The sequence below is a fragment of the Enterocloster alcoholdehydrogenati genome, assembly GCF_013282095.1.
In the GTDB taxonomy this organism is placed as follows: domain Bacteria; phylum Bacillota; class Clostridia; order Lachnospirales; family Lachnospiraceae; genus Enterocloster; species Enterocloster alcoholdehydrogenati.
Genome location: NZ_BLTJ01000016.1, coordinates 1 through 57,671, shown reverse-complemented (window position 1 = coordinate 57,671; position 57,671 = coordinate 1). Strand labels below are relative to the sequence as shown.

Annotated in this window: 48 protein-coding genes (1 of these 48 running past the window's edge); 40 read left to right on the top strand and 8 right to left on the bottom strand. The window is 50.0% G+C overall.

Features of this window, described 5'->3' with window-relative positions; translation table 11 throughout:
* The 23 genes from HW447_RS15750 to HW447_RS15640 all read left to right on the top strand — a co-directional run.
* Window positions 1-929, top strand: the 3' portion of a protein-coding gene (locus tag HW447_RS15750; RefSeq protein ID WP_176256071.1) for a SpoIIE family protein phosphatase. It extends 250 nt beyond the left edge of the window; only the last 929 of its 1,179 coding nucleotides appear in the window; the start codon falls outside the window, past its left edge; its stop codon occupies window positions 927-929.
* A gap of 60 nt (window positions 930-989) precedes the next feature.
* Window positions 990-2,441, top strand: coding sequence for a 4Fe-4S dicluster domain-containing protein (locus HW447_RS15745; RefSeq protein ID WP_176256070.1), 1,452 nt, complete (start codon window positions 990-992; stop codon window positions 2,439-2,441).
* 228 nt (window positions 2,442-2,669) lie between these two features.
* Entirely contained in the window at window positions 2,670-3,356 is a 687-nt protein-coding gene (cobI, locus tag HW447_RS15740; protein ID WP_176256069.1) for a precorrin-2 C(20)-methyltransferase, read from the top strand.
* 201 nt (window positions 3,357-3,557) lie between these two features.
* On the top strand, window positions 3,558-5,510 hold the full coding sequence (locus HW447_RS15735) for an ABC transporter substrate-binding protein (protein WP_176256068.1): 1,953 nt from the start codon (window positions 3,558-3,560) through the stop codon (window positions 5,508-5,510).
* Between the two features lie 3 nt (window positions 5,511-5,513).
* A complete protein-coding gene (locus tag HW447_RS15730; RefSeq protein WP_176256067.1) occupies window positions 5,514-6,464 on the top strand; it encodes an ABC transporter permease in 951 nt (316 codons plus the stop codon).
* Window positions 6,464-7,390 carry an oligopeptide ABC transporter permease OppC gene (gene oppC, locus HW447_RS15725; protein ID WP_176256066.1) on the top strand — a complete coding sequence of 309 codons (927 nt, stop codon included), beginning with the start codon at window positions 6,464-6,466 and terminating at the stop codon, window positions 7,388-7,390. The genes HW447_RS15730 and oppC overlap by 1 nt, the downstream gene beginning before the upstream one ends.
* Window positions 7,391-7,415: 25 nt before the next feature.
* Entirely contained in the window at window positions 7,416-8,456 is a 1,041-nt protein-coding gene (locus tag HW447_RS15720; protein WP_176256085.1) for an ABC transporter ATP-binding protein, read from the top strand.
* A 6-nt stretch (window positions 8,457-8,462) separates the two neighbouring features.
* Window positions 8,463-9,398 carry an ATP-binding cassette domain-containing protein gene (locus HW447_RS15715; RefSeq protein ID WP_176256065.1) on the top strand — a complete coding sequence of 312 codons (936 nt, stop codon included), beginning with the start codon at window positions 8,463-8,465 and terminating at the stop codon, window positions 9,396-9,398.
* 6 nt (window positions 9,399-9,404) lie between these two features.
* Entirely contained in the window at window positions 9,405-9,830 is a 426-nt protein-coding gene (locus HW447_RS15710) for a hypothetical protein (protein ID WP_176256064.1), read from the top strand.
* Window positions 9,831-10,043: 213 nt separating this feature from the next.
* Window positions 10,044-11,669 (top strand): ABC transporter substrate-binding protein, encoded by a 1,626-nt coding sequence (locus HW447_RS15705; RefSeq protein ID WP_176256063.1) that lies wholly within the window; start codon window positions 10,044-10,046, stop codon window positions 11,667-11,669.
* A gap of 118 nt (window positions 11,670-11,787) precedes the next feature.
* Window positions 11,788-12,720, top strand: a complete 933-nt coding sequence (locus tag HW447_RS15700; RefSeq protein ID WP_176256062.1) for an ABC transporter permease — start codon at window positions 11,788-11,790, stop codon at window positions 12,718-12,720.
* Entirely contained in the window at window positions 12,717-13,634 is a 918-nt protein-coding gene (locus tag HW447_RS15695; RefSeq protein ID WP_243176321.1) for an ABC transporter permease, read from the top strand. The genes HW447_RS15700 and HW447_RS15695 overlap by 4 nt, the downstream gene beginning before the upstream one ends.
* Window positions 13,635-13,648: 14 nt before the next feature.
* Window positions 13,649-14,641, top strand: coding sequence for an ABC transporter ATP-binding protein (locus tag HW447_RS15690; protein WP_176256061.1), 993 nt, complete (start codon window positions 13,649-13,651; stop codon window positions 14,639-14,641).
* On the top strand, window positions 14,638-15,636 hold the full coding sequence (locus HW447_RS15685; RefSeq protein WP_176256060.1) for an ABC transporter ATP-binding protein: 999 nt from the start codon (window positions 14,638-14,640) through the stop codon (window positions 15,634-15,636). Before HW447_RS15690 ends, HW447_RS15685 begins: the two co-directional genes overlap by 4 nt.
* Window positions 15,637-15,689: 53 nt before the next feature.
* Window positions 15,690-16,775, top strand: coding sequence for a dipeptide epimerase (locus HW447_RS15680; RefSeq protein WP_176256059.1), 1,086 nt, complete (start codon window positions 15,690-15,692; stop codon window positions 16,773-16,775).
* The gene (locus HW447_RS15675; protein WP_176256058.1) at window positions 16,772-18,184 is read left to right on the top strand and encodes a serine hydrolase domain-containing protein; all 1,413 of its coding nucleotides are present in this window, start codon (window positions 16,772-16,774) and stop codon (window positions 18,182-18,184) included. The genes HW447_RS15680 and HW447_RS15675 overlap by 4 nt, the downstream gene beginning before the upstream one ends.
* 277 nt (window positions 18,185-18,461) lie before the next feature.
* Window positions 18,462-20,348, top strand: coding sequence for an ABC-F family ATP-binding cassette domain-containing protein (locus HW447_RS15670; protein WP_176256057.1), 1,887 nt, complete (start codon window positions 18,462-18,464; stop codon window positions 20,346-20,348).
* On the top strand, window positions 20,335-21,498 hold the full coding sequence (gene iadA, locus HW447_RS15665; protein WP_176256056.1) for a beta-aspartyl-peptidase: 1,164 nt from the start codon (window positions 20,335-20,337) through the stop codon (window positions 21,496-21,498). The genes HW447_RS15670 and iadA overlap by 14 nt, the downstream gene beginning before the upstream one ends.
* 29 nt (window positions 21,499-21,527) lie before the next feature.
* On the top strand, window positions 21,528-22,403 hold the full coding sequence (locus HW447_RS15660) for an alpha/beta hydrolase (RefSeq protein ID WP_176256055.1): 876 nt from the start codon (window positions 21,528-21,530) through the stop codon (window positions 22,401-22,403).
* Window positions 22,404-22,655: 252 nt separating this feature from the next.
* Window positions 22,656-25,028 (top strand): right-handed parallel beta-helix repeat-containing protein, encoded by a 2,373-nt coding sequence (locus tag HW447_RS15655; RefSeq protein ID WP_176256054.1) that lies wholly within the window; start codon window positions 22,656-22,658, stop codon window positions 25,026-25,028.
* 214 nt (window positions 25,029-25,242) lie between these two features.
* On the top strand, window positions 25,243-25,953 hold the full coding sequence (locus HW447_RS15650) for a response regulator transcription factor (protein WP_176256053.1): 711 nt from the start codon (window positions 25,243-25,245) through the stop codon (window positions 25,951-25,953).
* Window positions 25,925-28,366, top strand: a complete 2,442-nt coding sequence (locus HW447_RS15645; RefSeq protein ID WP_243176320.1) for a sensor histidine kinase — start codon at window positions 25,925-25,927, stop codon at window positions 28,364-28,366. Before HW447_RS15650 ends, HW447_RS15645 begins: the two co-directional genes overlap by 29 nt.
* A 285-nt stretch (window positions 28,367-28,651) precedes the next feature.
* Entirely contained in the window at window positions 28,652-30,958 is a 2,307-nt protein-coding gene (locus HW447_RS15640; protein ID WP_207714818.1) for a rhamnogalacturonan lyase family protein, read from the top strand.
* Between the two features lie 97 nt (window positions 30,959-31,055).
* Here the strand turns inward: HW447_RS15640 and HW447_RS15635 are convergent, their stop codons facing one another.
* Together HW447_RS15635 and HW447_RS15630 are read right to left on the bottom strand one after the other, a co-directional pair.
* Complete coding sequence (locus tag HW447_RS15635) at window positions 31,056-32,597, bottom strand: flotillin family protein (RefSeq protein ID WP_176256052.1); 1,542 nt, start codon at window positions 32,595-32,597, stop codon at window positions 31,056-31,058.
* Between the two features lie 163 nt (window positions 32,598-32,760).
* Entirely contained in the window at window positions 32,761-33,261 is a 501-nt protein-coding gene (locus HW447_RS15630; protein ID WP_176256051.1) for a MarR family winged helix-turn-helix transcriptional regulator, read from the bottom strand.
* A 483-nt stretch (window positions 33,262-33,744) separates the two neighbouring features.
* Here HW447_RS15630 and HW447_RS15625 point away from each other — a divergent pair, with 483 nt between their 5' ends.
* From HW447_RS15625 to HW447_RS15610, 4 genes are read left to right on the top strand one after another with little or no spacing between them, the layout of a single operon-like run.
* Window positions 33,745-35,076: an APC family permease gene (locus HW447_RS15625; RefSeq protein ID WP_176256050.1), complete on the top strand. Its 1,332-nt coding sequence runs from the start codon at window positions 33,745-33,747 to the stop codon at window positions 35,074-35,076.
* A 58-nt stretch (window positions 35,077-35,134) separates the two neighbouring features.
* Window positions 35,135-36,358: a DUF401 family protein gene (locus HW447_RS15620; RefSeq protein ID WP_176256049.1), complete on the top strand. Its 1,224-nt coding sequence runs from the start codon at window positions 35,135-35,137 to the stop codon at window positions 36,356-36,358.
* Window positions 36,359-36,397: 39 nt separating this feature from the next.
* Entirely contained in the window at window positions 36,398-37,606 is a 1,209-nt protein-coding gene (locus HW447_RS15615; RefSeq protein ID WP_176256048.1) for a MalY/PatB family protein, read from the top strand.
* A 29-nt stretch (window positions 37,607-37,635) separates the two neighbouring features.
* Window positions 37,636-38,196 carry a redoxin domain-containing protein gene (locus tag HW447_RS15610; protein ID WP_176256047.1) on the top strand — a complete coding sequence of 187 codons (561 nt, stop codon included), beginning with the start codon at window positions 37,636-37,638 and terminating at the stop codon, window positions 38,194-38,196.
* Window positions 38,197-38,534: 338 nt separating this feature from the next.
* On the opposite strand, the gene HW447_RS15605 is transcribed toward HW447_RS15610, so the two are convergent.
* From HW447_RS15605 to HW447_RS15585, 5 genes are read right to left on the bottom strand one after another with little or no spacing between them, the layout of a single operon-like run.
* On the bottom strand, window positions 38,535-40,280 hold the full coding sequence (locus tag HW447_RS15605) for an NADH-dependent [FeFe] hydrogenase, group A6 (protein WP_176256046.1): 1,746 nt from the start codon (window positions 40,278-40,280) through the stop codon (window positions 38,535-38,537).
* Between the two features lie 17 nt (window positions 40,281-40,297).
* Window positions 40,298-42,088 (bottom strand): NADH-quinone oxidoreductase subunit NuoF, encoded by a 1,791-nt coding sequence (gene nuoF, locus HW447_RS15600; protein ID WP_176256045.1) that lies wholly within the window; start codon window positions 42,086-42,088, stop codon window positions 40,298-40,300.
* Window positions 42,089-42,103: 15 nt separating this feature from the next.
* Window positions 42,104-42,481: a (2Fe-2S) ferredoxin domain-containing protein gene (locus HW447_RS15595; RefSeq protein WP_176256044.1), complete on the bottom strand. Its 378-nt coding sequence runs from the start codon at window positions 42,479-42,481 to the stop codon at window positions 42,104-42,106.
* A gap of 32 nt (window positions 42,482-42,513) precedes the next feature.
* Entirely contained in the window at window positions 42,514-43,071 is a 558-nt protein-coding gene (locus HW447_RS15590) for an ATP-binding protein (RefSeq protein WP_176256043.1), read from the bottom strand.
* Window positions 43,072-43,074: 3 nt separating this feature from the next.
* Window positions 43,075-43,569, bottom strand: coding sequence for an NADH-quinone oxidoreductase subunit NuoE family protein (locus tag HW447_RS15585; protein WP_176256042.1), 495 nt, complete (start codon window positions 43,567-43,569; stop codon window positions 43,075-43,077).
* Between the two features lie 242 nt (window positions 43,570-43,811).
* Here HW447_RS15585 and HW447_RS15580 point away from each other — a divergent pair, with 242 nt between their 5' ends.
* From HW447_RS15580 to HW447_RS15560, 5 genes are read left to right on the top strand one after another with little or no spacing between them, the layout of a single operon-like run.
* A complete protein-coding gene (locus HW447_RS15580; RefSeq protein ID WP_176256041.1) occupies window positions 43,812-44,159 on the top strand; it encodes a DRTGG domain-containing protein in 348 nt (115 codons plus the stop codon).
* Between the two features lie 28 nt (window positions 44,160-44,187).
* The gene (locus HW447_RS15575; RefSeq protein ID WP_176256040.1) at window positions 44,188-44,610 is read left to right on the top strand and encodes an ATP-binding protein; all 423 of its coding nucleotides are present in this window, start codon (window positions 44,188-44,190) and stop codon (window positions 44,608-44,610) included.
* A gap of 13 nt (window positions 44,611-44,623) precedes the next feature.
* Window positions 44,624-46,024, top strand: coding sequence for a [Fe-Fe] hydrogenase large subunit C-terminal domain-containing protein (locus HW447_RS15570; RefSeq protein WP_176256039.1), 1,401 nt, complete (start codon window positions 44,624-44,626; stop codon window positions 46,022-46,024).
* Window positions 46,021-46,353 carry a hypothetical protein gene (locus HW447_RS15565; RefSeq protein WP_176256038.1) on the top strand — a complete coding sequence of 111 codons (333 nt, stop codon included), beginning with the start codon at window positions 46,021-46,023 and terminating at the stop codon, window positions 46,351-46,353. Before HW447_RS15570 ends, HW447_RS15565 begins: the two co-directional genes overlap by 4 nt.
* Window positions 46,350-47,078, top strand: a complete 729-nt coding sequence (locus HW447_RS15560) for a PHP domain-containing protein (RefSeq protein WP_176256037.1) — start codon at window positions 46,350-46,352, stop codon at window positions 47,076-47,078. The genes HW447_RS15565 and HW447_RS15560 overlap by 4 nt, the downstream gene beginning before the upstream one ends.
* Here the strand turns inward: HW447_RS15560 and HW447_RS15555 are convergent.
* On the bottom strand, window positions 47,073-47,306 hold the full coding sequence (locus HW447_RS15555; protein ID WP_176256036.1) for a hypothetical protein: 234 nt from the start codon (window positions 47,304-47,306) through the stop codon (window positions 47,073-47,075). The two genes, HW447_RS15560 and HW447_RS15555, sit on opposite strands and share 6 nt — an antisense overlap.
* A gap of 262 nt (window positions 47,307-47,568) precedes the next feature.
* Between HW447_RS15555 and HW447_RS15550 the strand changes: the two genes are divergently transcribed.
* The 8 genes from HW447_RS15550 (at window position 47,569) to uvrA (ending at window position 57,343) form a co-directional block, all read left to right on the top strand.
* On the top strand, window positions 47,569-48,198 hold the full coding sequence (locus HW447_RS15550; RefSeq protein ID WP_176256035.1) for a cyclodeaminase/cyclohydrolase family protein: 630 nt from the start codon (window positions 47,569-47,571) through the stop codon (window positions 48,196-48,198).
* 39 nt (window positions 48,199-48,237) lie between these two features.
* Window positions 48,238-49,080 (top strand): bifunctional 5,10-methylenetetrahydrofolate dehydrogenase/5,10-methenyltetrahydrofolate cyclohydrolase, encoded by an 843-nt coding sequence (locus HW447_RS15545; RefSeq protein WP_176256034.1) that lies wholly within the window; start codon window positions 48,238-48,240, stop codon window positions 49,078-49,080.
* Between the two features lie 139 nt (window positions 49,081-49,219).
* On the top strand, window positions 49,220-50,044 hold the full coding sequence (locus HW447_RS15540; protein WP_176256033.1) for a basic amino acid ABC transporter substrate-binding protein: 825 nt from the start codon (window positions 49,220-49,222) through the stop codon (window positions 50,042-50,044).
* 245 nt (window positions 50,045-50,289) lie between these two features.
* Entirely contained in the window at window positions 50,290-50,982 is a 693-nt protein-coding gene (locus HW447_RS15535; RefSeq protein ID WP_176256032.1) for an amino acid ABC transporter permease, read from the top strand.
* The gene (locus HW447_RS15530; RefSeq protein WP_176256031.1) at window positions 50,972-51,721 is read left to right on the top strand and encodes an amino acid ABC transporter ATP-binding protein; all 750 of its coding nucleotides are present in this window, start codon (window positions 50,972-50,974) and stop codon (window positions 51,719-51,721) included. The genes HW447_RS15535 and HW447_RS15530 overlap by 11 nt, the downstream gene beginning before the upstream one ends.
* Window positions 51,722-52,016: 295 nt before the next feature.
* Window positions 52,017-53,900, top strand: a complete 1,884-nt coding sequence (gene ftsH / locus HW447_RS15525; protein WP_176256030.1) for an ATP-dependent zinc metalloprotease FtsH — start codon at window positions 52,017-52,019, stop codon at window positions 53,898-53,900.
* 111 nt (window positions 53,901-54,011) lie between these two features.
* A complete protein-coding gene (locus HW447_RS15520; RefSeq protein ID WP_243176319.1) occupies window positions 54,012-54,407 on the top strand; it encodes a DUF6809 family protein in 396 nt (131 codons plus the stop codon).
* Window positions 54,408-54,517: 110 nt separating this feature from the next.
* Window positions 54,518-57,343 (top strand): excinuclease ABC subunit UvrA, encoded by a 2,826-nt coding sequence (gene uvrA, locus HW447_RS15515; RefSeq protein ID WP_176256029.1) that lies wholly within the window; start codon window positions 54,518-54,520, stop codon window positions 57,341-57,343.
* Window positions 57,344-57,671: the final 328 nt, after the last annotated feature.

The window sequence follows — 57,671 nt, the reverse complement described above, 5'->3', positions numbered from 1 at the left end:
TTCGTCAGGTAGCCTACTCTACCTTCAGCATTTTACAGGTTTATCACAATGGGGACGCCTATCTGGTGGAATATGACAATCCTGGCTGTATCTTTATCCGGGATGGGAAACGGATGGAGATCCCTCAGAATATTCGGGAGATTCAGGGAAAGAAGATCAATGAATATCGTTTCCAGGTAAAAAAGGGCGATGCCCTGATTCTTATGAGCGACGGAACGATCCATGCAGGAGTGGGAGACCTGCTGAATTTCGGCTGGCTCTGGAAGGATATTGCCGATTATGCAGTGCGCCAGTACCAGATCACCGTGTCGGCCATGCGCCTGGCCGCATCCATCAGCCGTGCCTGCGATGAACTGTACCAGTTTCATCCTGGAGACGATACGACCGTGGCCTGTATGCGGATCATAAGCAGCAAGCCCGTCCATTTGATGACCGGGCCGGCCCGAAACCCGGAGGACGATACGGCCATGGTTCACGATTTCATGTCTGACCCTGACGCGGCCACTATTGTCTGCGGCGGCACCAGTGCTACTATTGTTTCCAGGGTATTAAATAAGAAACTGGACGTATCGCTGGACTATGTGGATCCTGAGATCCCGCCCATTGCCTATATGGAGGGGGTGGATCTGGTGACGGAAGGGGTACTCACATTAAACCGGGTGCTGCAGCTGCTGCGCCGGTATGTGAAGCATGAGGCTGTTTCCGAGGATTTTTTTGAGGAGCTGGATAAGCCCAACGGCGGCTCCATGGTCGCAAAGATTTTGATCGAAGACTGTACGGAGGTTCATCTCTATGTGGGAAAAGCCATCAACAGCGCCTACCAGAATCCCGGACTGCCCTTTGATCTGGGGATCCGCCAGAACCTGGTGGAGCAGCTAAGACACTTGATTGAGGATATGGGCAAAAAGGTGACAGTCACCTATTACTGATGGGGCTGCCTGACAGGCAGAAATCCGAATGTATGGAATGTATGAATGGAGGAAAAGAAAATGGTAACGAATGATGCAACGATTCTGCGCCTGAAACACGATGTACTGTATGAGGTGGCAAAGGCAGCATGGGAGGATACGCTGAAGGAGCACAGAGAGCAGATCCCCTATGATATGATCCCCGGCCCTCAGGCCAGCTACCGCTGCTGTATCTATAAGGAGAGGGAGATCATCAAACAGAGAGTTCGCCTTGCAGAGGGGAAATGCCCGGTGGGAAAGGAAAGCGCCAACGTAGTGCAGGTGATTAACGCAGCCTGCGAGGAGTGTCCCATCGCATCCTATATTGTAACGGACAACTGCCGTAAATGTATGGGGAAAGCCTGTCAGAATTCCTGTAATTTCGGCGCAATTTCCATGGGCCGTGACCACGCCTACATTGATCCTGGCAAGTGTAAGGAATGTGGAAAGTGCGCACAGGCCTGTCCTTACAATGCCATTGCCCATTTAGAACGCCCCTGCAAGAAAGCCTGCCCGGTGGACGCGATTACATATGATGAGTACGGCATCTGCGTGATTGACGAGAAGAAATGTATCCAGTGCGGCGCCTGCATTCACAGCTGCCCCTTCGGCGCCATCGGCTCTAAGACCTTTATGGTAGATGTGATTCGCCTGATCAGGGCAGGAAAGAAGGTAGTCGCTATGGTAGCGCCTGCTGCGGAGGGGCAGTTCGGCCCTGATATTACCATGGAGAGCTGGCGGATCGCATTAAAGCAGACAGGCTTTGACGATATGGTAGAGGTAGCTCTGGGGGGAGATATGACAGCGGCTTATGAGGCAGAAGAGTGGGCAGAGGCTTATAAAGAGGGAAAGAAGATGACCACCTCCTGCTGTCCGGCTTTTGTGAATATGATAAAGCAGCATTTCCCAACACTGCTGGAGCATATGTCCACTACTGTTTCTCCCATGTGCGCTGTGTCCAGAATGTTAAAAAATCAGGATCCGGAGACAGTGACCGTATTTATTGGGCCATGTATAGCAAAGAAGAGCGAGAGCCTGGATCTGAATATCGAGGGAAATGCAGACTATGCCATGACCTTCGGTGAGATCCGCGCCATGATGCGCGCCAGAGGGGTAGAGCTGCAGCCGGCGGTCAATGACTATCAGGAGGGTTCCATATTTGGGAAACGCTTTGGAAACGGCGGCGGCGTTGCGGCGGCCGTACTGGAATGCATGAAGGAGCGGGATGAGAAGTTTAACGCCAGGGTTCTTCGCTGTAATGGAGGAGCTGAGTGCAGAAAGGCCCTTCTTCTTATGAAGGCAGGCCGTCTGCCGGAGGACTTCGTGGAAGGTATGGTCTGTATCGGCGGATGCGTAGGCGGCCCCAGCAAACACAAGGCTGAGAATGAAGCCAAGAAGGCAAGAGACCAGCTCATCGGAGAGGCGGACGACAGAAAGATACTGGAAAATCTGCAGAAATATCCCATGGATCAGTTCTCCATGCACAGACATTAAAGTGCATGAAATCCACAACAAAATTCAAATGGAACAGGGGGTCGGACGGCGCCGGATGCGCCCCGGCTCCCCCTTTTGCTTTACGGGAGCAGGAGGCTGCATCCGGGAATACATCCAGATAAAAACAGTTGCCATCCAGAAGGAGTCCATATATAATAGGAAAATCCACCATCCGTAAAGCATCTGATTTGCGGATGGCATTTATCACAGAAAGGCAGAAGATGATTTATGAGCGGAATTTTATACGGTGTAGGCGTAGGCCCCGGTGATCCACGGCTTATAACCTACCTTGCGGCAGATACCATCCGATCCTGTCCGGTGATCGCAGTGCCGGCAGAGACAAAAGAACAGGCGGTGAGCTACCGGATCGCATCGGGGCTGATCACAGATTTGGATAAAAAGCAGTGCCTTACCTTTTCGATTCCCATGACAAAGGATAAAGGACTTCTGGAGACTGCCTATCGCAATGCGGCGGATCAGGTAGAGGAGCAGCTGAAGGCGGGAAGGGACGTAGCCTGCCTTACTCTGGGAGATCCTACGGTTTACAGCACCTATATTTATCTCCACCGTCTGATCCGGGATCGGGGATACAGGACAGAGATTATAAGCGGCGTCCCCTCCTTCTGTGCGGTCAGCGCACGGCTGGGAGACAGCCTGGCAGACAGATCCCAGCAGCTGCACATCATTCCGTCCGCCTACGGTGTGGAGGATGCTTTAAAGCTTCCCGGAACCAAGGTGCTTATGAAGGCCGGTTCCAAGATGGCCGCGGTAAAGGAAGCACTTGAACGGGAGTGCGTATCCGGGGTTATGGTGGAAAACTGCGGCATGGAAAATGAGAGTATCTTTCAGGGCGTACAGGAAATCCCGGACAAAGCGGGATACTACTCTCTGATTGTGATAAAAGAACAAAAATGACATATAAAAACGGGTGAATTGTTGGTAAAAACAACCATGATGGTAAATTCCACGCGGTCAAATGTACGCCGGTGCTTGACACGGGACTGTATTTAATGGTAGAATACTTCATTAGATGGCGGAGGGACGGAATTTTTTTTTACGGATTTTAACATCCCCCTTGTCTTTTTGTCTTTAATCAATGAAAGGAGAATATGCATTATGAAAAAGACGGTAGCGCAGATCACTGCTCTCACTATGGCGGCTGCAATGGCTCTTACTGCCTGCGGCACAGGCGGAAAGGGCACAGAGAATGGAGGAGCGGCAGACAGCTCTCAGACAGCAGACAGCGACAAGAATGCGATTAAGGATCTTGTAACCTACGAGGCTCCCAACAGAGAGCAGGAAGGCTTCTTTATCCTGAATACAGAGAAGGCCAATGACCTGAATGTACTTTGCAACCTGTATGCGCCTTTGCTTGAGGTAGATGAAAACGGCAAACTGAGACCCGCAGTAGCTAAGGAATGGGGAACCGAGGACGGCGGTCTTACATGGACATTCAAGTTAAGAGATGATGTTAAGTGGGTAGATATCAATGGCAATGTAAAGGCTGACTGTACCGCTCAGGACTGGATTACAGCGATGGAGTGGGTGCTGAATTTCCATAAGAACGGTTCTCAGAATACATCCATGCCTCTGGCTCTGATCAAGGGCGCTCAGGATTATTACAATTACACCAAGTCGCTTCCTGAGGCAGAGGCAAAGGCTCTTGATACCTCTAAGATGCTTGAGATGGTAGGTATTGAGGCTCCCGATGATTACACACTGGTATACCACTGTGCTGTCAATGCGCCTTACTTTGATACCGTATGTACATCCGCTTGTATGTATCCTGTATCCCAGGCTCTCATCGACGAGCTGGGCGTGGATAATGTAAATGGTATGACAAATGAGACCATGTGGTATACAGGTCCTTATTTTGAGACTACATTTACTATGAACAACGAGAAGATCCTTACCCGCAATGAGAACTATTACGATAAGGATGCAAAGCTGTTCGACACAGTAACCGTGCGCATGGTAGACGGAACCCAGCTGTATCAGCTGTGGCAGAACGGCGAGCTGGATAATATCGCTCTGGCAGAAGCTGATTTAAGAACCATTTACAATGACGACAATAACCAGTGGAAGCCATATCTGAGTGAGACCAGACCCAAGAAGTTCTCTTATCAGATGCATTTCAACTTTGACAAGCGCAAGGAGGACGGCACTCCAGATGAGAACTGGAACAAGGCAGTTGCAAACGAAGCGTTCCGTCTGTCCTGGTACCATGGTCTGAACCTGACCAACTACTGGTCCAGGACGAACTTCATTGAACCTCTTCACTGCGAGAATGTAGCCTATACTATGAAGGGCCTTCTGTACTTCTCTGACGGTACAGACTACACCGAGAGAGTAGAGGAAAAGCTGGGACTGCCTGCATCTGACGGTACAAATCCAAGACGCTACGATGCGGCAAAGAGCGCGGAGTACAAGAAGCAGGCCATGGAAGAACTGTCTGCAAAGGGCGTTACCTTCCCGGTACAGGTAGACTACTACATCATCGCAGGCGATCAGAACGCTCTGGACAAGGCAACCGTATTAAAGCAGACTTTTGCTGAGGGACTTGGCGAGGACTTTGTAAACTTAAATATCAAGACCTTCGTATCCAGCCAGTCCAAGGAAGTAGTACAGCCTGCGTTAGGTTCCTTCTACATCAACGGATGGGGAGCAGACTATGGCGATCCTGCCAACTTCATTGATCAGGAGCGCTATGGCTATGATGCTGCTTACTACTCCAACAACTACTCCAGAATCAACAATGCCACGGATGAGGATCTGATCGCTTCCTACAAGGAGTTTTCTGCTCTGGCAGAGGCGGCAGGCGCAATCTATGACGATACAGACAAGCGCTATGAAGCATATGCAGACGCAGAGGTTTACCTGCTGCAGCACGCATTTACCATTCCTATGGAGTATGAGGTTCAGTGGCAGCTGACCAAGATCAACGACTATTCCAAGATGAACGCCATGTACGGCGCTCAGAACTATACCTACAAGAACTGGCAGACCTCTGTAGACGCCTATACTACAGAGCAGTACAAAGAATTCCAGTCCGCAGGCAAGGCGAAATAATTCATGGTAAAATATACCGCCAAACGACTGATTCAGTCTCTGATTACAGTGCTGGTTGTCGCCACCATCGTGTTCCTGCTTATGCGTATGCTTCCGACCGATTACTACTTTACAGAGGATCAGGTTATGAAGCTGACAGAAGAGCAGAAGAACGCGCAGCTGGAGGCAGCTGGCCTGCTGGATCCCGTGGGACAGCAGCTGGGCCGTTTTTATGGGCAGCTCCTGCGCTTTGACTTCGGTACATCGCGCAGGATTCAAAACGGCGCTTCTGTGCTCAAGGTGATCGGCACCAAATTCTCCGTATCCATGCGTCTGGGCTGTATCGCCCTGGTGATCGCGCTTTTAATAGGCGTGACCATGGGCCTCATCCAGTCCAGGAACAAGGACCGGATCCTGGATCATGTGGGAACTGCCTATACGGTTTTTGTAAATGCAGTGCCCCCGCTGGTTTCCTATTCACTGGTACTGGCCTTTGGAGCCAATGTGCTCAAACTGCCGGCTCTGTATTCAACCAGAAATGCGGGCCGTTCCAGTATCCTTCCCATCATCTGCCTTGCGCTGACCTCCATCGCTCATTATGCGCTGTGGACCAGACGCTATATGGTGGATGAGTTGAACAAAGATTACATCAAGCTGGCCAGGATCAAGGGTATGTCCTCCAAGGACATCATGGTAAAGCACGTGCTGAAAAATGCATTTGTTCCCCTGGTGCAGTATATTCCTGCGTCCTTCCTTCTTACCATCAGCGGTTCTCTCCTGGTAGAGCGGTTCTTCTCCGTTCCAGGCATGGGACCTCTGCTGACGGATGCCATCACACGTTATGACCTGAATGTGGTGCAGACTCTGGTAATCATTTACGCCACCCTTGGCGTACTTGGCGTATTCCTGGGCGATGTGCTGATGATGACGCTGGATCCGAGAATCAAGCTTACTGACAAAGGAGGCAGCCGTTAATGAACGATACACAAAAGGATAAATTCCAGTTTGTGGAATACTCCGCAGAAGCTGCGGAGCGGATCGGCTATTCCGACTACTCCTACTGGAAGTCTGTATTTCAGAACTTTTTTAAGAAGAAATCCGCCGTTGTCATGGCGGGTGTATTCTTCGCCCTGGTGATATTTTCCTTTATTGCCTTAAAGATCGGCAAGTATGATTATGCTCATGCGCAGATCATGGCAAATTCATCCCTGGCTTTCAGCAAACCCAACAGCGAGTTCTGGTTTGGTACTGATAACCTGGGACGTGACTACTGGTGTCAGGTCTGGTATGCAGCGCAGGTATCCATCAAGCTGGCCCTGATTGTTGCTGCAGGCGAGTGTGTGATCGGTGTGATCATCGGCTGTATCTGGGGCTATGTGCGCAGCCTGGACCGTATTTTTACCGAGATTTACAATGTAATCAACAACATTCCGATCATCATCTATATGACGCTGGCGGCTCTTGTCTTTGGACAGAGCTTCCGCAATATGGCCATCGCCATGATTGCCTTCGGCTGGCTGGTAATGGCAAGAAATGTGCGCAACCTGGTGCTTATGTACCGTGACCGGGAATACAACCTGGCTTCCAGGTGTCTTGGCACACCGGTATGGCGGATCTTAATCAAGAACATTTTCCCATACCTGATCAGTGTGGTGATCCTGCGTCTGGCTCTGTCAATTCCGCAGACCATCGCTCTGGAGTCCACTCTGTCCTATCTGGGACTGGGACTGGATGTAAATACGCCTTCCTTGGGCATCCTTTTAAGAAACGCGAGAAACTATTTCCTTCAGTATCCTTACCTGCTGATCTTCCCGGCTGTGATCGTGTCTCTTATCACCATCACCTTCTATCTGGTGGGCAACGCCTTCTCAGATGCGGCGGATCCAAGAAATCATGTGTAGAACGGAGGAAATGTTCATGGCAAATATGGAAAGAGAACCGATCTTATCTGCCAGAGACGTGGAGATCTCCTTTAGCCTGCGGGGCAGGAAATTAAATGCCATCCGCAGGTGTTCCCTGGATCTGTACCAGGGAGAGACACTTGCCATTGTAGGCGAGTCCGGCTCAGGTAAATCGGTATTTACCAAATCCTTCCTGGGTATGCTGGATGCCAATGGTTCCATCACCGGCGGCACCATCATGTTTGAGGGAAATGATCTGGCGAAATATAAGACAGAAAAGGACTGGATGACCATTCGCGGAAAGAAGATTTCCATGGTCATGCAGGATCCTATGACCTCTCTGAATCCTCTTAAAAAGATTGGGCGTCAGATTGAAGAAAGTATAGAACTGAATCAGGGCATCAAGGGGCCGGAGGCAAAGAAGCTGGCTTTGGAGATGCTGAAAAAAGTAGGGATCCCTGATCCGGAGCGCCGGTATCAGCAGTATCCTCATGAGTTTTCCGGCGGTATGAGACAGCGCGTGGTGATTGCCATTGCCGTTGCCTGCCGTCCTCAAATCCTGATCTGCGATGAGCCGACCACGGCTCTGGACGTGACCATCCAGGCTCAGATCTTAAACCTGGTGCGCGATCTGCAGAAGGAATTAAACATGACCGTTATCTACATCACCCATGACCTGGGCGTTGTGGCCAACGTGGCGGACCGGGTAGCCGTTATGTACGCCGGTCAGATCGTAGAGTACGGAAAGGTGGATGAGATCTTCTATAACGCATGGCACCCCTATACATGGGCTCTGCTGTCCGCTCTGCCTCAGTTAGGTGTAAAGGGCGAGGAACTTCCCACCATCGAAGGTACTCCGCCAAACCTGTTCAATGAGATCAAGGGAGATGCCTTTGCTCCCAGAAACCGTATGGCTCTTGCCATTGACTTTGAGGAGGAGCCTCCGTTCTTTGACGTGAGCCCCACTCATAAGGCAAAGACATGGTATCTGGATCCAAGAGCGCCTAAGGTAGAACAGCCCCATTCCATCCGTATGCTGCGGGAAAAGATGAAAGAAAGGGGGTAAGACGCAATGGCTGAGAGAGAAAAACTGATCGAGATCAAAGACCTGCAGATTACCTTCGGCAGCGGCCGGAAGAAGTTCGTAGCGGTTGATCATGTAAATTTTGATATTTATAAGGGCGAGACGTTTTCCCTGGTAGGAGAGTCCGGTTCCGGAAAGACTACCATCGGACGGGCCATCACCCGGATCAATCCTGTATCCGGCGGCGAGATCCTTTACCGGGGACAGCGCATCAGCGGAAAGATCTCCAGAGACTTAGACCGTCAAGTGGTAAAATCCTGTCAGATGATCTTCCAGGATCCGATGGCTTCTTTAAATGAGCGCGCCAAGGTAGACTATATCGTTTCTGAGGGCCTGATCAATTTTCACCTGTACAAGGATGAAAATGACAGAAAACAGAAAGTAGAGCACGCGCTGCGCGAGGTTGGCCTTCTTCCGGAGTTTGCCTCCCGTTTCCCCCATGAGTTCTCAGGCGGTCAGCGCCAGCGTATCGGTATTGCCAGAGCCCTGATCATGGAGCCGGAGTTTGTGGTGGCGGATGAGCCTATTTCCGCGCTGGACGTATCCATCCGCGCTCAGGTGCTGAACCTGCTGAATCATTTGAAGCAGACCAGAGGCCTGACCTATTTGTTTATCGCCCATGACCTTTCGGTTGTCCGGTTTATTTCTGATCGGATTGCTGTAATCCACAAGGGACGTATCGTGGAACTGGCAGAGGCGGAGGAACTCTTCCTTCATCCTCTCCATCCATACACCAAGGCTCTGTTATCTGCTGTGCCTATCCCGGATCCGGAGCAGGAGAAGAAAAAGCAGCTTCTGATTTACGATCCCTCCATCCATGATTACAGTACAGACGGCCCTGTATGGGAGGAGATCTGTCCCGGTCACTTTGTCTGGGGCAACCAGAGAGAGTTAGAGGGATACCGCAGGGAAATCGAAGGATAAAGACAGATGGATAAAAAAGGTTCGTTATATCACTCATATATGATACGGCCCATTTTATACAAATGCGTAACAAGAGCCGCCCTGGCTGTGACTGCCCTCCTTTTATGGGATCGGTACGTCAACACAGCGGGGCGGTTCTCGCTTTTAAGAGATGGCTGTGTTGTGGCGGGGATCCTGTTTTTCTGTCTGGCCTGGTTTTCTTATCTGCGCCTGGACGGAGTGATGGTTCACCATATGTTTGAGGAAAGAAAGAAAAAAAAGCCTGTCCGCAGAGGTTATACAGACATCGTTGATTTTGCGGATGAGCATATTATATCGTATGAGGAATTATCTCAGGATGAGCGCGCTGCCTGCAGTCTGGCGGCGCACCTGATCTGCGGGGTGCTTTTTGTGCTACCGGGGATTGTCTGCTGGCTGGCAGGGCTTTTTTAGGGCCCTGCTTTTTTGCTGCTTATTATGCTGAAATTATTTTTATACAGCAAAATGTATGTATGTCTCTCTTTGCGCTACAGATGTCCTTGACAAACGGTCATTAAAGGACTATACTTAAAAAAGCGTTAAAAATTGAATGTATATTCATCAAATGTTTAATTTATGAATATACATTCATTTTTGTAACGGCTCACAACAAAGGAGGATACAAAAATGAAAAAGAGATTTGCAGCTGCCGCCCTTCTGTGCGCGGCCATGTTTTCCTTATCTGCCTGCGGTGGATCCGGAAATTCTGATACTGCAGCGGCAGGAACAGCTACAACCAGCAAAGAGGCATCATCGGGAGCGGGCAGCGCCCTTTCATCCGGCGGTAAAGTGGTAAGAATTGCCGCCGTGGATCCGCAGGTAGCCTTAGATCCCCAGCAGTACACCTACAGTATTGTGATGAAGATAACGGACAATATTACAGAGTCCCTGATTCAGACAGCATCCGATGGAAGTCTGGTGCCTACGCTTCTGACTGCACTTCCTGAGGTCTCTGAGGATGGGATGACATACAGCTTTGAACTGCTTCCCGATGTGAAGTTTCACAATGGAGAAACCTTAAAGGCATCGGATGTGAAGTATTCCTTTGAGCGTCTGGTAAAGCTTACCAAGATGGCGACTCTTATGGAAAACGTAGAGGGTTATCAGGCATTGGCAGATGGTACGGCAGATGAGATGACGGGAATTCAGGTACAGGATGATACACATTTTACCATTCAGCTGGTAAAGCCATATGCGCCATTTGCTTCTGTTCTTTCCACGGCATACTGTGCAATTTATCCGCAGGCGGCCTGTGAAGAGGCGGGGGATACCTGGGGAATGCAGGTATTATACGGAACCGGCCCATTTAAGATGGACAGTTTCCAGAGCGGCGTAGGCGTTACACTGTCACGGTTTGATGACTATCACGGAGGCGCTGTAAAGCTGGATGGACTGGATTATAAATTTATTGAGGATGTAAACACACAGGTTCTGGAATACCAGAAGGGAAATGTGGATTATGTAGACGTAGACCCCTCCATTTATCCGGTATATTCCAGCAATCCCGAACTGAAGGACCAGATGCATGGTTTCCAGCCCACCGGAAACTACAGCCTGACGCTGAATGCAAAGACATTTCCGGATGCCAGAGTAAGAGAGGCTATCGCGCTTTCCATCGACCGCGCCGCAATCTGTGAGAGTATCCTCCACAAAACAGCAACGGTTCCGACCTCTTATATCCCGGCAGGCATCATCGGACACGATGATACGCTTCCTGAATTTGAATACAATCCGGAGAAAGCAAAATCCCTTTTAGCTGAGGCAGGCTTCCCGGATGGAATTAACCTTCGTGTAACCGTAAATACAAAGTACCAGGGTAATGTAGCGATTGCTACTGCGTTCCAGCAGCAGGCAAAAGCAGCCGGCATCAATGTGGAGGTAGAGCAGGTAGACTCCGCAGCATGGTCTGATATGAAGAAGAACGGCGGCGTTGACTGCGGCATCGCTAACTGGTATGTAGACTATTCGGATCCCGAAAGTATGCTTTATCCTATGACAAAAACAGATTCCAACTCCAGCTTCTGGCATAATGATGAATTTGATCGCCTGCTGGCAGAGGGAATTGCAACCACAGACACAGCAGAGCGTCAGGAGATTTACGCAAAGGCAGAACATATCATGACAAGAGAAGACTGGGCAACCACTCCTCTGTACAATGAAACAAAATTCTACCTCTTAAATCCCACGATTACAGGCTTTGAGATGGATTCTACATTCCGTATGTTCTGGAAGAACGCAGACATACAGCAGTAGCCAATGTCAGAGGGGGCGGCAGTAGCGGTTTAGGATGCTTCCGCCCCCTTCTGCTGCGTATATACGGGAAAATGGTCCGGGCGGGCCGTTTTTAGTCTTTATTTTTCAGGAGGAAATCATGCTTTCGTATACAGCAAAACGTCTGGCCCAGACTATTTTTGTACTTCTGGGAATCAGTCTTATCACTTTTGTCCTGCTCCAGGTCGTTCCCGGCGATCCGGTGGCTATGATGCTGGAAAAGCGCGCGGATCCAGAAACCATAGCCAAGGTACGCCATGAGCTGGGGCTGGATCTTCCATATCATGTTCAGTATTTTAATTTTCTGAAGGGGGCGGTTCATCTTGATTTTGGAACCTCTTATTTTACGAAAGAGGTTGTATCCAGCGCCCTGCTTCGCTCTTTTAAAGTAACGGTGAAATTGGCCTGTATGTCCTTTGCCTTTGCCGCTGTGATCGGTATTCCCTGCGGTATCTTCTCCGCCGTAAGCAGAGGGAAAGGCATTGACACGGCTGTGATGATTCTTTCCATCGTGGGCGTATCTGCTCCGGCCTTTTGGGTAGCGATCATTCTTCAGATCATCTTCGGATTAAAGCTTGATATCCTTCCGATCTCCGGCTTTGATTCTCCGGCCTGTTACATACTGCCAAGCATTGCTCTTGGCGCCCGCTATGCCGGAAGCATGGCACGTATCACGAGAACCAGTATGTTAGAGGTTTTAAGCCAGGATTATATCCGCACTGCCCGTGCAAAGGGAGCGAAGCGCTGGTCTGTGATTTTAAAGCACGCATTGAAAAATGCAATGATTCCTATTGTTACGCTGGTGGGAACGGATTTTGGCTATATGCTGACAGGTTCCATGCTGATCGAAAAAGTATTTTCTATTCCGGGAATTGGAAAGCTGGCGGTAGACGCCATGTCTAATCGAGATCTTCCTTTGCTGGAAGGAACGGTTATGTACATTGCGTTTGTGTTTGTTATTGTAAACCTGCTGGTAGACATTTCCTATGCCTTCCTGGATCCGAGAATTCGTTATGGGAAAGGAGCCGTGTGAGTAAGAAAATGATACGTTTTTTTAATAAACAGAAACAGTTTGAGCAGGACGTGCTGGAGCATGGAATGGAGTATTCCAGTTTTTATGGGGACAGCTTAAAGCGATTAAAAAAGAACAGGATGGCCATGTTCTGCGCAGGGATTCTGGTACTTCTGGTACTGGCAGCTATTTTTGCTCCGGTGATCGCGCCATATGATCCAACCTATCAGGATTACAGCGCAGTGCTGGCAGCTCCCAGCATGGCTCACCCCTTTGGAACCGATGAGTACGGCCGTGATATTCTTTCAAGGATTATCTACGGATCACGGGTTTCCATCAGTATCGGTATTGTGGCGCAGGTGGTGGCTTCTTTTGTAGGCGTGATCTTAGGCGCAGTCGCCGGTTATTACGGCGGCCGTATCGACAGCATAATCTCACGTATTATGGAGATTTTTCAGGCATTTCCAGATCTGATTTTTGCCATGGCTATTATGACCTTCCTTGGAAAGGGTGTTTTAAACCTGTTCATTGCCCTGGGCCTTCTGACCTGGGTTCGCACCGCCCGCATGATCCGTGGTTCTGTGATGCAGCTAAAGGAAAAGGAATACATAGAGGCCAGCCGTGCCTGCGGCGCGTCCACATTCTGGATCATTACAAAAGGCTTGATTCCCAACTGCCTCTCTACGATCATTGTGCTGGTGACTCTGGGTATCCCCAATGCAATTATGTATGAGGCTTCCTTAAGCTTTCTCGGTATTGGTATCCAGCCGCCTACGCCTTCCTGGGGAAATATGATCTCTGCGGCTCAGACTTTTATCAGTTATCGGCCAGTATACAGCATTATGCCTGGTGTGGCCATTATGGTAACGGTAATCGCTTTTAATATTTTTGGCGACGGCTTAAGAGATGCCCTGGATCCTAAGCTTAAAAACTGATGGAGGTGGAACGGATGGAAGATAAAATATTAGAAGTAAGGAATTTAAAGACATATTTTCGTACCGACGCCGGCCTTGTAAAGGCGGTAAATGACGTTTCCTTCTCGGTAGAGCGTGGGAAGACATTAGGAATTGTGGGAGAGTCCGGCTGCGGCAAGAGTATTACCTCTCTTTCCATCATGCAGCTGGTAGAAACACCTCCGGGCCGCTATGAGGGCGGAGAGATCCTCTTTGATGGAGAGGATCTCTTAAAGATGAGTGAGAATCAGATGCGGGAGATTCGCGGCAATAAGATAGCCATGATCTTTCAGGAGCCAATGACGTCCTTAAACCCTGTTTTTACCATTGGTCAGCAGCTGATGGAGGCAATTTTGCTCCATGAAAAAGCAACAAAGCAGCAGGCCAGGGAAAAGGGCATTGAGATGCTTAAAAAAGTGAAGATCCCTTTGGCAGAGAAACGGTTTGACGAATATCCCCATCAGCTTTCCGGCGGTATGCGCCAGAGGGTGATGATCGCCATGGCTCTTTGCTGCAATCCGCAGCTTTTAATCTGTGATGAGCCCACAACGGCTCTGGATGTGACGATTCAGGCGCAGATTTTGGATCTGATCAATGAATTAAAGGAAGAAACAGGCACGTCCGTTATGATGATTACCCACGATCTGGGGGTGATCGCCGAGGTGGCAGATGACGTGATGGTCATGTATGCGGGAAAGGTAGTAGAGCACGCGACCTGCGACCAGATTTTTGACGAGCCTCTTCATCCCTATACTTCTGGTCTCATGAGCTGTATTCCCAGATTGGATGGAGATGATACGAAGGAATTAAGCGTGATTGAGGGCATGGTGCCAAGCTACGACGATATGCCGGAGGGCTGCGCCTTTTGTCCCAGATGTCCCTATGCAAAGGAAATCTGCAGAAAGCAGATGCCGGAGCTTGAGGAAGTGAAGGGACGCCGGGTGCGCTGTTTCAGATATACGAAGGAATGGGAGGAAAGCGCCAAATGAGCGAACAGATGAATGAAACGCCTCTTTTGGAGGTAAGGCATTTAAGAAAGCTTTTTCCGGCAAAATCAGCCTTCGGCACACGGGAAAAGAAATTTATAAAGGCAGTGGACGACGTTTCCTTTACCTTAAACCCCAGGGAGACACTGGGAGTGGTAGGAGAGTCCGGCTGCGGAAAATCCACCATGGGACGTTCCGTTCTGCGTCTGATTGAGCCTACGGACGGAGAGATCCTTTATAAGGGACAGGATTTTAAAAAGGCTTCCGGCCAGGAGCTTCGCAGGATGCGTGCTGAGATGCAGATCATTTTTCAGGATCCCTACGCGTCTTTAAACCCGCGTATGACTATCGGCGAGATTATTGCGGAACCGTTGAATATTCAGAAACGGTACGGCTCTAAGGAGGAGACGAGGGAACACGTTTTAAAGGTGATGGAAGTGGTGGGACTGAATCCAAAATATTACAACCGCTATCCTCACGAGTTTTCCGGCGGCCAGCGCCAGAGAATTGGAATTGCAAGATCCATTGTACTGGGCCCGTCTCTGGTTGTCTGTGATGAGCCGGTGTCTGCGCTGGATGTGTCCATTCAGTCCCAGGTATTAAATCTTCTGCGCCATCTGCAGGAATCGATGGGAATGGCATATATTTTCATTTCCCATAATTTAAGTGTCATTCGCCACATTTCCGATCGTGTGATGGTTATGTATCTGGGTCATGTGGTTGAACTTGCAGATAAAAAACAGCTGTATGAGAATCCGTCCCATCCATACACCCAGGCATTGCTGTCAGCTATTCCGCTTCCGGAACGCCACAGTACCAGAAAGAAGATCCTGCTTAAGGGCGACCTGCCCAGTCCGGCAGATCCTCCATCTGGCTGCATCTTCCATACAAGGTGCTTTATGGCTCAGGAGATCTGCTCTGTGGAAAAGCCGGAGCTTAAGGATATTGGCGGCGGCCATATGTGCGCGTGTCATTTCTGCGGGGGATGTAATCAATAAGTGCACGTTCTGTATCTGAGGAATGCGTGCAGACAAAAAAGGAGGTAACAGATATGAAAATTACGGACATTAAGGTTCACATGATGCAGGTTCCCCTGGTCCGTCCTTTTCGGATTTCTTTGGGTGTGATCACCCATGCAGTAAGCTGCCTGGTAGAAATCGAGACCGACACAGGGATTACCGGTTACGGAGAAGGCTCTCCCGGCCCGCTGATCACGGGGGAAAATATGCCCGGTACGGTGGAAACCTTAAAGGTGTTCAGGGAAAAACTCATTGGTATGGATCCAAGGGATATTGAGGCGGTAAACGCCGTGATGAACCGGGCAGTGGCATATGCGGGAACCGCAAAGGCAGCCGTTGATATTGCCTGCCATGATATACTGGGAAAAGACAGCGGACTTGCGCTGTACAAGCTGCTTGGGGGGCTATCCAATACCATTGAGACGGATATGACAGTGGGAATTGACGCACCGGAAATCATGGCGGCTCACGCAAAGGAGCACATAAAAGCGGGATTCCGCGTTATTAAGACAAAGGTGGGGACGGATATTACAGAGGATCTGGCGAGAGTAAAAGCAATCCGTGAGGCCGTGGGCGATGATGTGAAGATCCGTCTGGACGCCAACCAGGGATGGAACGCCAGAGAAGCGGTGGAGCTGTTAAAGAGACTGAATGAGTACGATATTGAGCTGGTTGAGCAGCCTGTACGCCGTTTTGACTTTGAGGGCTTAAAGTATGTGACAGCCAACAGCCCGGTGCCGGTTATGGCAGATGAAAGCTGTTGGGATTCCAGAGATGCCCTGCATCTGGTTTCCGAGCGGGCAGTGGATTTCATCAATATTAAGCTGATGAAGTGCGGCGGCCTCTGGGAGGCAAAGAAAATTGTGAACATTGCCGAGGCAGCGGGAGTAGAGATCATGCTGGGCTGCATGGCTGAGGAAAGCGGAATTGCCATCAATGCGGCGGCAGCTCTTGGCGCGGCTCTTGGAAATATTACCCGGGCGGACTTAGATGCCAGCTTTTCCTTAAAGGAACTGCCGTATGAGGGCGGTTTCACCATTGAAAATACAAAGGATCTGGTGTTGTCTGAGGCTCCCGGACTGGGCCTTAGCCGCTTAAAGGAGGAAATGTTTCAATGAGCAGACAGGCGCAGGACATATCACAGGGAATCCGCAGGCTGGAGAGCCATACTGCTCAGATTATGGAAGAGTCCAACGCCAGAGGCATTGCCGTAGGAGTGGTGGATCGAACCGGCAGGATTCTGTATGAGAAATACTTTGGTCTGCGTGATGCTGAGAAGGGACTTCCCATCAACCGGGATACCATATTCGGAATGGCATCGGTGACCAAATCGTTCACTGCCTTATCCATTATGCAGATGCAGAGGGATGGAATTTTATCGGTGGAGGATGCGGTGACGCGTTATATTCCGGAGTTTACCAATAAAAACCAGAAAGAAAACGTGCGTCTGTGGCATCTGATGAGCCACAGCGGCGGATATTTCCCACTGCCAAGGATTGTTGTGGATCAGACGGCCAGGGAAATGGGAATTGCCGACAGCTTAGAGGAGGAACTGATTTTCAGGGAGGACTTTGCGGAGGAAGGAATACGCCGGGTAGCGGGCCGCCTGGATGCCCAGACCCATTTTACAGGGAAACCGGGACAGCGGATGAGCTACTGCAATGACGGTTTCGGTCTGCTGTCCGACATCGTGCGCCGTCACTCTGGCTGCGGCTCTTTCAGCGCTTATCTGGAGGAGCATATTTTTAAGCCTCTGGGAATGGAGCGGAGCAATATCAGCTTTATCCGCAACACTCTGGATGAAAATGCAGCCACCCTTTATACCCTGGAGGATGGAGTCTGGAGAGCGGACCGCGATTATGAAAATGATGCCTTTGTTCTTCATGGCGGAGGGGCTTTAAAGTCCACTCTGGGGGATATGATGAAATATGCAGCCATGTACTTAAACGAGGGGAAGAGCGCTGATGGAACCCAGGTTATTGACCGCGATTCCATCGAGGAAATGTGCCGTCCCAGACAGATCGTAAAGCCGGGGATCTACTACGGCTACGGTCTTGAAATGAGCCAGATGGAGGACATGGTGATGGTAGAGCATGGAGGAAGCCTTCCGGGTGTATCCTCAAACCTTTGTTTCTGTCCCCAGAAAGGCATCGGTGTGATCGTACTGTGCAATACCATGGATGTGCCGGTTTACTCTATAGGCACTATGGCTCTTAGACTGTACTGCGGCCTGTCCTTAGAGGTCTCCCGTCCGGAGCATACCCCACGCTCCTGGACAGAGGAAGAAAGGAGAGAACTGGCTGGAACCTATTGCTCTGGAGAAGGCGACCAGTTTGTGATAACAGATGACGGAAATGGAGGACTTTCCATGGAAATCAACAAAAAACCGGTGGACCTAAAGGCTGTTTATCCATGGCAGGGCATGGTGCGAAAGAAATACAGCGACGTATACCTGACTGCATTCCGCGATGAAAGCGGAAGGGTATTTGCCGCCAGATACGGAAGCCGTATCTTCCCGAAGGTTTAGAAAAAGGCCCAAACGTAATACGCATATTCATTTTAAAGACAAAAAGACACGGAAGGTTCCTCTCTTTTGCCGCAGGGTGAAAGGGGGGAGCCTTCTGTGTATTCTGACGGCAGCAGATCTCAGGCTGTTTCATGCGGCCGGCTTTCCTGAGGTTGTAGATGGTTTTAATTCGTGGTAAAATGATAAAAGACTGCCCGGAGGCGCAAGCCGGTCCGGGGATAGAGACAGGCTTGAAAACAGGGCGCTGATGCCTGTGAAATGAGAGGAAGAACGAGGAATGAAGTATCAGATTACAGACGGTACCGTTACCCTGGGCGGTGATACAGTCTTATCCCATATTGATTTTGAGATACAGGGAGCACAGAAGGTGGCTGTAGTAGGACGAAACGGGGCCGGAAAGACCACACTTTTGCGGCTGATCGCCGGGGAGCTCGCGCTGGATCGGGACGATAAGCGTCAGTTTCCGGGAATTTGCTGCTCCCGGAAGCTGACAGTAGGGATGCTGGGGCAGCAGGCCCTGATCCATGAGGAACGGACCGTGGAAGAATATCTGATGAGCCGCTGTCCGGCTCTGGGGATGTTTGACAGAGAGCGGTTTGAGTATGAGCGGGAGTATGACAGACTTTTTACAGCTCTTGGATTTCACAAGGAGGATAAAATGCGTCCGGTCAACACGTTTTCAGGCGGCGAGCGGACGAAAGCGGCTCTGGCCGGCTTATTGCTTGAAAAGCCGGATATTCTTCTGCTGGACGAGCCTACCAATCATCTGGATATGGAGACGGTGCAGTGGCTGGAGCAGTATTTAAGGAATTATGACCGGGGGGTGGTGATGGTGAGCCATGACCGGTTTTTTCTGGATCGGACGGCGGAGGTTGTTTACGAGCTGGAGGATGGGTGTCTTACAAAATATGTGGGAAATTATACGGCTTACCGCCAGCAGAAACAGAAAAACTACGAGATTCAGTTAAAGGCCTATAACCGCCAGCAGGAAAAGATTTCCCATGAGGAAGAACTGATCCGCCGATTTAAGAACAAGCCCTCCAAGGCGTCCTTTGCAAGATCACGGAAAAAGCTGCTGGAGCGGATGGAACGGGTGGAGGCGCCGAGGGAGGATCTTGCCCATATATTTACCGGGGAGATCCTTCCTGCTGTGCCCGGCGGCAAGTGGGTGCTGGAGGCGGAGCATTTAAAGATCGGGCATGGAGGCCGCAGTCTGCTGGAGGTAAGCCTGCGGATGAGAAAGGGGCAGAAGATCGGGCTTTTAGGGGAGAATGCGGCCGGAAAGACCACGTTTTTAAAGACATCCGCCGGATTTCTGCCCCCGGTGGATGGTGTATGCTCCATTGGAAATCATATTACTATTGGGTATTTTGACCAAAACTCCGCAGCCATTGAATCGGATAAGACCGTCGCGGAGCATTTTAAAGCCCTGTTTCCGGCTCTGACGGAAAAGGAAGTGAGAACCATTCTGGGAAATTACCTGTTCAGAGGGCGGGAAGCGTCCAGAAGGGTAAGCTCTCTTTCAGGAGGGGAGAAGGCCAGGCTGGTGCTGGCGGAGCTTTTGCAGAGCCGCCCCAATTTCCTGATTCTGGATGAGCCAACCAACCATATGGATATTCAGGCAAAGGAGACGCTGGAATCTGCCTTCCGGGCCTACCAGGGAACTATTCTTTTCGTAAGCCATGACCGGTATTTTATTAGCCGTGTGGCGAAATCCATCCTGATCTTTGAGAATCATTCCGCCATGTATTATCCCTTTGGGTATGAACATTTTCTGGAACGGAGAGAGAAGGAGAAAGAGGGGCTGCCGGCTGCTCTTCGGATGAAGGCGGAAGAGCAGGCGCTGATTGAGGGGCTTAAGGCGGTGCCAAAGGCAGAACGCCACCGGCTGCGGGAAATCCCCACAGAAGAAGCCTATGACCAGTGGCGGCTGCGGCTGGCGGCAGAGGCACTGGAAGAAGCGGGAGAGCGGGCGCAGCTGGCTGCAGAAAAGGAATGGGCGAAAGACTGGCTGCGTGAGGAAGAGACAGAGGAAGAAGAGGCACGCACAGCCTGGGAGAGCTGGCACAAGGCCTGTATGGAGTGGTATGAAATCTGGCTGGAAATTCACCCTGAAAGGGATGAGAACAAACAGGAGGAAGAGATTCACAATGATATTATTTAAAAATGCGGATGTATATGCCCCAAAACATCTGGGACGGCGGGACGTTTTAGTATGCGGCGGCCGCATCGAGGCTGTAGGAGAGACGCTGGAGGGAGGCACAGGCTGCCGGATCATTGACGCCTCCGGTAAAAAGCTGGCGCCTGGTCTGATCGATCGCCATGTTCATGTAACAGGAGGGGGAGGAGAAGGCAGCTTTCACACACGGACGCCCCAGATCCAGCTTTCATCCATTATAAAAGCCGGTATTACTGCCGTGGTAGGGCTTTTGGGGACAGACGACATGAGCCGTACCATTGAGGACCTGATCGCAAAGATCAAGGGACTGAAGGAGGAAGGCATCTCCGCCTATGCCTTCTGCGGCGCCTACGGCGTCCCTTCCCCCACGATCACTGGAAGCATTAAGAAGGATATTGCCTTTATTGACGAAATTCTGGGCCTGAAGCTGGCTCTTTCTGACCACCGCGCTCCCAATATTTCAACAGACGAGCTGATCCGTCTTGCAAGTGATGTGCGCACGGCGGGGATGATCAGCGGAAAATGCGGCTGCCTTGTCCTTCATATGGGAGACGGAAAGAAGAAACTTACTCCGGTGTTTGAGGCATTGGAGGAAACGGATCTGCCTGTAAAAATCTTCCAGCCCACCCATATCAACCGCAATTACGATTTGTTCTTAGACGGTATCCGTCTGGTGAAAATGGGAGGAACCATTGACCTGACCTGCGAGGAATTTCCACAGGGGCAGATTGAAGGCATCCAGGATCCGATGATCGGTCTGTTAGAGGAAGCGCGTCGGGCAGGAGCGGATATGGAGCGTATTACCTTAAGTTCAGATGGCCAGGGAAGCTGGTCTGATTACGACGAATATGGAAATCTGGTGAAAATGGGAGTGACCGATGTGGGGAATATGTACGCCCAGCTGCGCTCCCTGGTAATAAATGGCGGAATGGAGCTTGAAAAGGCTCTGCCCTTTTTCACCTCGAACCCGGCAAAGGTGCTGGAACTGGCTCCGAAGAAAGGCTGTATCTGTGCCGGAAGCGACGCGGATCTGCTTCTGGTGGAGGAGGACCTGACTCTGGACACTGTCATGGCAGGCGGCCGGATGATGATGGAAGGCAAAAAGCTGCTGGTAAAAGGAACGTACGAGTCATAAGGCTTAATAAACCTAGGGAGGATGTATTGATGAAAACATGGACAGAAAACTTGCCGCTGCCCCAGGACTGCGGCAGTGAGTTTACACAGAAGGGATCTGCAAATTACACAGCCTGGCTTTTAGGAACACAGGAGGAGAGAGAAAAAAAGAAACGTAAGGCAGTCATCATCTGCCCCGGCGGCGGCTATGGGCATCTGTCCGCCAGAGAGGACGAGCCCATAGCCAGACAGTATCTGGCAATGGGCTGCCATGTCTTTGTCCTCCACTACAGCCTTGCGCCCGCCCGTTTCCCAACAGCGCTGCTGGAACTGGCCCTTCTTGTGTCCACTGTACGGGAGCACGCGCAGGAGTGGGGGATTGATCCGGCCGGCATCGTTGTATCCGGTTTTTCTGCCGGAGGCCATCTGGCCTGCAGTCTGGGCGTACACTGGAATAAGTCCTGGCTGTCTGAACCGTTGGGGCTGAAGGCAGAGCAGATCCGCCCGGACGGCATGATTCTCTGTTATCCGGTAGTGACTGCCGGGGAATGGGGGCACAAAGGATCCACAGAGCGCCTTTTATGGGGACATATGCTGGAAGAGACGGAAAAAAATCCGCTGGAAGGCAGTGAGGAGGAATATGAGAAGCGCAGAAGAGAGATTTCGCTGGAGCTGCAGGTCGGGCCACATACTCCGCCGGTTTTTTTGTGGCATACGGTCACAGATCAGACAGTTCCGGTTCAGAACTCACTGCTGTTAGCTGACGCGCTGGTGAAAAATGGCGTCAGCCTGGAATTCCATCTCTATCCCGTGGGCTGTCATGGCCTGGCGCTGGCCACAGAGGAGACGGCTGACGGACAGGAGCGCTATATAGAGCCGCAATGCCAGAGCTGGATTACGCTGGCGGGAAAATGGCTGGCAGGATAGGCGCCCAGCCCGGAACCGGCCGTGAATTATGCCTGTATACATTTCACAAAAATTGTACATAAATATTGTGAAAATATCTGAAATGCACGGAAAAACCGGTAGATTGATTGACAACAGGGGGAAGAAATCGTATAATGCACCCTATAATTGTAAGCGTTTACAATGGAAAATGCATTATTGAGCCCACATGGCCCTCCCGTCCCGGCCAGACGGTACAGCCATGGAATTTGTATGAAAGAGGGAGAACAAGACATGAAGAAACGAGACATCGGAGCGATCCTGCTCATAGGCCTTGCATTTGCGGGCCTTCAGGGCTGCAGCAAGAGCGCCGGGAAAGCAGATGCCACTGCAGAAGAGACAGCGGTTCAGACAGAGGCAGAATCAGCAAAGGCTTCCGGAACAAAATCAGCAGAGGATCATACCTGGCAGTTTACCTATTTCGGTACATCTACCGATGAGAAAACAAATACCATGGCAGCGGGAGGCAGCCTGGAAAACGGGATTTCTCTTACTTCCTGCACGGTAAAAGAGGATGGAAGCATCGACAAAAAGGGCGGTAAGTTTGCTGCGGGAGAGGGATATGACGGCATTTCATTTTACTATACAACCATCGACCCAAAGGCAGAGAACTTCCGTTTAAAGGCAGATGTAACCATTGACTACATCAATCCAAAGCCGGACGGCCAGGAAGGCGTGGCGATTCTTGCCAGAGACAGTATTGGGGAAAACGGCGTGTCAGACTGCGCGTTTTTTACCAATTCCGCCGCTGTGATTGGCAGCAGCCTGAACTATTATGATGAGGATGGAACCAAGACCTCCATGAAGGACGGCATCGGCTACCGTATGATTACAGGTGTGGAGTCAGATACTACGCCGCCGGACGCAGGAAAGCTGACCCTGGATTCAGAGGCGTTTGACAAGGAGACCCTGCTGACAGCAGGCGAGACCTATACCATGGAGCTGAGAAAGAACAATACAGGCTATCAGGCAGTTTACTATGACAAAGATGGGAATGAAATGTCCCATACCCTGTATGGTTCTGAGAACCTTAACGTGATCGATGACCAGGTGTATGCAGGATTTGCCGTTGCAAGAGGCTGCAACGCAACCTTTAGTAATATTGAGTTTGAGGTGACAGATCCCGCCAAGGACGAACCGGCGCAGGAGCGCCCCATGGAGAAGGAAAAGGTAAGCTTTAACTTCCTTTCTTCCAATACCACTGGCTTAAAGGAGTATCCTCTTTCCTTTAAGACAAATGCCGATGGTTCTGCCGTGATCTCTGACAGCACAGGCAATAAGCTGGATACCCTGGAGGTAAAGGCCGGTGTTCCTGTAAAGGGAACATACCCGGTGACAGAAGGGGAGAATCATTTTGTCATTGCCTTCACCCCAAAAGAGGGATATAAGATCAACGAATATACAGAGCTTGCAGACTATGGAACCGTTTCCTTTGACGAGACGGTAAACTGCCGCATCCTGTCCGGTGATACGGTTTACATTTCAAAGGATGGAACAGCGGATGGAACCGGAACGAAAGAAGCGCCGGTGGATCTGGCTACGGCTTTCTGCTATGCGGCTCCCGGCCAGACCTTTATCATGGAAGGCGGTACGTATACCTTTAAGGAAGGTCTTACTGTTTTACGGGGCGTAAACGGAACCGAGGAAGCGCCTGTTACCCTGCAGCCCGCAGAGGGAGAAACGGTGATCTTAGACTTTGCAAAGGAGGGATCCGGCCTTCAGATCTGGGGCGATTACTGGCATATCAAAAATATCCAGGTATGCAATGCTTCCGACGGAAACTGCGGAATCCGCCTTTCAGGCCACCACAATATTTTAGAGGGGATTCAGACTTACAACAATGGAAATACCGGCCTTCAGATCAGCGGCACCTCGGAGGAGACCATTGACTTGTGGCCCTCGGACAACCTGGTATTAAACTGTACTTCTTATAATAACTGCGATGAGGCCATGGAGGATGCAGATGGATTTGCCGCCAAGCTGACCTGCGGGGAGGGAAATGTATTCAGGGGCTGTATCGCGGCTTATAATGCTGATGACGGCTGGGATCTCTTTGCCAAGATTGCTACGGGAAAGATCGGGGCAGTGACCATCGAGGACTGCGTAGCATTTAAAAACGGCTATGTATATGACGCTTCCGGAAATGTGGTCAACGCAGGAAACGGAAACGGCTTTAAGATGGGAGGCAGCGGCATCAGCGGCCACCATGTATTAAGGAACAGCATTTCTTACGAAAATAAGGCAAAGGGCATCGACTCTAACAGCTGCCCGGACATCGAGATCTATAACAATGTTTCCTTCAATAATGAAGGCCCCAATATTGCCATTTATACATCCAACCGGGCGGATACCGCTTATGTGGCAGAGGGAAATATCTCCTACGGTACAGGGGAAGGCCACAGCGAGGATATTCGGCTGAAGGGTCAGGAGGAAAGCGGTATTTACAACGAAACCAATTACTTCTACAATGAGGCGGACAAGGCATACGAAAACAGCAAAGGCGAGAAGGTAGCCGACGACTGGTTCGTATCACTGGATACCAGCGTAATGCCGGAACGGGCAGAAGATGGATCGATTCAGATGCATGGATTGTTGGAAAGAAAATAAGAGATAAAAAGGACAGAGGACGCCTCTATGGGCTGCCTCTGTTTTTTTAACGGTATGTCTGACATTCGTGCCCTTAGCCTGCCGCAGCCCTCTGGTTTGGCCTTGCAGCCGGTCTTTTAAAATGCTACAATCATTCTTTAGAAAGTCTTTTAAATTTTATGCACCCTATCTTTGATTTTGTATTCTATCATATGAGTGTAAGGAGGAAATGTATATGAGCGGGGATCGTATCCTGTTAGTGGAGGATGATAAGGAAATAAGAGAAGGAGTAGAGATCTTTTTAAAGAGCCAGGGATACCAGGTTTATCAGGCCGCCGATGGTTTGGAAGGGCTGGAGATCCTCAAAAATCATGAGATCGACCTTGCCATCGTAGATGTGATGATGCCGCGGATGGACGGGATCACCATGACGGCCAGACTGCGGGAGACCTATGACTTTCCGGTGCTCTTTCTCTCAGCGAAATCCGAAGAGGTGGATAAGATCCTGGGGCTGAATATGGGAGCAGACGACTACATTACAAAACCGTTTACGCCCATGGAGCTTTTAGCCAGGGTCAACTCTCATCTGCGGCGGTATCACCGTTTCATGGACCGTATCCACTCTAAGGCAGAGGAAAGCTCCAGGATCTACCAGGCAGGTGGACTGGAGGTAAATGAGGATACGGTAAGCGTTACCATTGATGACCGGCCGGTAAAGGTGACTCCCATAGAATTTAAGATCCTGCTGCTTTTAATCCGCAATCCAGGCCGTGTTTTTCCAGCTGAGGAAATCTATGAGCGTGTGTGGAATGAGCGGGCCATCAACACGGATACGGTTATGGTCCATATACGGAACCTCCGGGAAAAGATAGAAGTCAATCCGAAAGAACCAAAACATATAAAGGTGGTGTGGGGGGTTGGATACAAAATTGAAAAACAGCCGTGACAGGCATTGGCTGGGGATTCTTCTGCTCATCCTTTTGACAGCCGTTATGGCGGCGGCAACGGTGAGCTCGTACCCCTATATGCGTCAGAAGGCCATAGAACAAAAGAGCGCAGATCAGACACAGCGGGAAAACGAAAACAGCGAGTTTGAACGACTGGCTACCCAGATCATGAATTTCAGCTATGTGATCTGGCATCAGCAGAAGCAGGAAGAAAACGGGAGAATCCTTTCATTTTCCCAGACTTTCTATCCGGGGCTGGATGAGAAGCTAAGGCTGGCCCAGGAGAATGAGGGGGCGGACACGGCAGAATGGTCTGACTCCGAGGAGGAAACAGAAACCTTGCGGCAGATACAGGGGCAGATTACGGATCTTGGCCGCCGGTGGCAGGAGATGTATGAGAAGTATAACGGCACTCTGATCCGTTATGCGGTAATGGGAGAAAATGGAGAATACCTCCGAAGCAATGTAACCGATCCTCAGAGCGTATTTGCAGGTGAACCTTCCGGGGATCAAATCAGATTTACAGCAGAATTTTCCACAGGAGGACGCCTGGCAGTAACCGGCCTTGCAGGAGCCGAGGATGCCTGCAGCCGCCTGTATCAGGCGATGAACTCTTATGAGTTTTATGATCCGGTGGCATCCCGGCTGGGAAGCCAGTATCGCACCAGCGGAGCGGAATTTAAGGGCCCGGAAAACATAAAGATACAGTTTCTGTGTGAGCTGTCTGTACTTGGAAGAGGAACGTCAGGCGCCGCGGGCATGGCAGAGGATTCCGTTATGCTTAATAGCTGGGATTATCAGGGCGGCGGATATTTTATGGTGCTGTGGAGCATCACAGCGATTGTGACAGTGATCGCCCTGGTTCTTCCTGGGATCCGCTCCCTTCAGATCGGGCGCAGCGCCCTGTGCCGTCTTTCCTTCGAGCCTTTGAGTATGCTGGGGTGTCTGTGGTTTGCAACGGTGATCAGCAGTATTCCGGCAGACCTGATCCGGGCTACCATGGACGGACGTATTACGGATGAGTGGATGAAGGCTGGCTTTGCGAAAGGCGCGGCAGATATGCTGACGCTCCTTCTTAACCTTCTGTTCTGGATGGTGATCTATGGGGTTCTCTGCTGGGGAATTACCTGTATCCGCGCGGTCTTTACCCTGGGGCTTTGGCGTTATTTTAAGGAGAGAACCTGGCTTGGACGGTTTTTGCGCTGGTGCAAGCGGTGGGTCTGCAAAGGGCTGGATCTTTTTTCCAATACAGACTGGGAAAGCCGTTCTACCAGAATTATAGGAAAGGCGGTCATTGCCAACTTTATCATTTTGGCCCTGATCTCCTGCCTGTGGTTCTGGGGGATTGGCGCTCTTGTTATCTATTCACTGGTGCTGTTTATCCTTTTAAAGAAATACTGGGGACAGATGCAGGAGAGGTATCAGCTCCTTCTAAAGGGAATCCATGATATGGCCGAGGGCGATCTGGATGTGGAGTTCGCTGAGGATCTGGGAGTTTTTGAGCCATTCAAGGAGCAGATATCCCATATCAGAGACGGTTTTAAAAAGGCTGTGGCACAGGAGGTAAAAAGCGAGAAAACCAAGTCAGAGCTGATTACAAATGTGTCCCACGACCTTAAGACCCCCTTAACAGCGATTATCACCTATATCAATCTGCTTAAGCAGGAAAATATTACAAAGGAGGAGCGGGATTCTTATATTGAAGTTTTAGACCGTAAATCTATGCGCTTAAAAGAACTGATTGAGGATCTCTTTGAGATCAGCAAGGCAAACAGCGGTACAGTGACGCTCCATCTGGACTCAGTGGATATCGTAAGCCTCATCAAGCAGGTGCGCTATGAGCTGGCGGATAAGATTGAGGCCAGCGGCGTGGACTTCCGTTTTACACTGCCGGATGAAAAGCTGACTTTGCGGCTGGACGGCCAGAAAACCTGCCGTATCTTTGAAAACCTGATGGTGAACATTACAAAGTATGCCATGCGGGGAACGAGGGCTTATATACAGGCCAGACGGGAGGAAGGCGGTTATGTGGCTGTCACCATGCGGAACATCTCGGAAAATGAACTGAAGGTGTCGCCGCAGGAGCTTACCGACCGTTTTGTCCGGGGGGATCAGTCCCGCAACACAGAAGGCTCCGGCCTGGGTCTGGCCATCGCCAGAAGCTTCACTGAGGCCCAGGGCGGAACCATGGAGCTGGAGCTGGAAGAGGATATCTTTAAGGTGACGGTGCGGTGGAGGGAGGAAACACAGGAATCTCCACTGGTATCGGAGGCAGCGGCGCCTCTCTCGGAAACCTCCCATCCCCCTGTCCCGGAGAAATTTGCCTGGTGGGATCCGGAAGAAAATGAAATTCTGGAAGAAAATGCAGAAAATGAAACTGCCCGGCCGGAGGATGAAACCAAGGACTCTTAAGATAAGTTCTAAGGGTAAAACAGAAAATAAAAGGAGTATTTTCAAAAAGGGTAAGGAACGTTAAGGAAAGATATTGATAACTATTTGGACAGATGTCCGGGAATCCCCTGTTATTCAGGGGTCCCGGACTTTTTTGATGAAAAAAACGGCTATAAAATGAGACTTTACAAATCAAAAAGACTTTTTGTATGCTCAAACCAGCAAAAAGACCATCCGGCGGCAGATATTGGAACCATATGCAGGGGAAACGGGGCAGCTGGATAGTAAGAGGAGAGGAGAAGGAAGATGAGAGGAAAATGGAGAAGAAGACCTGCCGTATTTTTTGGCGCAGCCCTTACAGCGTCAGCAGTGATCGCAGCGGGTTTTCCGGGAACAGCTGCCGGACAGAGCGCAGTTTCGGCAGAACGCGCGCAGGAGGCGGAGGAAATACAGGGGGAGGAAAAATTACAGTCCCCTACGTCACTGAAGGTTCGCCGTCTGACAAAGGACAGCACAACTCTCCAGTGGGAAGCCTCAGATGGCGCTTTAGAATACTGGATATACTGGTCAGACCGGAACCGGACAGATCTTGAGGGAACCGAGGGGTATGCACTGGCCGGAAAAACAAAGGCAACTACTTTCGTCTACGAAAAGCCCACTCATATGGAACGTTATTTTAAAGTAGTGGCCGTAGATGAAAATGGAAAATCGGCGCCCTCTGAGGCAGTTTTGGCAGGCATTCAAAAAAACTTTAAGCCTCAGGCGGAATATCTGGACCGCGGGCTGACAGCCGTCCTTACGGAACAGGGAGTATTTGCCAGCTGGAGGATCACAGCCGACGAATATGCCGCAGGCGCGGCGTATGAGCTGTACCGTGACGGCTGCCTGATTGCACAGGTTTCGGCCGGTGAAAATTCCAATTATCTGGATAAGGAGGGCACGGCTGATGCCTCCTATACTGTACGGGCAGTGATCGGGGAGATAGAGCAGCCCCCATGCAGGCCTGTAAAGGTATGGTCAGATCAGTATCTGGAGGTAAAGCTTCAGAAACCGGAGCCATACCACGATGAAAAGGTAACACAGGAATATGAATATACCCCCAATGATACCCTTACAGCGGATGCAGACGGAGACGGACAGTATGAGCTGTTTGTCATGTGGGACGGCCTTTCTCAGGATAATTCCAAAGACGGCTGCACCGCGCCGGTTTATATCGACTGTTATAAGCTGGACGGTACTCTGCTGTGGAGGGTGGATCTGGGGATCAATATTCGTGCAGGCGCCCATTACACCCAGTTTCAGGTATACGATTTTGACGGAGATGGGAAAGCGGAGATGATCTGTAAAACAGCTGATGGAACCAGGGATGGGGCGGGAAAACCCATTGACGGGACAGAGCAGGTAACAGACTACAGGAATGAAACGGGCCGTATCCTGTCAGGGCCGGAGTATCTGACTTTATTTGACGGAGAAACAGGAATCGCCCTGGATACAGTGGATTACGATCCCCAGAGAGGAGAGGTTGCTTCCTGGGGGGATTCCTATGGAAACCGGGTAGACCGTTTTCTGGGCTGCGTGGCCTATCTGGACGGAACCCATCCAAGCGCGGTTTTTTCCAGAGGCTACTACACACGGGCGGTGATCTGCGCCTATGATGTGTCAGAGGATAAACTGGTGCAAAGATGGAAGATTGATTCCGATGACGGCGGGGAAAACCGTTTCCTGTATAATCAGGGTGCTCATACCATGACAGCGGCTGATGTGGATAATGACGGCTGTCAGGAGGTGATCTTTGGCTCTGCTACGGTTGATCACGACGGCACACTCCTGTATTCATTGAGCCAGCATGGGGAAAAGCACGGAGGCCACGGAGATGCCGAGCGGGTGGGAGATTTTAACTTAAGACACCCGGGGCTGGAAATTTTCATGGTGCATGAAAATAAGCCTCTGGATGCAGGAATCGAGATGCACGACGGAGACGACGGAAACTATGTATTTTCTTTCCCTACCACGGCAGATATCGGCCGCGGAGCCGCGGCGGACATCGATCCGCGGTATGAAGGGGCAGAATCCTGGGCTAATAACAAGTGCGGCAGTCAGGCGGCCCCCATGGTAGTTTCCCAGGATGGAACCGTCATTTCCCACGCAATGCCAGTGGCAAACCATACCATCTGGTGGGATGGAGATCTGGGAAGGGAAATTCTGGATCATACCTTTACCAATGACAATGGCTTTGAGCCGCGTTCTGTCTACATTTCAAAATGGGATTGGGAAAAGGAGGAGGAGGTTCGTCTGCTGGAAAAAACAGACGTATATTCGATCAATGGAACCAAGGGAAATCCCTGTTTTCAGGCTGATATCTTCGGGGACTGGAGAGAAGAGGCGGCCTGGAGGACACCAGAGGGAAATATAAGGATTTATACCACCACAGATCTGTCATCCTGCCGTCTGTATACGTTAATGCACGACATTCAGTACCGCACGCAGGCTGCCAGTGAAGCCACTGGCTACAATCAGTCGCCCACCCCCAGCTTTTATATTGGCTTTGACCAGGAACTGATGAAGATTCCGGTGCCAACCCTCAGTATCCCGTCCGCAGATAAGGGAGAATGAGCCTGCAGGGCCGGCTGGAGCATCCCCTGGACTGCCCCGTCTGATTTTAAAAGAAGTGTTTTCCAGCGGCCTTGGCCAATGGAAAACACTTCTTTGTTTAATCTGGCGTATCTGCGGACACGTCCTCTCCTAGCCTTGAAGCTTCACAGCCTGCAGGATTTTGTCCAAGGATAATATCAGGCGCTCCGGTCAGGTTCACATTGCGGGTTACCTTGGCATCGTATGAATCAGCCTTCATGATTTCTGCCAGGTCAACGCCGGTAGCCTCTTTCATGGATTCAAACAGCTTTGCCATCACCACTGGTACATTTCCGGCTACGTCTCCCACGCCGTGATCGCCGTTTCCGCCTCCAATAATAGTGATCTTTTCGATCTGGGACAGGGGTTCAGCGATCTTTCCTGCGATTTCCGGCAGCACCTTGATCATCATTTCTGCCATAGCGGCCTTGTTGTACTTCTGGTACGCCTCGGCCTTCTTTTCCATGCCTTCCGCTTCTGCCAGTGCTTTTGCCTGGATAGCAGCAGCCTCCGCCTCGCCCCTGGCCCGAATACCCTCGGCTTCCTGCAGCATGGCGTATTTCTGGGCCTCTGCCTGAGCCTTTTTTGCTTCCGCCTCTTTCTCCTGCTCATATTTTTTCGCCTCCGCATCCCGCTGGCGTCTGGTCAGCTCTGCGGCTGCGGCCTGTTCAATGGCGTATCGGTCGGCGTCGGCTTTTTTGTTGATTTCAGCCTCCAAAGCCTGCTGCTGAACGGCAACTTCCTGTTTGCGCAGCTCAGTTTCCCGCTCCGTCTTTGCAATCTGAGCATTTACGGTAGCAGTCTGAATGGTCTTTTCCTGCTCCTGCTTCTGAATTTCATAGGCGGCGTCTGCCTCCGCCTTTTTCGTATCAGAGGCCTTCTGCAGCTCTGCCTTCTTGATGGCAAGTTCATTATTTTTCTGGGCAATCTCCGTTTCCGCCAGTACGCGGGCGTCATTGGAGGCTTTGTCTGCAGCAGCTTTTGCGATGGCGATATCCCGCTCCGCTTCCGCCTTTGCGATGGAAGCGTCCTTGCGGATCTTGGCGGTATTGTCCATACCCAGATCCTGGATCAGGCCGTGTTCGTCGGTGACGTTCTGGATATTGCAGGAAAGGATTTCGATTCCCAGCTTTTCCATATCTCTGGAGGCTTTTGTCATCACCTGGTCAGAGAAGGAGTCACGGTCCGTGTTGATAGCGCGCAGCGTCAGGGTTCCAATGATCTCGCGCATATTTCCCTGAAGGGAATCCTGCAGATCCATGGCGATCTTGGCAGGTTCCTTGTTCAGGAAGTTCTTCATCGCCAGCTTCATCCGTTCCGGCTCATCCGCTACCCGGATTTTGGCCACCGCATCCACGGTCACGTTGATGAAATCGTTGGTGGGAATAAATTCATCCGTTTTAATATCCACGGTAATCTGCCCCAGATACAGCTTATCCAGCTGCTCAAAAAAGGGAATCTTAAGCCCGGCCCGGCCTACCAGTACCCGCGGCTCCTTCCTGAGGCCGGAGATGATATAGGCGTGATCCGGCGGAGCTTTTACATAGCCCTGGGTGACAATGATAACGAGGATCAGAATAATGAGGATTGCCGGCAGGAAACCGAATAGAAGGTCGATCATAGAATTCTCCTTTCCAGTGAAAAGACAGCCATCCCCGGCCCGGAACGCAGGGCAGTTCCACTGGCCGTCGGATGAAGCATCAGGTTGTATGGAACCATTCTATCATATGACCCGTTTCAGACATAGATGATTCATGAAAATGTCAGAAAAAGAAAGAAAAAAGTTATAAATCGTCCGGCTTATTTGCCGGGAGATTGCATCGGCTTTCCTCTACATCCAGGGCAAAGGATTCATTCAGGCACTTTTGTATCGCAATATATGTCTTAAAGTCCTCTTCAGAGAATCCGTCCAGACGATGAAAGCTTCTCTGATAGCAGCGCTGTTCAAAGGCATCGTGATCTCTGAAAATCTTTTTCCCTGAATCTGTCAGGAAAAGCCTGTATTCCCGATGGTTTTCCGTATTGAGAATCTGGGAAATCCAGCCCTTTTCCCGCAGCTTGCGGATCAGCTGGGAGCAGGCGCTGGGCGTTTTTTTGAAGACCTCTGCGATTTCGCGGGCAGTAATTCCAGGGATCCGTCCCACTAAATGGATGATCTGGGACTCTGCCTGGTAGAGGACGGCAGCGCCGTAATCGTGGGGGATAGAGTCATATTCCTGGATGAAACGGCTTCCCTCATCCAGCTCGTTGATCATTTGACAGTATAAATCATATCGTTTATCCATAAGACTAAAACCTTTCGCTCTAAAATGATTATCAAAACCTATGAATATTATAGCTTTGTAAAATTTTCGTGTCAATGGAAGATCAAAAGATCATACACATTCAGTGAAGTATTTAAAATGCACAAAAAATATAAAAATACTATTGACATATAGTGCAAAATTCTATATAGTATAAATGTGCTTAATAGTTTAGCGGCTTGACTTAGTGCGGACTCCATATTTTGAAAATGACAGACGTGTTATAATAAATATGGAAAACGGATCATTTAGGCGCTGTTAGGAGTTTCTTATCATTCAGAAACAGCAGCAGGGGTATAAGTGTTCCGGTGACAGGTATCCTCCTCTCTCCCTCCTGATAATTATTATATATATGGGGGGGGGGGGTAAACGGCAGCAAATATTGCTGGGCCGGGTATAGTGTGAAAGCACAAAACAGGGGTTGAAATATATACCCGGCTTGTGGCTATACACAGGAGGAATTATATGGAGAAGATAAGTTCTACAAAACAGCTGAAGCAGTGTCTTGGTTTTTGGGATCTGATGGGGGCTTCCGTTGGCCAGATTATTGGCGCGGGCATTATGACTCTGCTGGGATCAGCAATCGCCATGACGGGACGTTCTGTTCCTCTGGCACTTTTTATTGCTTTTGTTATTACCGTATGTCAGTACATTCCTATGATATTTATCAGCGGCACCGTGCGCTGCCGCGGAGGCCGTTATTCTATGGTTGCCATGCTGGCAGGAAAGAGGATTGCGGGAGCATACAGCATTATCTATATTTTCAGTAATTTAAGCCTTTCCATGTATGCCCTTTCCTTTGCCAGCTACTTTGTATCGCTGCTGGGAATAGGAAGTGAGCAGACGGTTGCCCTTGTGATCATTACTCTTTTCTTTGTATTAAACATCATGGGAATTGATAAATTTGCACAGGTGCAGAAGATTATTGTTGCCTGTCTGATCCTCGCTCTGGGGGTATTCGCGGCATTTGGCGTCGGGCATATTAAACCGGGGTATATGGATCCGCAGCAGTGGATGCCGGGAGGGATGCTGGGGCTTCTTCAGGCAGGCGGTCTGCTGACCTTTGCAACTGGAGGCGCAACCTGCATTATTGACCTTTCGGCGGAGGCCAAAAATCCTACCAGGGATATACCAAGTGTTATCGTGATATCTACACTGGGGGTAGCGGCCCTGTATGCTCTGATTGCCTTTGTGGCGGCAGGTGTGTTTCCGGTTGAACAGGTCGCAGGACAGAATCTTTCTCTTGTGGCGCAGGAAATATTATCAAAGCCGTTATATGTGTTCTTCATGGTGTGCGGAGCGGGCTTTGCCCTGATCTCAACGCTCAACTCACAGTTTGCCTGGGCACCTAAGCCTACGATGCAGGCGTGTGACGATGGATGGCTGCCCTGCGGTCTGGCTAAATTGTCCAAATGGAATACGCCGTATATTATTCTGGGTATTTTGTATGTCATTGCGGTTGTATGTATTATTACAGGCTTAAGCGTATCTATTTTGAGCAATATGTGTGTAGTGGCAAACAGCATTACTACCATGATGATCAACGCCAGTGCAGTTAAAATGCCCATGGTTGCCTCGGAGGAATGGGAGCACTCTAAGTTTAAAGTCAGCAAGGGCGTTTTGATTCTGGCTTCCGCAGTAGGTACGGTGTCTGCTGGTTTTAACTGCTATCTGAATGCATCCCGCCTGTCAGCAGGTCTGCTTATTATAAATATCGTTGTTATCATCGGTTCATTTATTTTTGGAGCAGTGCGCAGCAAATATGCCCATGTTGAGGTCAGCTTTGAAAAAGCATAGAGGAAGTATATGGGAAGTGACTGCGTAACAAAATCAAATGGAAGGGCGATGACACAAAATGGATATACTGAAACTGATCGTTGTATTTGCCGTAATCATTGGGGTTTTGTGGAAAAAAAAGCCGATGTGGATGGCTGTTACAGCAGCCTCTCTTGCTGCGATTGTTCTTTATCGGCTTCCAATTTCAAAAACGGCGCAGGCATTTTGGAGGGGAGGGACAGCTTGGACTACATTAGAGAGTCTTTTGGTGTTTTATTCTATCACATTTCTGCAAAGAATGATGGAGAAACGCAGGAATTTGAGCAATGCGCAGGTGGCATTAAACGGCCTGTTTAATAACAACCGTGTCAATGCCTCAATCGTGCCTTTTATGCTGGGAATGCTTCCGGCTGCAAGTACCGTGCTGATCTGCGGGCCAATTGTCCGCGGGGCAGTAAAGAACTCAGATCTGACAGTACCGGAACAGGCTAGTATTACCTCGTACTATCGGCATATTTCAGAGAGCTTTCTCCCGACATATACAAGTATTTTTATCGCTATCGGGATCACACAGGGAAGAGTCAGTGCCGGAGCCTTTATTCTGGCAATGCTTCCCATGGTGTTGGCGCTGATGGCAGTTGGGTGGATTTTTTATTTGCGCCGCGTTCCAAAAGACACAGGGATGATCCCGGATCAGCCAAGGATATATTACTGGAAACTGCTTGGACAGAGTATATGGGCGATTGCCCTGACTATTATTCTGATCTTGGTTTTGGGGCTTCCGGTCTGGGGCGCGGTGTGGATTTGTATTATATTAAATGTATTTGTAAACCATTTTGAAATAAAAGAACTGGTGCCGTTTTTTCGTTCCGCGTTTGAACCAAGATTGCTTGTAAGTACATGGCTTTTGATGATTTTTAAGGAGCTTCTCACGGAAACAGGGGTGATTATGAAGCTGCCGGAGTTTTTTTCTACGCTTCCGATACCGGTATTTATGGTATTTGTACTGATTTTTTTGTTTGGAACCGTAGTGGCCGGAACGCAGGCAATGATTGTACTGTGTATGCCAATGGCAATGGAGGCTGTGTCTGCGGGGCATACGGGGCTTGCGCTTTTTACACTTCTTATGTGTATCAGTTATGTGGCTATGCAGATATCTCCTACGCACATATGTCTTGTAATGTGCGCAGAGGATTATAAAGTGCCGTTGGGAACAATGGTAAGCAAAACCATACCGATGGTTTTGCTGTTTACGGGTATTGCAGTCGCTTACTATGGAGTGCTTAGCCTGTTTGGATTTTAAACAGTAAAGCAAATATTTTTCAACAGGAGGATTTAAAATATGAAGTACGATTTTACATCTATTATGGACAGACGTGGAATGGACGCGATAGCGGTAGACGGTCTGGGAACAAGAGGCATGGCTCCAGCAAAACCCCAGGAAGGCTTTGACGTGATTCCTATGTGGGTTGCGGATATGAATTTTCCAACGGTTCCAACGATTCCGGCTGCGATTCATGAAAGAGCCAGCCATCCGGCTTATGGTTACTTCTCGCCCCGCCAGGAGTATTTTGACGCAATTATCAAATGGCATGAGATAAGAAATGGGGTAACAGGACTGACGCCCGAATGTATTGGCTATGAAAATGGCGTATTAGGAGGAGTAATCAGCGCTCTGAATGTATTTTGTTCCAGGGGAGACAATGTCCTGATCCATAAGCCGACCTATATTGGGTTCACAAACAGTCTGACCAATAATGGATATCATATTGTACATACTGATCTGGTTCTGGATGATGAGAATGTATGGAGAATGGATTTTGAGGATATGGAGAAAAAGATTGTGGAGAATAATATTCATGCCGCTGTATTCTGTTCTCCTCACAATCCCTGTGGACGTGTCTGGGAGCGCTGGGAGATTGAGAAAGCTATGGAGATCTATAAGAAATATGATGTGATGGTTGTTTCAGATGAGATATGGTCTGATTTGCTGACTGTGGGCTATACCCATATTCCTACACAGAGCGTTTCTGAGGACGCAAAAATGCGGACTGTCGCCCTGTATGCACCGTCTAAGACCTTTAATCTGGCAGGACTTGTAGGAAGCTACCACATCATTTACAATAAGCACATCCGTGACCGTATTCTTAAAGAGTCCTCTCTTTCTCACTATAATGCCATGAATGTGCTGTCTATGCACGCGCTGATTGGAGCCTATAAGCCGGAAGGCTATGAGTGGGTGGATGAACTCAGGGAGGTGATCACGGGTAATATCGATTATGCCTGCAATTATATCCGCGAACATTTTGAGGGAGTGGAAGTATCCAGGCCTCAGGGAACGTATATGCTGTTTTTAGACTGTACGAAATGGTGCAGGGATCACGGAAAAACCATAGACGATGTGGAAAAAGCGGCATGGTCCGTAGGCGTTGCATGGCAGGATGGAAGAATGTTCCACGGCCCGTGTCACGTAAGAATGAATTTGGCTCTGCCTTTATCGAGAGTAAAGGAAGCCTTTGAACGTTTGGACAGGTATGTATTTAATGCGTAAGACATATTACAGAAAAAGAGGATACAGGGATGGAAAAATTGACAGCAGGCAGTCAGATGCCGGATTTTACATATGAGACACCCTTTAAAAAGGGAAAGACACTGTCAGAAGCGGTGTCCCGTGGCCTGGGAAACACGGCAGTTATATTTTTAAGATACTATGGCTGTACATTATGCCAGTATGATATTCACCAGTATCTTGTCAAATATGAGGAGATCAGGAAGGTAAAGGGACAAATTATGGTTGTTTTACAATCTGATGCCCATTTACTGGAAGAACAGTTGAAATCAGAGGAGCTTCCCTTTGAAATTATCTGTGATCCAGCTCAGAAACTTTACAGGCAGTTTGGGATCAAGCCGGCCGCGTCAAAAGAGGATATGCTTGGCCCGAATACAATGAAAAAGATTGAAAGCGCGCGGGAGGAAGGATTTTCCCATGGGGAATATGAAGGAGAGGAGCTTCAGCTTCCGGCTGTATTTGTGATTGACAGAGACAGAAGGGTTATCCGTGCTCATTATGGAAGAAGCGTAGATGACGTTCCATCGCCGGAGACCTTGTCAGACTGGCTGAAGGAACAAGGAGACTTCTGATCAGGAGGCTGATAAATAAGCTGTGACAAAGGGAAATTCCCGCTTAAATCCCTTTTCTTATTTCAAATTGTTTATATTTTATATAATCGCCCATAACTCCCAAGTTATGCATCATTGTCTGAAAAATCGTGTTCATAAACATACAGCACCTTTCCGTTTGATTATCTCTTCATACGCGTATGATACCAGTTTCGTAGATCTGCCATAATGGTGCTGAAAAAGCGGGCTGCCACTGAACATATGTCTTCTGACATATTCATTCAGGACAGCCCTGTTTCATTTTAACTATAATATGTGGCCAGGCGGTATATGCAGCTGTTGCATATGCTGCCTCATGGTCAATGCCGGTTCACGCTTCTCTTTACATAGCTGGTGTGGAGCAGATGGTGCGCCCGTTCGCTTCCTGGCTCGCCCAGAAAGGTTTCATATAACTCCCTGATGGCCGGATTCTCATGGGATTTGCGGATGGTGTTTGATTTGTCGCTGTCATAGAGAACCCTGGCTCTTAAGCTGCGGATATCCACGGTATTGCGGATATAGCCAGGCTGCTGAGGCTGGCCGCCTCCGTTGACGCAGCCGCCGGGACAGCCCATGATTTCGATCAAATGATAGTCAGCCTCGCCGGATTTTACCCTCTCAAGCAGCTCTCTGGCATTTCCCAGGCCGGAGGCTACGGCTACTTTTATATCCATACCCGCCGCATGATAGACGGCTTCCTTGATGCCGGCAGTGCCCCGGACTTCTGTAAAGTCAAGCTTTGGAAGCTCTTCGCCGGTCAGCGTTTCAACCGCAGTGCGCAGAGCCGCTTCCATCACACCGCCGGTAGCGCCGAAGATTACGCCTGCGCCGGAGCCAAGGCCCAAAGGTTCATCAAAGCCCTCATCAGGCAGATCCAGAAAACGGATGCGTGCTTTCTTAATCATCCGCGCCAGCTCTCTGGTAGTGATGGATATATCCACATCCGGAACGCCGGCGGCGTCCTCGTCATCTCTTCCGATTTCAAATTTTTTCGCCGTACACGGCATAACGCTTACACTTACAATTTCTCTGGGATCAATTCCCATCTTTTCGGCATAGTAGGATTTGGCGATTGCTCCAAACATCTGCTGAGGAGACTTGCAGGTGGAGAGATGCTCTGTCATATCCGGGAAATAGTGCTCGCAGTATTTGACCCAGCCGGGAGAGCAGGAGGTGATCATGGGCAGAACGCCGCCGTTTTTTACACGCTGTAAAAATTCGTGCGCTTCCTCCATAATGGTCAGGTCTGCAGAAAAATCGGTGTCAAATACACGGTCAAAGCCCAGACGCCGAAGGGCTGCCGCCATTTTTCCCTCTACATTGGTGCCGATGGGAAGACCGAATTCCTCCCCCAGTCCCGCGCGGACGGCGGGAGCCGTCTGTACGATGACGTGTTTTTTAGGATCTGCAATGGCTTCAAATACCTGATCCGTATTGTCCTTTTCCTGCAGAGCGCCGGTGGGACATACGGCGATACACTGGCCGCAGGAGACACAGGAGGTCTCTCCAAGTCCCATTCCAAAGGCAGAGCCGATCTCCGTTGCAAAGCCGCGGTTATTGGCTCCTATGACGCCGATGCCCTGTACCTCACCGCAGACTGCCACGCAGCGGCGGCAGAGGATACATTTGCTGTTGTCTCGGATCATATGGGTGGCAGAGGTGTCGATCTCGGAAGAAGTCTTTTCGCCGTCATAATAGGCTTCATCCTCCACTCCCAGCTCATGGGCCAGCTCCTGAAGCTCACAGTGGCCGCTGCGCACGCAGGATAGGCAGGAACGGTTGTGGTTGGATAACAAAAGCTGGATGGTCTTTTTCCTGGAATCCATGACCTTTGGAGTGTTGGTAAATACTTCCATTCCCTCCTCTGCCGGATATACGCAGGAGGTAACCAGTTTTCCGTTCTTTAATTCTGCAATACAGACACGGCAGGCGCCGATTTCGTTGATCTCCTTTAGGAAACATAAGGTAGGAATTTCCATATGCGCCAGTCTGGCTGCCTCCAGGATCGTAGAGCCCTTGGGAGCAGTGACTTCTATGCCGTTGATTTTCAGTTTGATCGTTTCCATCGTCTATTCCCTCCCTTTTACTTCTTAAAGATTGCGCCGAACCTGCATTTTTCCATACAGGCGCCGCACTTGAGACACTTGTTCTGATCGATGACGTGCGGATTCTTTATGGAGCCGATAATAGCGCTGGCCGGACAGCTGCGGGCGCACAGAGTACAGCCGCGGCACTTGTCACGGTCGATGTTGTAGGATAAAAGCGCCTTACAGACGCCGGCTGGACAGCGTTTTTCCTTGATATGTGCCTCATATTCGTCGCGGAAGTACCGGAGAGTGGAGAGCACCGGATTGGGAGCCGTCTGTCCCAGACCGCAGAGAGAATTGTTCTTTACATAGTAGCAGAGCTCTTCCAGCTTATCCAGATCCGCCATGTCGGCCTGCCCCTTGGTGATCTTTGTAAGGATCTCCAGCATACGCTTGGTGCCGATCCGGCAGGCGGTACATTTGCCGCAGGATTCCTCTACCGTAAATTCAAGAAAAAATTTGGCAATATCCACCATACAGTCGTCTTCATCCATAACGATCAGGCCGCCGGAGCCCATCATGGAGCCGATGGCAATCAGATTGTCATAGTCAATGGGAATATCAAAATGTTCGGCTGGGATACAGCCGCCGGAGGGGCCGCCGGTCTGGGCCGCTTTGAATTTCTTTCCGTTTGGAATACCGCCTCCGATCTCATCAATAACCGTCCGCAGCGTAGTTCCCATGGGAACTTCTACCAGCCCCGTGTTGTTGATCTTGCCGCCCAGGGCAAATACCTTGGTTCCCTTGGATTTTTCCGTACCCATGGAAGCAAACCATTCGGGGCCGTTTAAGATAATCTGGGGAATGTTTGCATAGGTTTCCACGTTGTTTAGAATACTGGGCTTTCCGAACAGTCCCTTTTGGGCCGGGAAGGGAGGGCGGGGTCTCGGCTCGCCGCGTTTTCCCTCGATGGAGGTCATAAGAGCGGTTTCCTCGCCGCATACAAACGCGCCTGCACCCAGACGGAGGTCGATATCAAAGTCAAAGCCTGTTCCGAAAATATTTTTTCCAAGAAGCTCCATCTCTCTGGCCTGCTGGATGGCAATGTGCAGACGGTCTACGGCGATGGGGTATTCAGCCCGGACGTAGATATAGCCCTGATTGGCTCCGATGGCGTAGCCGGCAATGGCCATGGCCTCCAGTACGGCGTGGGGATCGCCCTCCAGTACGGAGCGGTCCATAAATGCGCCGGGATCGCCCTCATCGGCATTGCAGCAGACGTATTTCTGATCTGCATCGTTCTGGCGGCAGAGCTTCCATTTTAAGCCGGTGGGGAAACCGGCGCCGCCGCGGCCTCTTAAGCCTGCGTCAAGAAGGGTCTGGATGACCTGATCGGGCGTCATTTCCGTTAATGCCTTTCCAAGGGCCTGATAGCCGCCGGTTCCAATGTACTCTTCAATATTTTCCGGGTCGATAACGCCGCAGTTGCGCAGGGCGATCCGGTGCTGTTTTTTATAAAAATCCGTATCGCTTAAGGCTTTGATGCCTCCCATCGGGCTTACTGTTTCCTGATACAGAAGGCGTGTTACCACGCGGCCCTTTAACAGATGCTCGGAGACGATTTCCGCTACATCTTCCGGCTGCACCATGGAGTAGAAGGCAGCATCGGGATAAACGATCATAATGGGGCCAAGGGCGCAGAGTCCATGGCAGCCGGTTTCAACTACGGCCACCTCATCCTCTAATCCCTGGCGTTTTAATTCATGCTTTAAGGAATCCATGATCTGGGGGCTTCCGGAAGAGGTACATCCGGTACCGCCGCAGACAAGTATATGTGAACGATACATAGGTAGTCCCTCCTTTTATTTTAATCCTGAAGCGCCCATGGTATATTTTTCAACCGGGTGTCCCCCTGCCAGGTGGCGTTCAATCACCTCCAGGGCTTTGTCAGGAGTCATTTTTACATAGGTAATTTTGTCCTTGCCGGGCTCCATTATCTCCACGATGGGTTCGTACTGACACAGGCCGATACAGCCGGTCTGTGTAACGCTGATGCGGTCGGTCAGGCCTCTGGACTGGATCTCCCGGGCAAAGGTGTTAAGGACAGGTCTTGCGCCTGCCGCGATTCCGCAGGTAGCCATACCGACTACCACACGGGTATGGTTATGGTCCTCCGCACGCAGGTTTACCTGGTTCTGCATCCGTTCGCGGATGGCCTGTAATTCAGCAAGAGTTTTCATGGGCTATAAACCTCCTTCTGTCATGGCGGCTGCTACAAAGCGGCGCCGCCGTCGGTTTCCATTTGATTTTCCTTCAGAAATTCCAGAATGTAGGCAGATACCTCTGGCGTATCAAGAGGGATACCGCCAAGGATTTCCTTTATCTGTCTGGTATCCAGGGTAAAGGAAACTCCATTGTATGTATATGTGTAGCAGAAATCTGTATCAGGGTGGTATACAATCAGGTTGTGGATGGTGGCGTTCATATCCCCAAGAGGCATCCGATCGATGTGGGACAGGCCGAATTCAGCGGTGATTTTAGTTCCCTTTCCCTCCCTGGAGGAGATGGAAAAGCTCCCATCGGTACTTTCAGCTGCCATTTTAAAAAAGGGTACGCCCAATCCTACCTTCCGGGTAGTGCGGGTAGTAAAAAAGGGATCTGTCACATGGGAGAGCTGTTCTTTGCTCATACCGCAGCCGTTGTCCGTGATCCGGATGGTCAGCCGGTCGGCAGCCGTGTCCGCTGTGACACAGATGGTTACAAGGGTGGCTCCGGCGCGGGTAGAATTTTCTGCTACATCCAGCACATTTAAGGAAATTTCCGGCATCATAGGCTAATTATATTTGGCTAAAATGCCTGGAATGTCATCAGGTGTGAGACGTCCGTACACTTCCCCGTTAATCATCATAACAGGAGCCAGGCCGCAGGCGCCTACACAGCGGCAGGAATCCAGAGAAAACTTTCCGTCTGGTGTACATTCACCGTTTGTAATTCCCAAGAGCTCTTCCAGCCTGTGAAAGATTTCCCCTGAACCCTTTACATAGCAGGCCGTTCCAAGACAGACAGAGATTTTGTACTGTCCCTTTGGCTGCAGGGCGAACTGCGCGTAGAAAGTAGCTACGCCGTAGACCTTTTCCAGAGGAACTTCCATCTCGTCTGAGATCATGGTCTGCACTTCAATCGGAAGATATCCGTAAATATCCTGAGCCTTCTGCATCACCGGCATCAGTGCGCCCGGCTCATCCTTAAGCTCTGCGATTACCGCTTTCAGCTGGGCTTCCTGCTCAGGTGTTCCCCGAAAGGGAACCGTCTGTTTTTTGCACGCCATCTTTATTACCTCCTCGGTTGCTGCGGCCGGGAATATCCTGCCGCGCGTTATGCAATATGTTAATATTCTAACATGAAAAAAAGAAAAAATCTACATATTAAGTAAAAAACAGTAAAAAGTTCGCAAGGGAATATGTGTAAAATATTTAAAACAACTGCGGACGCGCTTGAAAGAATTGGGGATAAATGATATGCTGACATTAACCGGTGAACGATAATGACGGCAGTGAGGAGAGGACGCATATGACTGTGAGAGATGTAAGGGAGGTACTTGGCGCAAGAGTGCTGGCCGGAGAAGAATATATGGACCGGGAGGTCCGATCTGCCTGCGGCTCTGATATGATGAGCGACGTGCTGGCATTTTCAAAGGATCATTCTGTGCTGCTGACGGGACTGTGCAATCCCCAGGTGATCCGCACGGCGGAGATGCTGGATATTGTCTGCATTGTCTTTGTAAGAGGGAAAAAGCCGGATGAAAGTATGCTTGAGATGGCAAGAGAGCGGGGGCTGGTGGTGCTGGCCACCGGCCATAGGATGTTTTCTTCCTGCGGAATACTCTATCAGGCCGGGCTTAACAGCGGCGCCATATAAATGTAAGATCGGGAAGGGAACGTTTGTTATGGAGGAAGCGATTATTTTAAAGTATCCGATTTCGGGAGATGATTTTACCCGGGCGGGAGAAGCCAGCAGCGATGTTAAGAGAAAGCTTAAGCAGATGGGGGTAAGCCCGGAAGCTATTCGTAAGGCTGCCATCGCCATGTATGAGGGGGAAATCAATATGGTGATCCATGCAGATGGGGGAGAGATTACGGTGGAGATTACGCCGGAAAAGATAAAGATGGTTCTGGATGACAGGGGGCCTGGGATTGAAAATGTGGAGTTGGCCATGCAGGCCGGCTATTCTACTGCTCCGGATGAAATCCGCTCTCTTGGCTTCGGAGCAGGAATGGGACTTCCAAATATGAAAAAGTATTCAGATGGAATGGATATCGATACACGGCTGGGTGAGGGAACAAAAATCACTATGGTCGTAAACCTGTAGGAGGGAGAAGCCAATGGACAAATTTTATCATTCCGTACGGCTGGATCCTGCCCTGTGCAGGGGCTGCATCACCTGCATCAAGCGGTGCCCCACAGAGGCTATCCGCGTGCGGAGCAAAAAGGCCAGTATCAATAAGAAATTCTGCATTGACTGCGGCGAGTGCATCCGGGTCTGTCCCCACCATGCAAAGCAGGCCACATATGACCGGCTGGATACCATGAATCAGTATGAATATACGGTGGCTCTGCCTGCCCCGTCTCTGTACAGCCAGTTCAACAACCTGGATGATGTCAATATTGTGTTAAATGCCTTGCTTTGCATGGGCTTTGACGATGTGTTTGAGGTCAGCGCAGCGGCTGAGATGGTCAGTGAAGCAACCAGACAGTATATTTCTGATCATGAGGAACAGCTTCCGCTGATCAGCACAGCCTGTCCCTCTGTAGTTCGCCTCATAAGAGTCCGTTTTCCGTCCCTGATCCCTCATCTGCTGCCGTTAAATCCGCCGGTGGAGGTGGCAGCGATCCTGGCGGCAAGAAAAGCTGTGAAAAAGACAGGGCTTCCCAGGGAAAAAATCGGCATTATGTTTATTTCCCCCTGCCCATCCAAGGTGACCTATGTAAGAGCGCCTCTGGGAACGGAAAAAAGCCAGGTGGATAAAGTTCTGGCCATCAAGGATTTATATCCGCGGCTTTTGGCATCCATGAAATCCGTGGCGGGAGAGGATTATCCGTCCATTGGAACCTCTGGAAAGATCGGCATCAGCTGGGGGCACAGCAGCGGGGAGGCCAGCGGCCTTTTTACGGAAAATTATCTGGCAGCCGATGGTATTGAGAATGTGATTCGTGTTCTGGAGGATATGGAGGATCAGAAGTTTTCCAATCTGAAGTTTGTGGAATTAAACGCCTGCAACGGCGGCTGTGTGGGAGGCGTCCTGACGGTGGAAAATCCCTATGTGGCAGAAGTGAAGCTGAAACGTCTGCGAAAGTATATGCCGGTGGCCCGCAGCCATATGGAAGACGATGAGACGGATTCTGTGAAATGGACCTCCCGGATTCAGTATGAGCCGGTTTTTAATCTGGGAAATAATATGATGGAAAGCTTTCTGCGCCTCAATCAGGCGGAGCGGCTGATGAAAAAATTTCCGGGACTGGACTGCGGCTCCTGCGGAGCGCCTACCTGCAAGGCTCTGGCAGAGGATATTGTTCGGGGAGATGCGGGTGAAACAGACTGTGTGTATTATCTGAGAGAAAATCTCCACCGCCTGTCTGAGGAGGTGGCAGTGCTGGCCGATGACCTTCACAGCAAGGATAAAAACAGCCAGGACACCTTAAACACCTTAAAGGAGTATATACGCAGAATCTCAAAGGAGATGTCTTATTTGGACAGCCGGGACGAGGAGGAGAATGAAAAATGACCGTACAGGAACTGATTGACAGGAAAATGTTCCAGGAAATAAATATAGGAGATGATACAGGACGGATCATCACAAAACCTTTTTGCTGTGATCTTTTAAGTATTGCCATGGGGCGGGCTCCCGCAGGCTGTATCTGGGTGACGGTGATGGGCAATTTAAACACCCTGGCAGTAGCGGCTCTGACCGATGCGGCCTGTGTGATCCTGGCAGAGGGAGCGGCTCTGGATGAAGCAGCGGTGAAAAGGGCGGCTGTGGAAGGGATCACGGTTCTGCGAACCGAAGAGCCGGTTTTTGATGCGGCCCTACGGATCAGCCAGCTGCTGAAATGACGGAACTGTTTTACGACCTTCATGTTCATTCCTGCTTATCGCCCTGCGGGGATGAGAATATGACTCCGGCCAACATCGCCGGAATGGCCGCCTTAAAGGGGCTGGAACTGGTGGCTCTTACGGATCATAACAGCTGCCGTAACTGCCCTGCTTTTCTGGCAGCTGCCAGAGCACAGGGGATCGTGGGGATCCCTGGAATGGAGCTGACTACCTCAGAGGAGGTTCACGCAGTATGCCTTTTTCCAAAGCTGGAGCAGGCCATGGACTTTGACCGCTTTGTCTATGAGCAGCTCCTTAAGGTAAAAAATCGGCCGGAAATCTTTGGAAAACAGCAGATTTATGATGAAAATGACTCTGTATGCGGGGAAGAGCCCTGTTTGCTGATTCATGCTTCCCGGCTGTCCTTTGAGGGGCTGTGGGAGCAGGTTTCTTCCTTTGGAGGTGTTATGTTTCCGGCACATATCGATAAAAATTCCAACAGTCTCATTGCTAATCTTGGCTTCATACCGCCTGACAGTTCCTTTCAGACGGCAGAGATAAAGGACATGAAGAAGCTGCGGGACTTAAAGCGTGAAAATCCCTATCTGGAGCGCTGTCGGATCATCTGCAATTCCGATGCCCATTATCTGGAGCATATCAGCGAACGGCTGTGGAGCCTGCCGGTGGAGGAACGATCGCCGGAGGCGGCAGTAGACGCCCTGCGAAGGGGACTTGCCGGTCTATGATTCCAGCATATCCTTCAGTCCGCCAAGGAAATCCATGTCATCCTGTCTGACACGGAGATTGGCGGACATTTTTTTGCCCTGGCTGTTGGTGACGGTGATTTCAATAAGACTGCCTTCATCCAAAAAGCGTTCATCAGAGGCGGTTTTTACAAAGGATACCAACTTTGGATGGTTGGCCTTAAAACGGCTCCAGTATGGTTTAAGCTGTAAAAGATTCATTGGATTCATAATACAAATTACCTCATTTCTTTCAAAATAGAGATTCAGGTGCAGTGCTGCCCTTCAGACGAAGGATGCAGGACTGCGCCGCGGATCGGGGATCCGTTTCTGGTATTATATCCCAAAATCACACATAAAACAACGCTGTCTCCTGCTTTGGTTATTTACAGATGGGGTGAAAAGTCCTTGTGGCTTTGCCGGGAAACGTGGTATGATGATGGCTGAGAGAAGGTTTAAGGGCGCCATAACAGAAAGAGAGGATGAAGGAACGATGACAGGAGAAGCACAGATTAGCGAATATCTGGATATATTATCATCCAAAGCCCCGGTTCCTGGCGGCGGCGGCGCTTCCGCCCTGGCGGGAGCTTTAGGAGACAGCCTGGGACAGATGGTAGTTCATCTGACCCTTGGAAAGAAAAAATACGCACAGGTGCAGGATGAGATGCTGGAATATGAAAGCCATCTGAAACGCCTTCAGGAAGAATTCCTTGTACTGGCAGATCGGGATGCAGAGGTATTCGCGCCTCTGGCAGAGTGCTACCGCCTTTTGGACGTTACAGAAGAAGAAAAGGCTTATAAGGAAAAAATAATGGAGGAACGACTGCGCAACGCCAGCTTTGTGCCGCTGGAGATCATGGAGAAAGCGGTGGAAATGCTTGGTATTTTAGAGGAATTGTCATACAAAGGAAGCGTGATGGCGGTCAGTGACGTGGGCGTAGGCGTTCAGTTTGCACGCACCGCTCTTTTGGGGGCTGTGATGAACGTATATATCAACACCCGCTCCATGAAGAACCGTCAAAAGGCAGAGGAACTGAATGGAGAGGCGGAGCGCCTGGCGAAAGAGGGAACCCTGCGGGCGGACAGGATTTACGAGAATGTATTGAAAAAACTCAGGGGATGAAGCGGCAGACGTACTGCCTATAACAGGAGGAAGAAGAAAATGGAATTATTAAAGGGCGCGCCTGTTTCCGCTGCGATCCGGGCGCAGGTTGAGGAGGAACTCGCAAGGATTAAAGGACCGGTTCCCAGGCTGGCTGTCATTCGGGTAGGAGAGAGGCCCGACGATCTGTCCTATGAACGGGGGGCCGTAAAGAAGATGGAAGCCTTTGGACTGCGGGTTCAGACGTATGTATTTCCTGAGGATATCTCAGACGAAACCTTTAAAGCGGAATTTAAAGCCATAAATGAGGATCCCGATACGGCGGGCATCCTGCTGCTGCGTCCCCTTCCAGGGCAGATACAGGAGAGGGATATTGAGGCCATGATTGATCCGGCAAAGGATCTGGACGGCATTTCGCCGGTTAATATTGCAAAGGTATTTTCCGGTGATTCATCGGGCTTTGCACCCTGTACCGCAGAGGCTGTGATCGAGGTTTTGAAATTTTACCGCATCCCCATAGAGGGAAAGCGGGCGGTGATTATCGGCCGCAGCATGGTTATCGGCCGTCCGTTATCCATGCTCTTATTAAAGGAAAATGCCACGGTTACTATTTGCCATACCCGAACCAGAGAAATTCAGACAGTATGCAGGGGGGCGGAGATTCTGGTTGCTGCGGCCGGAAAGGCAAGGATGGTAGATGAGACATATGTGTCTGACGGAGCGGTTCTCATCGATGTGGGAATCAATGCAGATGAAAACGGCGCTCTGTGCGGAGATGTGGATCAGCCTTCCATGGAAGCGCGCAGGATTGCGCTGACACCTGTTCCGGGCGGCCTGGGGGCCGTTACCACTGCCGTACTTGCAAAGCATCTGGTTCAGGCCGCTTTGGGAGTTTTACCGTAAAATGAGAATAAAAGAGCCGGAAACGAAAATTACCCCTTGCGAAAATGAAAAAAGCGGCTATAATATTAAGCGTTACTGATTTCATATTTATGCATATATATGCATGATTAAGCAAAGCAGAAAAGAGGAGAGATGTATTATGAAGAAACGTATACTGGCAATGACAGCGGCTGTTTTAATGGCAGCATCTTTAACTGCCTGCGGCAGTTCCCCAAAAGAGACCACAGCTGCTGATACCAAGGCAGAAAACGCAAAGACAGAAGAGACTGCAGCTGCAGAGGCTGGGAGTGAAGCTGCCGGAGGCGTTCTTGTTATGGCTACCAACGCCGAGTTTCCGCCATATGAGTACCATGATAACGGAAGTATCGTGGGCATCGACGTAGATATTGCAAAGGCCATCGCTGAGAAGCTGGGCATGGAACTGGAAGTTGAGGATGTGGCTTTTGATTCCATTATCCCTGAGATTGTTTCTGGAAAGGCAGATATGGGTCTGGCCGGTATGACTGTAACTGAGGACAGAAAGGCATCCGTAGATTTCTCTGATACATATGCAAAGGCATCTCAGATGATCATTGTAAAGGATGACAGCTCCATTACGGGTCCGGATGATTTAAAGGGTGCGACCGTAGGCGTACAGCTGGGAACCACCGGCGACATTTATGTATCTGATCTGGAAGCGGATGGAACAACCGTAGAGCGCTACAACAAGGGCTTTGAGGCAGTTCAGGCATTAAGCCAGGGCAAGATCGATGCAGTTGTTATTGACGGAGAGCCTGCAAAGACATTTGTAGCAGAGACAGAGGGCATCAAGATGTTAGACGAGGCCTTTACAGAGGAAGAGTACGCGATTGCTGTAAAGAAGGGCAACACAGAGCTTCTTGACAAAATCAACGGCGCTCTTGGGGAGTTAAAGGCTGACGGCACCCTGGATAAGATCGTAGCTGAGTACATCAAGGCAGAATAATATCAGAGAGTTCGGTCCGCCAAAACCGGCGGGCCGGAGCTTTCCGGAATCTGTCTGAAATCTGCTGCAGCCCGTTTCTGTCCTGTAAAAAGAGATGCTTACGCTGTATCTGGTCAGGCACCGGAGAGGCGGCGGGGAAAATATCGGTCGCCTCCTGGGGCGAGCAGGCGTGAGACACGTTCCGGAACGGGAAAATACTGTTCTGGCCGACACATCCAAAAGAAGAAAGATAGAGGATAACTGGAATGTGGGAAAATTTTAAAAGTACATTTTATTTGAACTTCATAGCAGATGACCGGTGGCGCTACATTACCGACGGCTTTAAGACCACCCTGATCATCACCTTTTTTGCCTGCCTCATAGGCATTGCGCTGGGGTTTATCGTAGGCATGATCCGATCCACTCATGACAAGACGGGAAAGCTTACGGCTTTAAACCTGCTCTGCAAAATATACCTGACAGTGATCCGGGGTACGCCTGTACTGGTTCAGCTGCTGATCATCTATTTCGTTGTATTAGGAAGCGCCCGCATTGATAAGGTGATTGTAGCGATCTTGGCTTTCGGAATCAATTCCGGCGCATATGTGGCAGAGATCTTCAGAAGCGGCATCATGTCCATTGATCCCGGACAGCTGGAGGCAGGCCGCAGCCTTGGCTTTAATTATTTTCAGACCATGCGCTACATCATTATGCCTCAGGCGTTTAAGGTGGTGCTGCCTACTCTGTGCAACGAGTTTATCTCGCTGTTAAAGGAGACCTCTGTCTCCGGCTACATCGCCATCCAGGATCTTACCAAGGGCGGTGATATTATACGGAGCAGAACGTACAGCGCTTTTATGCCCCTTCTGGCAGTTGCGCTGGTGTATCTGATCATTGTTATGATCTTTACAAAACTGATCCAGATTCTGGAAAGGAGGCTGCGTCAGAATGAGCGGTAACAGAAATGAAGAAGCGCTGATCCGTGTCCAGGGCCTGGGGAAGAGCTTTGGATCCATTGATGTATTAAAGGATATAAATGTGGATATTCATAAGGGCGACGTGGTGTTTGTAGTCGGCCCCTCAGGCTCTGGAAAGAGTACCTTCCTGCGGTGTCTGAACCGCCTGGAGGAACCCACCAAAGGCCATATTTTCTTTGAGGGAACGGATATCACAGATCCTAAGACTGACATTGACAAGCACCGTCAGAAAATGGGAATGGTTTTCCAGCAGTTTAACCTGTTCCCCCACATGGATATCATGAAAAATCTGACGATTGCGCCCATGAAGCTTCAGGGCGTCAGCCAGAAGGAAGCGGAGGCGGAGGCTCTAAAGCTTTTAGAGCGAGTAGGTCTGGCAGACCGCGCCCACGCCTATCCCAGCCAGCTTTCCGGCGGTCAGAAACAGAGAATTGCCATTGTGCGGGCACTGTGCATGAAACCGGATGTTATGCTTTTTGATGAGCCTACATCGGCCCTTGATCCAGAAATGGTCGGCGAGGTATTGAACGTAATGCGCGATCTGGCCGATCAGAAGATGACCATGGTTGTAGTGACCCATGAGATGAGTTTTGCCAGAGAGGTAGCTACACGGGTGATGTTTATGGACGGCGGATATTTTGTAGAGGAGGCGGCTCCGGATGAGTTTTTTACGAATCCCAAAAACGAGCGTCTCCAATCTTTCTTAAGCAAGGTGCTGTAAGAGCACCCAGGCTCATCCGCTGCGGTCTGCCGGCCGGTGCGGAATGTAAAAAATGTATAAAATAGAAACAGGGCTTTGGAAAATCCTCTGACGGTTTCCAGGACCCTGTTTTTCTGTATAAAATACATGGGGCAGTATGCTGACAGGGGCTGATGTATTTATTAAAAGCTGATTAAATCGCAAAACATTTAATAAATTCTCTTGATAAAAAGCGGGATTGGTATTATCTTAAACAATATACAGGCAGAGGGGCCGGACAGATCCCAGGTTCCGGTCTGAGAAAAGGAGAACATATATGGGTGTAAAAAACAGCGACAACGGCAATAAAAAGCCCTTTTTGTATTACTACATCATCGTCCTTCTGGTGGTGATGGTTCTGAACGCACTCGTCTTTCCGTCTATCATGGAACGGTCTGTGGAGGTGCCTTTCAGCGAGTTCACAGCCCAACTGGAGGCAGGAAAGATAAAAGAGGCCTATGTAAGCAGCGACAACACAGAGATTGTTTATTCCTTAAAACCAGAAAATGACAGCAAGCTTCAGTGGTCTGCCGTCACCTACAAAACGGGAAATATGATCAGCGGTGACGAGTTGGCCGGCAAATTAAATGCAGCGGGAGTTCAGTATGGAAAAGAGATCCCGACAAAGGCCTCTCCTCTGCTGAGCTTCCTTATGACATGGATCTTCCCGATCCTAATGTTTGTGGTTATCGGCCAGCTGATGGGCCGGATGATGGCAAAGCGCATGGGCGGCGGAAATGCCATGACCTTCGGCAAATCCAATGCCAAGATTTATGCGGAGAATGAAACTGGAGTTACCTTTAATGATGTGGCCGGTGAGGAAGAGGCCAAGGATGCCTTAAAGGAGATTGTGGATTTTCTTCACAATCCGGGAAAATACGCCGATATCGGCGCAAATCTTCCTAAAGGCGCCCTGCTGGTAGGTCCTCCCGGAACGGGAAAAACCCTGCTTGCAAAGGCAGTGGCGGGAGAAGCTCACGTTCCGTTTTTCTCTATCTCCGGTTCTGAATTTGTGGAGATGTTTGTAGGTATGGGAGCGGCCAAGGTGCGCGATCTCTTTAAGCAGGCCAATGAAAAGGCGCCATGTATCGTATTTATCGATGAGATCGACACTATCGGAAAAAAGAGGGATGGCGGCGGCTTAAGCGGAAATGATGAGAGAGAACAGACATTAAACCAGCTGCTCACGGAGATGGACGGCTTTGATGGGAAGAAGGGCGTAGTGATTCTTGCGGCTACGAACCGTCCTGAATCCCTGGATCCTGCCTTGCTGCGTCCCGGACGTTTCGACCGCCGGGTGCCGGTGGAACTGCCTGATTTAAAGGGAAGGGAAGCGATTTTAAAGGTTCACGGACAGCGTGTAAAAATGTCGGATGATGTGGATTACAATGCAATTGCCAGGGCAACAGCGGGAGCCAGTGGTGCGGAGCTTGCCAATATTATCAACGAGGCGGCTCTCCGTGCGGTGCGCTTTGGCAGAAATGCGGTAAAGCAGGAGGATCTTCAGGAAAGTGTAGAAACGGTTATTGCAGGCTATCAGAAAAAGAATGCTGTGATTCCGCCAGAGGAGCGCAGGATCGTTGCTTACCATGAGGTAGGCCATGCCCTGGTGGCTGCCTGCCAGAGCCACAGTGCTCCGGTGCAGAAGATTACCATTATCCCCAGAACCTCCGGGGCTTTGGGCTATACCATGCAGGTGGATCAGGGAGAGCGGTATCTGATGAGCAGGGAGGAGGCGCTGAATAAGATCGCGACCTTTACAGGAGGCCGTGCGGCGGAGGAAGTGATTTTCCGCTCCATTACTACCGGCGCGTCCAATGATATCGAGCAGGCTACAAAGCTAGCCAGAGCCATGGTGACCCGCTACGGCATGACGGACGAATTTGATATGGTAGCCATGGAGACCGTGAATAACCAATATCTGGGAGGAGATACGTCTCTTATGTGCTCTCCTGAAACAGCCAGGAAGATCGATGAGAAGGTAGTCCAGATTGTCCGTGAACAGCATGACAAGGCGGTACAGATCTTAAGGGAAAATGAGTCAAAGCTTCATGAGATTGCTGCCTACCTTTTGGATAAGGAGACGATCACTGGCGAGGAGTTTATGGAAATATTTGAGAAAAAAGCTCCAGAGACAAAGACAGACCCTGGGGAAGCATAACAGGAACACACAGTACAACAGCAGGCGGCATCCGGTATGTCCTTTATCAGCCCCGGTTCGGTGCAATCGTAAGGTTTTGTTCGATTGCATTTGAACAGGGGCTGTGTTAATATGAAATACCTGAAAGAGTGTATATTTTACAGGGATTGTCCCGTTTTCCGGGATGGGTATGAGCGGCACATGACGCCGGGAATGACTGAAAGGCAGGTAGAAAAGATGAGCAGTATTTTAGAGCAGCTTTATGCGGGAGATCTGGCTCCAGCAGAACGGAATATACAGGGAAATGAGGAGTACGATCGGCTCTGCCGGGAGTCTGTTCAGGAAATAAGAGAATTTTCAAAAAAACTGGATGAGCAGAGCCGCAAAGCCTTTGAACAGCTGCTGGAGCATTATCTGGAACTGACTTATATAGAGAAAAGCCAGACCTTCTGCGACGGTTTCCGTCTGGGGGCCGGGATTATGTGTGAGGTATTTCAGGGCAGACCCGCCGCTGATGGCTGGCAGTAAGCAATTTTGGAATATATTGTAAGTTCTGTTAAAAACGAACAAATGTTTGCAAAATAAAAAATATTGTGGTATACTGATGGTACACGAATTTTACTTTAGGAGTGAATGTCATGGCAAAACAGTATATTAAGATCCGGGGAGCCAGTGAGCATAATTTAAAAAATGTTTCCGTGGATATCCCCAGAGATGAGCTGGTGGTTCTGACAGGATTGTCAGGCTCCGGCAAGTCCTCTCTGGCCTTTGACACAATTTACGCAGAGGGACAGAGACGTTATATGGAGTCCTTATCTTCCTATGCCCGTCAGTTTTTGGGTCAGATGGAGAAACCGGATGTGGAGAGTATCGAGGGTCTGTCTCCGGCTATTTCTATTGACCAGAAGTCGACCAACCGCAATCCCCGCTCCACTGTGGGAACGGTGACAGAGATATACGACTATATGAGGCTTCTCTACGCCAGAGTGGGGATTCCTCACTGTCCCAAGTGCGGCCGGGAGATCCACAAGCAGACCATTGATCAGATGGTGGATCAGATCATGGAGATGCCGGAGCGCACCAGGCTTCAGCTTCTGGCGCCAGTGGTCCGGGGGCGAAAGGGCGAGCACGTCAAGGTGCTGGATCAGGCTAGAAAAAGCGGATATATGCGTGTGCGCATTGATGGCAATCTCTATGAGCTTTCCGAGGAGATCCGTCTGGAGAAGAATATTAAGCACAATATAGAAGTGGTAGTGGATCGTCTGGTGGTGAAGGAAGGGATTGAGAACCGCCTGACGGATTCCATTGAGACCGTGATGGGACTTAGCGGCGGACTTATGACAGTGGATGTGATCGGCGGGGAGCCGGTGAACTTCAGTCAGAGCTTTTCCTGTCCGGACTGCGGTATCAGTATCGACGAGGTGGAACCGAGGAGCTTTTCCTTTAATAATCCGTTTGGAGCCTGCCCGGAGTGCTTTGGCTTGGGGTATAAGATGGAGTTTGACGAGGATCTGATGATCCCGGACAAGTCCCTGTCCATCAATCAGGGAGCGATCGTAGTGCTGGGATGGCAGTCCTGCAGCGATAAGGGGAGCTTTACCCGCGCTATTTTGGATGCGTTAGCTGAGGAGTACCATTTTGATCTGGATACGCCCTTTGAAGATTACCCGAAGGAGATCCATGATGTTCTTTTATACGGCACTGGCGGACGGGAAGTGAAGGTTCGTTATAAGAGCCAGCGGGGCGAGGGAGTCTATGATGTAGCGTTTGAGGGCCTGATTGAAAATGTGAACCGCCGATATAAAGAGACCTTTTCTGAGGCCTCCAAGGCGGAGTATGAGACCTATATGCGCTTTACACCATGCCCTGCCTGTCGGGGCCAGAGACTTAAAAAGGAGTCCCTGGCCGTAACGGTGGGAGATAAGAATATTTATGAAGCCACCAATATGTCCATTGTAAAGTTCAAGGAATTTATGGATGAACTGAAGCTGACACCCATGCAGCTTACCATTGGAGAGTCCATTTTAAAAGAAATACGCGCCAGGATCAGTTTCCTGATCGATGTGGGCCTTGATTACCTTTCCCTTTCGCGTTCTACGGGCACCTTGTCCGGCGGCGAGGCTCAGAGGATCCGTCTGGCGACGCAGATCGGCTCCGGCCTTGTAGGAGTAGCCTATATTTTGGACGAGCCGAGCATTGGCCTGCATCAGCGGGATAATGACAAGCTGTTAAAAACGCTTCTGCATCTGCGAGATTTGGGAAACAGTGTTCTTGTGGTAGAGCACGATGAAGATACCATGCGGGCGGCGGACTGCATCGTGGATATTGGTCCAGGAGCAGGTGAGCACGGTGGGCAGATCGTAGCAGTGGGAACGGCAGAGGAGATCATGAAGGATCCCAATTCCGTCACAGGCGCTTACCTTAGCGGCCGTATCCGTATCCCTGTGCCGTCACAGCGCAGGACGCCTGCCGGATGGATCACTGTGAAGAAAGCGGCAGAGAACAATCTGAAGAATATTGACGTTTCCTTTCCTCTGGGGGTCATGACCTGCGTGACAGGCGTATCGGGATCGGGAAAAAGCTCGCTGGTGAATGAAATCCTTTATAAGGCTTTGGCAAAGAAACTGAACCGCGCCAGAACGATTCCCGGAAAGCATAAATGCATTGAGGGAACGGAGCAGCTGGATAAGATCATAGCCATCGACCAATCTCCCATTGGCCGTACTCCCCGGTCAAACCCGGCCACCTATACGGGTGTTTTTGATCTGATCCGTGATCTCTTTGCTTCTACCAGCGATGCCAAGGCCAAAGGATATAATAAGGGCCGTTTTAGCTTTAATGTAAAAGGCGGCCGCTGTGAAGCCTGCTCTGGAGACGGCATCATTAAAATCGAGATGCATTTTCTTCCGGATGTATACGTTCCCTGTGAGGTCTGCGGTGGAAAGCGGTACAACCGGGAGACACTGGAAGTAAAGTATAAGGGAAAGAGTATCTATGATGTGCTGAACATGACAGTGGAGGACGCATTGGAGTTTTTTGAAAATGTTCCTTCCATTATAAGAAAGATTCAGACGTTGTATGATGTAGGGCTGGGATATATCCGTCTGGGTCAGCCGTCTACGGAATTGTCCGGAGGCGAGGCTCAGCGTATCAAGCTGGCTACAGAGCTGTCCAAGCGCGGAACAGGAAAAACAATTTATATTCTGGATGAACCTACTACAGGGCTTCATTTCGCGGATGTTCACAAGCTGATTGAGATTTTGCGCCGTCTTTCTGATGGTGGAAATACCGTGGTGGTAATTGAACACAATCTTGATGTGATCAAGACTGCGGATTATATTATAGATATAGGTCCGGAGGGCGGTGATAAGGGCGGTACGGTCATTGCCAGGGGAACGCCTGAGGAAGTTGCTGAGAATCCGGCCTCTTATACTGGAAAGTACGTAAAGAAATATCTGCAGTAAGGGATCTGTGATGATTCATGTTTCAGGCTTCTTCGGAAGCCTGAAATTGTTTTAATATTCTTGATTTTATACACAAAACAAGTAAAGAGTTGCAGATGGAAAAATAAAATAAAAAAACTTGAAAAAGTTGTTGACATATAGAGGTTTGTTTGATATTATATATTTCGCGCCTGAGAGAGCGCAAGAGTGTTTGAAAAAATAAAAATAAATTTTAAAAAAGTTGTTGACAAAATAAAAGCGATCGGTTATAATAAATAACCGTTGCGGACGAAAAGTCGAACAACAAACGAGTTCCTTGAAAATTGAAGATTAAACAGTATGTAAAACC

Bases quoted from the DNA above. Each gene is read 5' to 3' on its own strand.
- HW447_RS15710 (WP_176256064.1), top strand. From the start codon at position 9,405: ATGGATAAAAAAGGTTCGTTATATCACTCATATATGATACGGCCCATT.
- HW447_RS15640 (WP_207714818.1), top strand. From the start codon at position 28,652: ATGAGAGGAAAATGGAGAAGAAGACCTGCCGTATTTTTTGGCGCAGCC.
- nuoF (WP_176256045.1), bottom strand. From the start codon at position 42,088: ATGTATCGTTCACATATACTTGTCTGCGGCGGTACCGGATGTACCTCT.
- HW447_RS15685 (WP_176256060.1), top strand. From the start codon at position 14,638: ATGAGCGAACAGATGAATGAAACGCCTCTTTTGGAGGTAAGGCATTTA.
- HW447_RS15530 (WP_176256031.1), top strand. From the start codon at position 50,972: ATGAGCGGTAACAGAAATGAAGAAGCGCTGATCCGTGTCCAGGGCCTG.
- HW447_RS15705 (WP_176256063.1), top strand. From the start codon at position 10,044: ATGAAAAAGAGATTTGCAGCTGCCGCCCTTCTGTGCGCGGCCATGTTT.
- oppC (WP_176256066.1), top strand. From the start codon at position 6,464: ATGAACGATACACAAAAGGATAAATTCCAGTTTGTGGAATACTCCGCA.
- HW447_RS15565 (WP_176256038.1), top strand. From the start codon at position 46,021: ATGACCGTACAGGAACTGATTGACAGGAAAATGTTCCAGGAAATAAAT.
- HW447_RS15625 (WP_176256050.1), top strand. From the start codon at position 33,745: ATGGAGAAGATAAGTTCTACAAAACAGCTGAAGCAGTGTCTTGGTTTT.
- HW447_RS15635 (WP_176256052.1), bottom strand. From the start codon at position 32,597: ATGATCGACCTTCTATTCGGTTTCCTGCCGGCAATCCTCATTATTCTG.
- HW447_RS15560 (WP_176256037.1), top strand. From the start codon at position 46,350: ATGACGGAACTGTTTTACGACCTTCATGTTCATTCCTGCTTATCGCCC.
- HW447_RS15620 (WP_176256049.1), top strand. From the start codon at position 35,135: ATGGATATACTGAAACTGATCGTTGTATTTGCCGTAATCATTGGGGTT.
- HW447_RS15585 (WP_176256042.1), bottom strand. From the start codon at position 43,569: ATGGCGTGCAAAAAACAGACGGTTCCCTTTCGGGGAACACCTGAGCAG.
- HW447_RS15545 (WP_176256034.1), top strand. From the start codon at position 48,238: ATGGAATTATTAAAGGGCGCGCCTGTTTCCGCTGCGATCCGGGCGCAG.
- HW447_RS15700 (WP_176256062.1), top strand. From the start codon at position 11,788: ATGCTTTCGTATACAGCAAAACGTCTGGCCCAGACTATTTTTGTACTT.
- HW447_RS15655 (WP_176256054.1), top strand. From the start codon at position 22,656: ATGAAGAAACGAGACATCGGAGCGATCCTGCTCATAGGCCTTGCATTT.
- HW447_RS15535 (WP_176256032.1), top strand. From the start codon at position 50,290: ATGTGGGAAAATTTTAAAAGTACATTTTATTTGAACTTCATAGCAGAT.
- HW447_RS15715 (WP_176256065.1), top strand. From the start codon at position 8,463: ATGGCTGAGAGAGAAAAACTGATCGAGATCAAAGACCTGCAGATTACC.
- HW447_RS15610 (WP_176256047.1), top strand. From the start codon at position 37,636: ATGGAAAAATTGACAGCAGGCAGTCAGATGCCGGATTTTACATATGAG.
- HW447_RS15615 (WP_176256048.1), top strand. From the start codon at position 36,398: ATGAAGTACGATTTTACATCTATTATGGACAGACGTGGAATGGACGCG.
- HW447_RS15555 (WP_176256036.1), bottom strand. From the start codon at position 47,306: ATGAATCCAATGAATCTTTTACAGCTTAAACCATACTGGAGCCGTTTT.
- HW447_RS15680 (WP_176256059.1), top strand. From the start codon at position 15,690: ATGAAAATTACGGACATTAAGGTTCACATGATGCAGGTTCCCCTGGTC.
- ftsH (WP_176256030.1), top strand. From the start codon at position 52,017: ATGGGTGTAAAAAACAGCGACAACGGCAATAAAAAGCCCTTTTTGTAT.
- HW447_RS15580 (WP_176256041.1), top strand. From the start codon at position 43,812: ATGACTGTGAGAGATGTAAGGGAGGTACTTGGCGCAAGAGTGCTGGCC.
- HW447_RS15520 (WP_243176319.1), top strand. From the start codon at position 54,012: ATGAAATACCTGAAAGAGTGTATATTTTACAGGGATTGTCCCGTTTTC.
- HW447_RS15745 (WP_176256070.1), top strand. From the start codon at position 990: ATGGTAACGAATGATGCAACGATTCTGCGCCTGAAACACGATGTACTG.
- HW447_RS15630 (WP_176256051.1), bottom strand. From the start codon at position 33,261: ATGGATAAACGATATGATTTATACTGTCAAATGATCAACGAGCTGGAT.
- HW447_RS15720 (WP_176256085.1), top strand. From the start codon at position 7,416: ATGGAAAGAGAACCGATCTTATCTGCCAGAGACGTGGAGATCTCCTTT.
- uvrA (WP_176256029.1), top strand. From the start codon at position 54,518: ATGGCAAAACAGTATATTAAGATCCGGGGAGCCAGTGAGCATAATTTA.
- HW447_RS15575 (WP_176256040.1), top strand. From the start codon at position 44,188: ATGGAGGAAGCGATTATTTTAAAGTATCCGATTTCGGGAGATGATTTT.
- HW447_RS15690 (WP_176256061.1), top strand. From the start codon at position 13,649: ATGGAAGATAAAATATTAGAAGTAAGGAATTTAAAGACATATTTTCGT.
- cobI (WP_176256069.1), top strand. From the start codon at position 2,670: ATGAGCGGAATTTTATACGGTGTAGGCGTAGGCCCCGGTGATCCACGG.
- iadA (WP_176256056.1), top strand. From the start codon at position 20,335: ATGATATTATTTAAAAATGCGGATGTATATGCCCCAAAACATCTGGGA.
- HW447_RS15550 (WP_176256035.1), top strand. From the start codon at position 47,569: ATGACAGGAGAAGCACAGATTAGCGAATATCTGGATATATTATCATCC.
- HW447_RS15590 (WP_176256043.1), bottom strand. From the start codon at position 43,071: ATGATGCCGGAAATTTCCTTAAATGTGCTGGATGTAGCAGAAAATTCT.
- HW447_RS15540 (WP_176256033.1), top strand. From the start codon at position 49,220: ATGAAGAAACGTATACTGGCAATGACAGCGGCTGTTTTAATGGCAGCA.
- HW447_RS15570 (WP_176256039.1), top strand. From the start codon at position 44,624: ATGGACAAATTTTATCATTCCGTACGGCTGGATCCTGCCCTGTGCAGG.
- HW447_RS15670 (WP_176256057.1), top strand. From the start codon at position 18,462: ATGAAGTATCAGATTACAGACGGTACCGTTACCCTGGGCGGTGATACA.
- HW447_RS15650 (WP_176256053.1), top strand. From the start codon at position 25,243: ATGAGCGGGGATCGTATCCTGTTAGTGGAGGATGATAAGGAAATAAGA.
- HW447_RS15595 (WP_176256044.1), bottom strand. From the start codon at position 42,481: ATGAAAACTCTTGCTGAATTACAGGCCATCCGCGAACGGATGCAGAAC.
- HW447_RS15735 (WP_176256068.1), top strand. From the start codon at position 3,558: ATGAAAAAGACGGTAGCGCAGATCACTGCTCTCACTATGGCGGCTGCA.
- HW447_RS15605 (WP_176256046.1), bottom strand. From the start codon at position 40,280: ATGGAAACGATCAAACTGAAAATCAACGGCATAGAAGTCACTGCTCCC.
- HW447_RS15675 (WP_176256058.1), top strand. From the start codon at position 16,772: ATGAGCAGACAGGCGCAGGACATATCACAGGGAATCCGCAGGCTGGAG.
- HW447_RS15660 (WP_176256055.1), top strand. From the start codon at position 21,528: ATGAAAACATGGACAGAAAACTTGCCGCTGCCCCAGGACTGCGGCAGT.
- HW447_RS15730 (WP_176256067.1), top strand. From the start codon at position 5,514: ATGGTAAAATATACCGCCAAACGACTGATTCAGTCTCTGATTACAGTG.